General features: G+C 35.7%; 48 protein-coding genes (1 of these 48 running past the window's edge). 10 read left to right on the top strand and 38 right to left on the bottom strand.

All coding sequences use genetic code 11. The annotated features are described in order from the left end of the window. Positions 1-258 precede the first annotated feature (258 nt). Positions 259-1536 (top strand): IS110 family RNA-guided transposase, encoded by a 1278-nt coding sequence (locus HUW50_RS11445; protein ID WP_185654056.1) that lies wholly within the window; start codon positions 259-261, stop codon positions 1534-1536. A 530-nt stretch (positions 1537-2066) separates the two neighbouring features. Here the strand turns inward: HUW50_RS11445 and HUW50_RS11440 are convergent. Then, complete coding sequence (locus HUW50_RS11440) at positions 2067-4019, bottom strand: BglG family transcription antiterminator (RefSeq protein ID WP_311774047.1); 1953 nt, start codon at positions 4017-4019, stop codon at positions 2067-2069. Positions 4020-4248: 229 nt separating this feature from the next. Here HUW50_RS11440 and HUW50_RS11435 point away from each other — a divergent pair, with 229 nt between their 5' ends. Both HUW50_RS11435 and HUW50_RS11430 read left to right on the top strand, forming a co-directional pair. Next, positions 4249-5028 carry a DeoR/GlpR family DNA-binding transcription regulator gene (locus HUW50_RS11435; RefSeq protein ID WP_185653918.1) on the top strand — a complete coding sequence of 260 codons (780 nt, stop codon included), beginning with the start codon at positions 4249-4251 and terminating at the stop codon, positions 5026-5028. 1 nt (position 5029) lies between these two features. After that, positions 5030-5893, top strand: coding sequence for a Cof-type HAD-IIB family hydrolase (locus HUW50_RS11430; RefSeq protein ID WP_066327966.1), 864 nt, complete (start codon positions 5030-5032; stop codon positions 5891-5893). Between the two features lie 85 nt (positions 5894-5978). Here HUW50_RS11430 and HUW50_RS11425 read toward each other — a convergent pair whose 3' ends face one another. The 7 genes from HUW50_RS11425 to HUW50_RS11395 form a co-directional block, all read right to left on the bottom strand. Then, positions 5979-7193: a Ger(x)C family spore germination protein gene (locus HUW50_RS11425; RefSeq protein WP_066327964.1), complete on the bottom strand. Its 1215-nt coding sequence runs from the start codon at positions 7191-7193 to the stop codon at positions 5979-5981. Then, the gene (locus HUW50_RS11420; RefSeq protein ID WP_066327963.1) at positions 7190-8791 is read right to left on the bottom strand and encodes a spore germination protein; all 1602 of its coding nucleotides are present in this window, start codon (positions 8789-8791) and stop codon (positions 7190-7192) included. Before HUW50_RS11420 ends, HUW50_RS11425 begins: the two co-directional genes overlap by 4 nt. After that, the gene (locus HUW50_RS11415) at positions 8788-9903 is read right to left on the bottom strand and encodes a GerAB/ArcD/ProY family transporter (protein WP_066327960.1); all 1116 of its coding nucleotides are present in this window, start codon (positions 9901-9903) and stop codon (positions 8788-8790) included. Before HUW50_RS11415 ends, HUW50_RS11420 begins: the two co-directional genes overlap by 4 nt. Position 9904: 1 nt before the next feature. Further along, positions 9905-10132, bottom strand: coding sequence for a hypothetical protein (locus HUW50_RS11410; protein WP_066327957.1), 228 nt, complete (start codon positions 10130-10132; stop codon positions 9905-9907). A 93-nt stretch (positions 10133-10225) separates the two neighbouring features. Continuing rightward, positions 10226-10390, bottom strand: a complete 165-nt coding sequence (locus HUW50_RS11405; RefSeq protein WP_157094304.1) for a hypothetical protein — start codon at positions 10388-10390, stop codon at positions 10226-10228. 33 nt (positions 10391-10423) lie between these two features. Then, positions 10424-11578 carry a Ger(x)C family spore germination protein gene (locus HUW50_RS11400; protein WP_185653917.1) on the bottom strand — a complete coding sequence of 385 codons (1155 nt, stop codon included), beginning with the start codon at positions 11576-11578 and terminating at the stop codon, positions 10424-10426. A gap of 29 nt (positions 11579-11607) precedes the next feature. Continuing rightward, the gene (locus HUW50_RS11395; RefSeq protein WP_083964483.1) at positions 11608-13173 is read right to left on the bottom strand and encodes a spore germination protein; all 1566 of its coding nucleotides are present in this window, start codon (positions 13171-13173) and stop codon (positions 11608-11610) included. Positions 13174-13761: 588 nt separating this feature from the next. Here HUW50_RS11395 and HUW50_RS11390 point away from each other — a divergent pair. The 4 genes from HUW50_RS11390 to HUW50_RS11375 all read left to right on the top strand — a co-directional run bounded on the left by HUW50_RS11390 (position 13762) and on the right by HUW50_RS11375 (position 16128). Then, on the top strand, positions 13762-13932 hold the full coding sequence (locus HUW50_RS11390) for an aspartyl-phosphate phosphatase Spo0E family protein (protein ID WP_083964482.1): 171 nt from the start codon (positions 13762-13764) through the stop codon (positions 13930-13932). 91 nt (positions 13933-14023) lie between these two features. Then, positions 14024-14914 carry a cidABC operon transcriptional activator CidR gene (gene cidR / locus HUW50_RS11385; protein WP_066327928.1) on the top strand — a complete coding sequence of 297 codons (891 nt, stop codon included), beginning with the start codon at positions 14024-14026 and terminating at the stop codon, positions 14912-14914. 309 nt (positions 14915-15223) lie between these two features. Further along, the gene (locus HUW50_RS11380; RefSeq protein ID WP_066327924.1) at positions 15224-15742 is read left to right on the top strand and encodes an acyl-CoA thioesterase; all 519 of its coding nucleotides are present in this window, start codon (positions 15224-15226) and stop codon (positions 15740-15742) included. 14 nt (positions 15743-15756) lie between these two features. Beyond that, complete coding sequence (locus tag HUW50_RS11375) at positions 15757-16128, top strand: hypothetical protein (protein ID WP_066327921.1); 372 nt, start codon at positions 15757-15759, stop codon at positions 16126-16128. Between the two features lie 83 nt (positions 16129-16211). Here the strand turns inward: HUW50_RS11375 and HUW50_RS11370 are convergent, their stop codons facing one another. Beyond that, positions 16212-16616 (bottom strand): hypothetical protein, encoded by a 405-nt coding sequence (locus HUW50_RS11370; protein WP_185653916.1) that lies wholly within the window; start codon positions 16614-16616, stop codon positions 16212-16214. A gap of 153 nt (positions 16617-16769) precedes the next feature. Then, on the bottom strand, positions 16770-17771 hold the full coding sequence (locus tag HUW50_RS11365) for a cation diffusion facilitator family transporter (protein ID WP_260445675.1): 1002 nt from the start codon (positions 17769-17771) through the stop codon (positions 16770-16772). Between the two features lie 411 nt (positions 17772-18182). Here HUW50_RS11365 and HUW50_RS11360 point away from each other — a divergent pair, with 411 nt between their 5' ends. After that, positions 18183-18764 (top strand): YitT family protein, encoded by a 582-nt coding sequence (locus HUW50_RS11360; RefSeq protein WP_066327900.1) that lies wholly within the window; start codon positions 18183-18185, stop codon positions 18762-18764. 174 nt (positions 18765-18938) lie between these two features. Continuing rightward, on the top strand, positions 18939-19253 hold the full coding sequence (locus tag HUW50_RS11355) for a DUF5634 family protein (RefSeq protein ID WP_066327899.1): 315 nt from the start codon (positions 18939-18941) through the stop codon (positions 19251-19253). Between the two features lie 139 nt (positions 19254-19392). On the opposite strand, the gene HUW50_RS11350 is transcribed toward HUW50_RS11355, so the two are convergent. The 13 genes from HUW50_RS11350 to HUW50_RS11290 form a co-directional block, all read right to left on the bottom strand. Beyond that, a complete protein-coding gene (locus HUW50_RS11350) occupies positions 19393-20814 on the bottom strand; it encodes an alanine/glycine:cation symporter family protein (protein WP_066327898.1) in 1422 nt (473 codons plus the stop codon). 362 nt (positions 20815-21176) lie between these two features. Continuing rightward, on the bottom strand, positions 21177-22364 hold the full coding sequence (gene megL / locus HUW50_RS11345) for a methionine gamma-lyase (RefSeq protein ID WP_066327890.1): 1188 nt from the start codon (positions 22362-22364) through the stop codon (positions 21177-21179). Positions 22365-22657: 293 nt separating this feature from the next. Further along, entirely contained in the window at positions 22658-23791 is a 1134-nt protein-coding gene (locus HUW50_RS11340) for an acyl-CoA dehydrogenase family protein (protein WP_066327882.1), read from the bottom strand. A 60-nt stretch (positions 23792-23851) separates the two neighbouring features. Further along, entirely contained in the window at positions 23852-24226 is a 375-nt protein-coding gene (locus HUW50_RS11335) for a DUF5367 domain-containing protein (protein WP_185653915.1), read from the bottom strand. A gap of 36 nt (positions 24227-24262) precedes the next feature. Beyond that, positions 24263-24853 carry a TetR/AcrR family transcriptional regulator gene (locus tag HUW50_RS11330; RefSeq protein ID WP_066327863.1) on the bottom strand — a complete coding sequence of 197 codons (591 nt, stop codon included), beginning with the start codon at positions 24851-24853 and terminating at the stop codon, positions 24263-24265. A gap of 73 nt (positions 24854-24926) precedes the next feature. Further along, positions 24927-26147 carry an MFS transporter gene (locus tag HUW50_RS11325; protein WP_083964481.1) on the bottom strand — a complete coding sequence of 407 codons (1221 nt, stop codon included), beginning with the start codon at positions 26145-26147 and terminating at the stop codon, positions 24927-24929. Positions 26148-26150: 3 nt separating this feature from the next. After that, entirely contained in the window at positions 26151-27314 is a 1164-nt protein-coding gene (locus HUW50_RS11320) for a Glu/Leu/Phe/Val family dehydrogenase (RefSeq protein WP_066327861.1), read from the bottom strand. Further along, on the bottom strand, positions 27311-28477 hold the full coding sequence (locus tag HUW50_RS11315) for a DUF3419 family protein (RefSeq protein WP_066327857.1): 1167 nt from the start codon (positions 28475-28477) through the stop codon (positions 27311-27313). Before HUW50_RS11315 ends, HUW50_RS11320 begins: the two co-directional genes overlap by 4 nt. Positions 28478-28500: 23 nt before the next feature. Beyond that, the gene (locus HUW50_RS11310; RefSeq protein WP_083964480.1) at positions 28501-31140 is read right to left on the bottom strand and encodes an aminotransferase class III-fold pyridoxal phosphate-dependent enzyme; all 2640 of its coding nucleotides are present in this window, start codon (positions 31138-31140) and stop codon (positions 28501-28503) included. 342 nt (positions 31141-31482) lie between these two features. Continuing rightward, positions 31483-32868, bottom strand: a complete 1386-nt coding sequence (gene hemG, locus HUW50_RS11305) for a protoporphyrinogen oxidase (protein ID WP_066327850.1) — start codon at positions 32866-32868, stop codon at positions 31483-31485. 127 nt (positions 32869-32995) lie between these two features. Beyond that, the gene (locus HUW50_RS11300) at positions 32996-33586 is read right to left on the bottom strand and encodes a DNA-3-methyladenine glycosylase (RefSeq protein WP_185654055.1); all 591 of its coding nucleotides are present in this window, start codon (positions 33584-33586) and stop codon (positions 32996-32998) included. 310 nt (positions 33587-33896) lie between these two features. Then, a complete protein-coding gene (locus HUW50_RS11295) occupies positions 33897-35243 on the bottom strand; it encodes a sodium-dependent transporter (protein ID WP_066327847.1) in 1347 nt (448 codons plus the stop codon). An 86-nt stretch (positions 35244-35329) separates the two neighbouring features. Further along, on the bottom strand, positions 35330-35938 hold the full coding sequence (locus tag HUW50_RS11290) for a methyltransferase (protein ID WP_066327836.1): 609 nt from the start codon (positions 35936-35938) through the stop codon (positions 35330-35332). Between the two features lie 159 nt (positions 35939-36097). On the opposite strand from HUW50_RS11290, the gene HUW50_RS11285 reads away from it, so the two are divergent. Continuing rightward, positions 36098-36619: a YpiB family protein gene (locus tag HUW50_RS11285; protein WP_066327833.1), complete on the top strand. Its 522-nt coding sequence runs from the start codon at positions 36098-36100 to the stop codon at positions 36617-36619. Between the two features lie 117 nt (positions 36620-36736). Here the strand turns inward: HUW50_RS11285 and HUW50_RS11280 are convergent, their stop codons facing one another. The 15 genes from HUW50_RS11280 to HUW50_RS27070 all read right to left on the bottom strand — a co-directional run. After that, entirely contained in the window at positions 36737-37237 is a 501-nt protein-coding gene (locus HUW50_RS11280; protein WP_066327829.1) for a hypothetical protein, read from the bottom strand. Between the two features lie 280 nt (positions 37238-37517). Further along, a complete protein-coding gene (bioB, locus tag HUW50_RS11275; RefSeq protein WP_066327826.1) occupies positions 37518-38516 on the bottom strand; it encodes a biotin synthase BioB in 999 nt (332 codons plus the stop codon). Continuing rightward, a complete protein-coding gene (locus HUW50_RS11270) occupies positions 38513-39103 on the bottom strand; it encodes a biotin transporter BioY (protein ID WP_066327823.1) in 591 nt (196 codons plus the stop codon). Before HUW50_RS11270 ends, bioB begins: the two co-directional genes overlap by 4 nt. After that, the gene (bioA, locus tag HUW50_RS11265) at positions 39096-40487 is read right to left on the bottom strand and encodes an adenosylmethionine--8-amino-7-oxononanoate transaminase (protein ID WP_066327821.1); all 1392 of its coding nucleotides are present in this window, start codon (positions 40485-40487) and stop codon (positions 39096-39098) included. Before bioA ends, HUW50_RS11270 begins: the two co-directional genes overlap by 8 nt. After that, complete coding sequence (bioD, locus tag HUW50_RS11260) at positions 40484-41173, bottom strand: dethiobiotin synthase (protein WP_066327818.1); 690 nt, start codon at positions 41171-41173, stop codon at positions 40484-40486. The genes bioA and bioD overlap by 4 nt, the downstream gene beginning before the upstream one ends. A gap of 415 nt (positions 41174-41588) precedes the next feature. After that, entirely contained in the window at positions 41589-42296 is a 708-nt protein-coding gene (locus HUW50_RS11255) for a M48 family metallopeptidase (protein WP_185653914.1), read from the bottom strand. A 26-nt stretch (positions 42297-42322) separates the two neighbouring features. Beyond that, on the bottom strand, positions 42323-42856 hold the full coding sequence (locus HUW50_RS11250; protein ID WP_066327806.1) for a YehS family protein: 534 nt from the start codon (positions 42854-42856) through the stop codon (positions 42323-42325). A 513-nt stretch (positions 42857-43369) separates the two neighbouring features. Further along, complete coding sequence (locus HUW50_RS11245; protein ID WP_066327794.1) at positions 43370-44362, bottom strand: glycoside hydrolase family 43 protein; 993 nt, start codon at positions 44360-44362, stop codon at positions 43370-43372. Between the two features lie 128 nt (positions 44363-44490). Next, on the bottom strand, positions 44491-46860 hold the full coding sequence (locus HUW50_RS11240; RefSeq protein WP_066327790.1) for a glycoside hydrolase family 2 TIM barrel-domain containing protein: 2370 nt from the start codon (positions 46858-46860) through the stop codon (positions 44491-44493). Between the two features lie 270 nt (positions 46861-47130). Then, entirely contained in the window at positions 47131-48717 is a 1587-nt protein-coding gene (locus HUW50_RS11235; protein WP_185653913.1) for an extracellular solute-binding protein, read from the bottom strand. A 73-nt stretch (positions 48718-48790) separates the two neighbouring features. Beyond that, the gene (locus tag HUW50_RS11230; RefSeq protein WP_185653912.1) at positions 48791-49693 is read right to left on the bottom strand and encodes a carbohydrate ABC transporter permease; all 903 of its coding nucleotides are present in this window, start codon (positions 49691-49693) and stop codon (positions 48791-48793) included. A 15-nt stretch (positions 49694-49708) separates the two neighbouring features. Continuing rightward, positions 49709-50605, bottom strand: a complete 897-nt coding sequence (locus HUW50_RS11225) for an ABC transporter permease (RefSeq protein ID WP_396652629.1) — start codon at positions 50603-50605, stop codon at positions 49709-49711. Positions 50606-51334: 729 nt separating this feature from the next. Then, positions 51335-54472: a beta-galactosidase, LacZ type gene (locus HUW50_RS11220; RefSeq protein WP_185653910.1), complete on the bottom strand. Its 3138-nt coding sequence runs from the start codon at positions 54470-54472 to the stop codon at positions 51335-51337. A 203-nt stretch (positions 54473-54675) separates the two neighbouring features. Continuing rightward, positions 54676-55710: a LacI family DNA-binding transcriptional regulator gene (locus HUW50_RS11215; protein ID WP_066327767.1), complete on the bottom strand. Its 1035-nt coding sequence runs from the start codon at positions 55708-55710 to the stop codon at positions 54676-54678. An 807-nt stretch (positions 55711-56517) separates the two neighbouring features. Next, positions 56518-57671: the 3' portion of a collagen-like domain-containing protein gene (locus tag HUW50_RS27070; protein ID WP_185653909.1), read on the bottom strand. The gene runs 97 nt beyond the window's last position; 1154 of the gene's 1251 nt are visible here — the last part of the coding sequence; its start codon lies off the right edge, out of view — the gene reads right to left on this strand; the stop codon is at positions 56518-56520.

The following is a 57671-nucleotide window of genomic DNA, read 5'->3' as shown; positions in this document are numbered from 1 at the left end:
ATGAATTTCATTAACTCTTTTTATAAGGCCCTTTTCTAAAAGATTGTTGTTTCTGAACAAAACTGATTAGGTTGATTGGAACGGATATGCGAGACTCCTGTGGGAGTAGTGGGACAGATGAGACCCCGCAGGCGCTTCGCGCTGAGGAGCATTCCTGTTTAATATCCTTAAGGCTTCTTGCAAAACAAAAAGTCCTCTTGTATGATGCTTGAGTATCAACGACTAAATTGACTCATCACCATACAGGAGGACCATATGATGAATAGTAATATGAATACCAAAATTAATCAAGTATCTGAAAAAACACTTGTTATTGGAATAGACATTGCGAAGAAAAAACATTACGCATGCGCTATCGATGATCGTGGACGAATTTTGCAAAAACCGTTTCCGTTCATACAATCCCTTGATGGGTTTGAGCAACTACACAATATGATTCATTCTCTACTAGAATCACATGAAAAGACAGATGTCTTAGTCGGCTTTGAGCCCACAGGGCATTATTGGATGAACTTAGCTGCTTATTTAGTCGAAAATAATATTCAATTTGTCATGGTTAACCCTATGCATGTGAATAGAACGAAGGAATTAGATGATAACCTTCAAACTAAGAATGATCAAAAGGACGCTCGCGTTATCGCTTCTTTAATCCGCGATGGCCGGTTCAACTATACACGAATTTTAGAAGGGACAGAAGCCGAACTTCGTAATGGGGCGAGTTTTCGGACTAAAATGCAGGAAGACATCGTATCACTTAAGAATCGAATGATTCGGTGGACAGATCTTTATTTCCCTGAGTTCCATCATGTATTCAAAAGCTTCGGTAAAAACGCATGCGCTGTTCTCGAGGTGACACCTTTGCCAATCGATTTTGATGGGAAAAATGATGAAGAACTTATCTCACTTTACAAAAGGGTTGAAGGAATAAAGTGTCTTTCCGTTTCTAAAATACAAAAGCTAAAATCAATAGCCGGTCAGTCCATTGGTTTAACTGAGGGGCTAGAAATGGCCCGATTTGAAATGGATACATTACTTTCTCAGTACAAAGCTCTTTCAAACCAACTGGAGGTCTTATCATCAAGGTTAAATGACCTCGCTCAACAATTGACAGACTATGAGTATATTTTATCTATTCCTGGTTTAGGCGAAAATACTGTTGTTGAACTACTCTCTGAGATAGGTTCTCTTAGGCAATATCAGCACCCACGCCAATTAATTAAATTAGCGGGGCTCACGCTTAGAGAAAACTCTTCTGGCCAACACAAAGGTCAAAAGAAAATTTCCAAAAGAGGTAGGAGGAAGTTACGGGCTATATTATTTAGAGTCATCCTCCCTATAATTCAACACAACATAGCGTTTAAATCTTTGTACCATTACTATACGACTCGTACTGTCAATCCATTAAAGAAGAAAGAAGCCATGGTTGTTTTATGCGGGAAATTACTAAAAATTCTACACGCTTTGTGTACAAAACGAGTGCACTTTAATGTAAATCATATGTTAACAGATCTCCATTGCCTCAAAGAGGCAGCCTAAGCAACTTCCTAGTTTGTAATCTAGACAATAGGATGACACGGAGAAGTTGGCACGAAATGAGCCATTAGACTAAGAGTCCCTCGAGGAGCATAGCCAGCCTCTGCCTTATGAATAGACCGAACGAAGGAATGTACGCGTTAGACGCCAAGAGACATGGGAGGGTACGTCATCATAAGATTCGCAGAGATCCGAAGTGCATCATATAAGCACTTAGAGTTAATCATTTCCAATTAACTCTAGCGAAGCGTAACCTCAGAATAACAATATTTTGAACTTTTGGAAATTGATGATAATCTGTAGTGAAAATCAGTAAGTGAAAATTTTTTTTCTGTCTATTAAAACAGTTTTAAGCGTTGATATACCAACATTTCTAGAGGGAGGCTCATCGCCCGCCCCACGGAAAGCGAGCATCCTCTCGCTGCAATCAACCAACCCAATACTATTTTAAAAGCAACAAAGTTTGCGAAAACAGCCTTTTATAAAAAACCTGTTAAATTGACGATCATTTAACAGGTTTTTCTCGTTCTCTTTCACTTATTTAATAGCGATAAAAATTGGTCGATCGATGTTGATTCAGTTAATTTCTTTATTAACCTAGGCTGTTCACTAATAGACGATAATTCCCGAAATAGTTGCTTTGTAGCTTGTTGATCTTGATTGGGAACTGCTAGCATAAAGACTAGTGAAACCTTTTCTGTTTCCCATTCTATTGAATGCTTTAAGGTTGCTACTGCGATAGCAGGCTTTCTAATTAGCTTTGGGTTACCATGTGGAATGGCTATGCCTGATCCAATCGTTGTTGCTGACATCCTTTCCCTAATGATAGCACTATGACCATACTCATTTTCCACAAATCCTGCTTCATATAATGCGTTTGCCAGTTTTTCTATAATTTTAAAGCGATGATCACTGACTTGATTTAGAAAAAGTGTGGAAGTTTCGATAAACTGATTTAACATACTATGATGTTGATTTTCTTCAGTTGCTGACGTTTGTTGTGCAATAAATGCTTTAAGCCTATTTTCTTCTGCCCCTTCTAATAAAGGTGAAATGACAATATGAGGAATTATGACATCGGGTAGATCAATCGTTGATATAATCAGATCTACCTCATGGTCAATTAAATAGTCTCGTAAATCAGCTTTTGCAATACAACCAATTATGTTTACTGATTGGATTTTCTTCTCTATCTTCGCATTTAATAATTGCGACATTCCAATGCCCATATGACAAACGATGATCACATTTTGGTCATTTCCTATAGTTTGACGAAGCCTTTCAATTGAAGCCTGAAAGTGAATCGTTAAATATGCAGCTTCTTCCTCTGGAATTGCAATTGAAAACGAATGATTGATTTCCTCTAATACATGGATGACCGAATCAAATACATATGGGTACATCCTTTTGATTTCATTAAGCATTGGGTTAGAGACTGTAAGACCGTAAGTTAAACGATTTAAGGCTGAGTATAAATGGATATGCAAACCTTCTTTTAACGAGTTGTCATTCTTAAAGTCAACCTTAGTTAGTTCAGTCATATTTGATATGAGTTCTTTAATAATAGCCGAAAGTTGAGCATTCATTTGGGGATTTTCATAGAGCTCATTAATTTCTTGGTTATGCTGTATTCGAAACCTCCCACCTAGTAAATGCAATGTAAAATAAGCAATTTCCTCCTCCGAAAAGTGCACAACGAACATAATTTCAAGCTTCTTTAGAAATGTATGTGCCCATTGAAATTCCAACTTATCCATTACGATGTTCATATCTTCATTAGCGAGAGAAATAGGTTGCCCTAATTTCATTCTTCTGATCATTAGAAGTATATGAGTTAAAAGTCTGTCATTTGTTTCATCAGTGAAAAATAATGAATGGAACCGTTGAAAGTCTAGTAATTCTCTTTGGATTATTTTAATTTCATGTTGTGAAAACTTGTTTAGTAAAAATACCAACCCTGTTGCTGATTCCTTGTTTAAATCAGACAAGTTTGCTAAAGCCCTTCTTTTATTTGTTTCAGAACCCTCAATGCTTAGGCCAATTTTTTGTTTTGATTGTAAGGATAATTCTTTTTGAGTTAACCATTTCTCAAGTTTTTCTAGATCCTTTTTTATAATAGATTTATTAACATAATGTTTTTCTGCAAGTTCCTGCGCAGAAATTGGCTCTCTGCCCATAATGAGTTCATAAGCAATATGTAAAAGTCGAGTTGAATCCTCTTCATCTTTAGTCATTGAGCTAGTTAACTGAAGCATTTGAAAAAGCTGAGCTTTTTCAAGATCATCTATATCGATATATACACCCAGACCAGGCTTGCGAATCAACTTTGCACTTGTGTTTTCTCGCAAATAGATCTCAATTGTTTTAAAATCATTTCGAATTGTTTTCTCAGAATAACCTACGCGTTCCGCGATATCCTGCACAAATAGTGGCTTTCCAGATTTAGTTACTAATATTCTTAAAATTTCCTTTTGTCTTTCATTCATTCTTTTCACCTATTTCTTGTTGTAACGCCTTACATTTATCTACTCCATTTATACCATAAGAAGTTCCTTATTAACAAAAACAGAAACGAAATTCATTTGCTTTATATATATGTCATTCAGCCATATTGCTTATTATTCATTATTTAACTTGTAATACAGCTAAAAAACACTTATAATTAATTATAAATACTTATATATACTTAAAAACACTTAAATAAGGGCTGGTTTAATGTTCCAAGAAGAAAGATTACGCTCCATTATCGATTATTTAAAAAAAGCGAAACGAATATCTGTTGATGAAATCTGTAGCCTTTTTGATGTATCAAGAGATACAGCAAGAAGAGATTTAGTAAAGCTCGAGGAAGATAAAGCGATTATCCGAACACGAGGAGGAGCCATTCTTCCTTCAGGGCAGCATGTGATTAAGGATTACTCTAATCGTTTAAGCTTAGTCTCATCTGAAAAGAAACGGATTGGAAAAAAGGCTGCCTCACTAATAATGCCTGGCGATTACATTATTCTAGATACATCAACAACCGTTCAAGCATGTGCAGAACATATAAAGGATATTGAATGTACAGTTATCACGAATTCCATAAATCAAGCTGATATTTTAGCGAAGAATTCACAAGCTCATATTCAATTACTTGGTGGGGAATTCCATAAAGAACATCGTTATTTATACGGAACTTCTGTCATTGAAAAACTTTCACATTACCATGTAGACAAAACATTCATTGGTTGTGTTGGTATTTCTGAAAAAGGTTTAACAGTTGCCCATGAAGAGGATGGGATGGTCATGCAAAAAATGATGCAGCAAGCTGATCAAGTGATCCTCCTAGCAGATCATACAAAGATTGGTGTTACTGGTTATTTTCGCTGTGCAACCTTAAACGATATTGATTTATTTATCACTGATCAGGAAATAGATGAAGAATTTCAAGAGCTTCTTGAGAAGCATGGAGTAGAATTACTGATTGTATCTCAGACACATGATGGAGGTCGATAATATGACGAAATTGATTGCAATCGATTTAGATGGGACTCTCTTAAATAGTAAGAGTCAAATAAGCACTGAAAATCTTGAAGCAATTAAAAATGCTCAAAATGCTGGGATTGAGGTTGTTATCGCTACTGGCCGTGCTCATTTTGACGTGCAAGCTCTTTTTAAAAACTCTGGGGTAAAAACGTGGATTATAGGAGCTAATGGGGCTACGATCCATGCCCCAGATGGTTCACTTTATTATTCACAACCAATCGAACCAGAGCTAGCCTATGATATCCTGCGTTCTTTAGAAGAAGATGGCTACTACTATGAAGTCTTTAGCGAGGAGTGTATTTTCACATCTCAGAATGGAAGAGAGCTTTTGCAAATAGAAATTGATCGAATGAAAAGTGCAAATCCCGAGGTTAATAGCTCAAGCTTAGAGGAAGCTTTAGTGAAGCAATTTAGTCAAACCGGCTTTTGCTTTATTGATTCTTATAAAGATATAAAAAATGCTTCTGCAGAGATTTATAACATCCTTGCTTTTTCGTTCTTCGAGGAAAAGTTAGAAACTGGATGGGCAAAATACGGAAACATAGATGGACTAACAATCGTATCCTCAGCACATCATAACTTTGAGCTTGAACACTGCGGAGCATCTAAAGGGAATGCCTTAAGACGCCTTTCGGATAAGCTCGATATTCCTATTGCTAAAACAATTGCAATCGGTGATAGCATGAATGATGTTTCCATGCTAAAACTAGCGGGTAAAGGGATTGCGATGGGAAATGCAAGGTTAGAAGTTAAAGAAATTAGCGATGAAATTACTTTGACAAATGATGAGCATGGCGTTGCAAAGATCCTCCTATCGGAATTAATAGAATGCTGATAAAATTTTAGCCAACCAAACCTCGGCGTAACACCTTAATGGTAGCGTGACGAAGATGGTTGGCTTTATCTTTAATTATCTATTATTATTCTTTCAAGTTTTCTAGGTCAGTCATAAAACTTTTATTTTTGATGCCTGATCGTAATAAATGAAGATCAACCTCAACATCAACCTCAGCTTTTGAAAATACTTCATCCCACTTGCTTTCTTGTTTTTTGAATTTTTGCGGGTCTTGGCGATATAATGCTTCACCAAATCCAAAGATGTCTACACTGAATTCTTCTTGAATATTCTGTATCATAGTCGTAATATCTTTTTTTACTAGTTCATTAATTTTTTTCTCATATTCCATAAAAACGTCAATTTTCGTTAGATCATTTGTACATTCAGATCCTTGTATTTTTGTTTCCCCTGTAATCTTCACCATAAGCTTGGGATTGTTATTTTTGTAACTTACGTTAATTTTAGTATTAGACCTAGAAACCCTTACATCGAAATAAGGTTGTTCCTCCACTTTCCCTTCTTCACACGGGATACTTAAGCTCGTATGTTTTAACTTTTGAGTCCATAAATAATCTCTTGTTTCCTTCAATGGTATAGACCCCAGCATTTTATCATCCTTAAAAATAGCAATCCCATCTATGAGGATAAGCGCCTCTGGATCTAACGATTTATTATTCTCTACATTTTTCCCCTTCTCCACATCACCCTTTAATACAACAGTTGCCGCAACTGGATTTTTGCCTTTGGAAATAATAGCAGCTATAAAATCTGTCAATCGCACGCGGGGATCTCCTCCCCATTCCTCAAGAAACGTATTAATTTGTTTATGGAGTTTTAAAGATGGACTTTTTTGAATAGGGTATGTGATTTTTGTGAAATCAGAGGCAGGATTTCCCTTAGTAATAAGGATATTAAAGTCATTACGGAAATGCCCGCTCCTCTCTAAAAAATCTAAAAAGCCAAACAATCCCTCTCGTGCGATTTCTTCATTGATAAAAACAACTCGCGTATGAGAATAAATTAGCTTACGAGCCAATCCAACATTCATTTTATTAGATAATTCCGATAGAGAGTTTCCCTCTAATGAATAGGTAATAACTGGTGTATTTCCTAGAGATCCTTGTTTTCCAAACTCTGGGGAATTAACTAATTCAACCGTCATCCTATACTTTTTTTCTTCGCCGGGATCAACAGCAATTCCTGTAACAATTGATACGTCATTTAACTCTTCTTTATCCCAACAACCGGTTAATAGGAAGGACATTAACACAAAAAAACCAATCATTTTTTTGTTCATTTTGTATTCTCTCCCCTTGAACTCGAATCCGGTGGAGAAGGTGGTGACGCCCCTTCCTCTTTTACTGGAGCATCTGTTACTAAGTAGGAAGGTCTATTTCTATCTGACCAAATAGGGAATCTTATAAAGACGTCTTTCTGGTCCTTTAATTTAAATGGAGCTACAGGTGTTAAATACGGGACTCCAAATGTTCGTAAACTTACCAAATGAATAACCATTATAATGAGAGAGATAAGAATTCCATATAACCCTAAGGAAGCAGCCATAAAAATTAAAATAAACCTTATAAGGCGAGCAGCGATTGAAAAATTATATATTGGAGATACAAAGCTGGCGATAGCAGAGAATGATACAACAATAACTAATACATTGGAAACTAATCCAGCTTCAACCGCAGCTTGTCCGATTACAAGTGCTCCAACTATGGATAGCGTTTGCCCAACTGCTCTAGGCATCCTTACCCCCGCTTCGCGCAATACTTCAAATGTAAGCTCCATTATTAATATTTCAATAACAGCTGGAAATGGTACACCTTCCCTTTGACCTTGAACACTAATTAAAAGCGGAGTCGGTAAAAGCTCATGATGATAAGTTGTTATCGCCACATACAAAGAGGGAAATGTTAAGGCGATCATAAAAGCAATATAGCGAATGATTCGGATAAAGCTTGTCATAAAAAAAGGTTGGTAATAGTCTTCTGCTGACTGAAAGAAATCAGTGAAAACAGAGGGAACGATTAATACAAATGGAGTCCCATCAAGAAAAATAGCAATTTTCCCTTCTAACAAATTCCCACTAATACTGTCTGGACGCTCAGTGTTGAAAATGAGCGGAAAAAAGGTAAAGTTATCATCTGCAATAAACTCCTCTATATTTCCAGTGTCTAACACACCTGATGTTTTTATTTTTTTTACTCTCTGTTTAACTTCATCTAATATATCCTCATTAACAATTCCCTTCATATAACCAATTACTAGCTTTGTATGTGAATCACTTCCAACATGGAAATTTTCAAACACTAGTCGTGGATTCTTTATTCTTCTTCTAACTAAACCGATATTTGTATCAATATCTTCTACAAAACCATCTTTTGGTCCTCGAATTATCGTTTGTGTACTTGGCTCATCAATTGATCTTTTTTCCATACCACCAATGTTCAAACCCAAGGCCTTTATTTGTTCATCTACTAATATAACTGCAAAGCCATTGAGTATCTGCCAAACAATCTGATGAAGAGTCTCTGCATACTCATATGCAACTGCTGGAAAATAGGCTTCCCTTATTTTATCGATATCTTTATCATCTTCTTTAGCCTCTTTAAATGCATCTCTTAAAGGTTCTAATACTTGTGAATTAAGCTCATTTTTATTCAGTGTCGTACCTAAATAGCAAACACAACCGTTCCTGCTTCCTATTTTAATATCAATATTTTGATAATCAGATGTTTGATAAAATAACTCATGCAAACTCTTTAAATTAATTTCTAGCTTATGGTCATAATCCTTTGGAATACCTTCCTTGTCAAAAATCTCTTTCTCAGTTGTTTCTCCACTTTTTTTATTTTTTCTCCGCTGAAACATATAAGAAAGTTTACTCATAGACTAGACTCCTTTTCCTGCTTCTTCTTCGTTTTCCATAATAAAATAGGGAGCACTATAGCAGGGAAAACAAACTGAAATGGAATATGCATATATAGGGGAACAAACTTGAGACCTTCCTCTATGTGTTCTACAAAGTTATTGCTAATAACTACTGTGAGAAACCCAATTATGGTACCCATCGGAATGGTCATGGTACGATAAGGTCTTTTCGTAATAAGCTCAAGCCCTTTTAATCCACCGTAAAAGAAAATACTTACCTTTACAATAATTCCAAACATAACGAAAAAAACAATGATCAAATCCACCCGTTCTATAAAACTCAACAATGATATTTCACGTGAAGCACTTAGTAAGGGAAAATTTGCTCTTTCTTTTAAATCTATTCCTAACGTTGCAATTTGAACAAGAGAGCCGTATGTTAACAATAAACCACTAGTTAAAACAGCTGCGGCACTTACCCTTCCAACCTTCTTAGTTTTCCCTACATAAACGATAATAACTGTAAAGGCAATAGCTTCACCAAATGGAAAGGTTAGCAATTGCGGAAATATTGCTTTAAATATAGGCCCAAGCCCATTTGAAAGCACCGGCAATAAATGATGAAATTCTAAGCCTCCTGAAAACCATATGCCTAATCCTGTTGTAACGATAAATGTCACAACATATGGAAAGAAAACTTCACTTGTACGTCCTAACACTTCTAAACCATGTTGTAGCATATAAATGATGACAAGCATCATCGTAATACAGATAACTTCGATTGGAGTAAACTCAAAAATTGTTGAAACTAGTAGCTCACAAAAATCTCTTAATACTCTTGCTGAAAGATAAAAAAAGTAGATTACATACAAAAGAGTGATAAGCTTTCCAACCCATTTCCCAAAACAAAAGACATATATTTCGAAAATATTTTTCCCAGGTAGCCTTGATAATAAAAATACATAATAAAGTACAATAAATATCCCTATTAATGTGGCGAGAATAACAGCTATCCAAGCATCTTGCTTCGCATCATTACCGATCCCAACCAAGGCTGCACTGCCAATTTGAAAGCATATAATAATAATGTATAACTGCCAAAGAGATATCTTCTCTACAAGATTACTCATACTAGGATTTCATTCCATTCTTTTGAAGCTTTCCCTTAATTCCGGCTACAATTGTATAAAGAAACCCAATGAATAAAAAAACAAACACCATCCATTTATTTGTACCAGGTGCTAAACTAAGGATTTTGAGTATTTCGGTTATCAAATCACTCTTATATATAAATGCATCGATTCTTGCTACAAGGACAGTAAGAATTGTCAGGATCATTAGAAACATGAATACTCTCATCGAAACCTTCCTACAACCGTATTTTCACGTCGTCAAGACTGATCGATGATCAGTCTTTTCTTAAAAAGCAACAAAGTTTGCGAAAACAGCCTTTTAAATAAACGATCGAATAACCAACATGATACTTAAAATGAACCCAATCAACCCAAGACAGGAAAAAACAATTAATTCTTTTATTTCTTTTTTCCTAACTAATCTTGGGATTTCAAACGCAAAGATGATGACAAAAATGACGAAAATCAACAAAAACTTAGACATATATCAAACCTTCTCTTACTAAGTGATATGATACTATTTTGTTAAACCGATTCTTCTTACGTAAACAGTAGGATGAATCGATACTTCTAATTCTGTAAATCTTTCATTCCAATCTTTTTTATATTTCTCATTCCATTGTTTTGGATATTTTTTATATACAGCTTCTCCAAAACCAAATATATCTGTACCAAGATCATCTTTTGACTTATCTAATACACTTTGAATTCTGTCTTTAACTTCCTTCTCGATCTCAATTTGTAACTTATCGATGTTTTTCGAATCATCTAAATTTAATTCAGAAGCGTTTTCCATTACATTCATTTCTGATGTAGTTTTTACAGCTATTTTTATCTCTCCATTTTTAATTTTAGGAACAATTTTTGTTTCCGTTCGAATAATATTCGTACTAATATGGCCACCACCCTTTTCTTCTGGGACTTTGACGGTAATGACTCCAAGTTCCATTTCATCTCGCAACCATAAAATCCCTCTCGTTTGCGAATCGTTCATCCACCCAACCAATTTATCATCTTTAAATACTGCTGCTCCAATGATTGCTTGTGTTTTATCAGTCTCAGCACTACCACTACCTCCTTTTTCCATTGGTTCTGACGCAAATTGAGGAGCTACCGGCTCTAAGCCTTCAGTAAGAAGCATATCGAGAAACTCTTTAATATTTACAGACAACCCCACACTAAGCTTCGTTAGCTCCCTTGTTTCTTCAGCTGTGACACTTTCTAATGTAGGTCTATTCTTGATAATTTCAAAGGCTTTACCTTTTGTAAACATAATATAGCTATTCATACGAGGTTCATGAAACCTTGAATAGAAATCAAGAATATGGGAAACACCCTTTTTAGCGAGTTCTTCCCCTATTATTAAAACCCTACTATGAGAAAAGAATATGCGTCTTGATAACTTTCCTTGAAGATGTCTATATGCTTCAGAAAGTGTGTCACCAGTATCTGAAATCATAAAAGTACTATTTTCACCACTACCTGTTGTACCACTAGTTGGACCTAGCTTTGATGGGACCGCTACTTGAAGTGATAAACGAATTTTATCGTCCTCTAGATCTAAACCAACAGCAGTAACGATTGCAATATCATTTATTTCAATTCGATTCCAGCAACCAGATAGCAAGAAGACTGACATTGCTAAAATGACCAATATTCTAGTTGTTTTCATCTGTACCATCCTGCCCTCTTAGAAGCGATTTAATATTTACGTCTCTTTGAAGCTAACCTCTTTAAATTCCTTTTAGCAGTTTGTTCTGGTCTTTCATTCATTCCCCACCATGGAACCCTAATTATGACATCCTTAAGATTATTGAAATTAAAAGGAGCAATAGGTGCCAAATAAGGAACCCCAAATGAACGGAGCTGGACAAGATGAACCAATATAAAAAATACGCCTAACAGAATCCCATAAAATCCGAGCAGTGCAGCTAAGAACATCATCAAAAAACGAAGAAGACGAATCGCCCCTGTCAAACTGTAACTAGGGAACATAAACGAAGCAATCCCTGTAATGGAAACAACGATAACCAAGGGAGCGGAAACAATCCCTGCTTCAACTGCTGCCTGACCGATTACTAATGCACCGACAATACTAACTGTTGATCCAATTGGTCTAGGTAGCCGCAAACCAGCCTCCCTTAAAGCTTCAAATGTTATTTCCATTAACAATGCTTCTACTACCGCCGGGAACGGTACCTTCTCTCTAGAGGCAGCGACACTAAACAAGAGATTTGTTGGTAATAATTCCTGATGAAAGGTTGTTACCGCAATATAAATGGACGGAAACAACAATGCAATTAATAAAAATAAATACCTGATGCATCGTATAAACGATGCCATAAGGAATCTTCCATAATAATCTTCTGGAGAAGCCATCATTTGAAAAAAAGTAACTGGTACAACAAGTACAAATGGACTGTTTTCAACAATTATCCCAACTCTTCCCTCAAGGAGGTTCCCAACAACACGATCCGGCCTTTCCGTTTGTAATACTTGTGGAAATACAGAGTAAGGATTATCCTCAATAAATTCTACAATATATCCACTATCCTCAATGGCATCAATGTCTATCCGTCTTAGTCTACTTCGTACTTCTTCAACCAATGACGACTCTGCAATACCTTCTATATAGGTTATAACTATTTCCGTTTTAGAAAGTCTTCCTAACTTCATGCTTTCCAATTTAAGTTGAGGGGATTTAATCCTCCTACGAAGCATGCTTGTATTTGTTCGTATATTTTCAGTAAAGCCCTCTCTTGGCCCTAGTACTACTGCTTCTGAAGCTGGCTCATCGACTGATCGTTGTGCCCATGATTGTTCACTTATTAAAAGCGTTTGTTTAAACCCATCAATGAGAATTACTGTCCCACCAATAAATAAATGATCAGCAAGTTGTTGAATAGTTTCTCCTTTTTCAACTTGTCCTGAGCTTATTACATCTTCAATATCTACAATAGTTAGGTGAGTTTTTTTTTGTAAATCTTGATTATGGTTTAATAATGGCTCCAAAATACTATTTTCCATTCTTTTCATATCTACTAGTCCATCAAGGTATAGAATAATTGCAGTATACGTTTTATTTATGTCAAATTTCCGATAAGTAAAGTCTGAAGATCCTTCAAACATTCTTCTAATTTTATAAAAATCTTCTTCAAGAGTTCCTGTTAAATAATCAGTCTCATCCTTATTGGTATGGGTATTGCTATTTTTATTCATAACTTTTTGAGTAGAGCTTAGAAGTTTCATCCATCTATTCATTTTCATTTCCATGCACCTCCCAATAGGATGATCAATATTACGACAGAACTTTTTTACGAATAAATGCAATACAGAAAAATAAAATCGGTAAGATGATGTGCATCAAAGTAAGAACATATATGTTAAGATACTTAAAAGCTATTTCTAAATGTGTTACAAAGTCTCTTCCTATTAATAAAGATAATGTTCCAAATTCAAATCCAATGAGAATATAAAAAAGTTGAAGTGAGCTTATTTTTTCCTTTTCCACCTGTCACTCCCACCAATTCCTTACCATAAATTTTCGCCTCTGGTTAAATTTATCTTTTCCGATTTAATCCTTGTTATGCGTTTTCTTACAATTTTTAAATTGATAACGCCAATATATTAGCAACTGATTCAGACTTTTTATTCTTAAACATAAAAACCCTTCCGCTAACAATATGGAAGGTTTCTCGATTTTAAACATATTTAATCGTTTTTAGTCGACTCACTATGAAGAACTTAAAGAAAATGTCTTTTTAATAGAAGAATTGTCGAAGGTATTTCAAAATCCACCAAAATCATTAATAATATAGATATATTTAACATACCTTTTAATGGGAGCTATGAAATATGAATACAAAATATTACTCTGAATTAACATATAAGATAAATCTAGTAAGAAAACTTATGATTGTCACAGCACAAACAAAGGGATTCAATAATCCTGAAACAATTAAATATAGTGAGGAATTAGATAGACTTATTTTTGAAACACAGATATTTTTAAAATCCTGCAGTTAAAATTTATCTATCGAGTTCCACATTACTTGAATTGTCGCAGATTAATGATACATTAATACCTGTACTAGATTATACAAGTAGGTGGAATTCATTGGATATCAAACAATTACAATACTTTATTGAAGTTGCAAATAATAATAGCTTCTCCCGGGCAGCCGAGCACCTATTTATAACTCAACCTACCATTAGTAAAATGATTAAAAACCTTGAAACAGAATTAGGTGTGCCATTATTTGATCGCTCTCGAAAAAAGCTTCTCTTAACCGATGCAGGACATACGATATTAGAACAAGCAAAGTTGATCGACAAAGCGTTTACGAATTTAGAAATAGAGTTAGATAATCTTTTAGGCTTGAATAAAGGACATATTAGAATTGGTTTACCACCTATATTTGATGCTCACTTTTTCCTTAAAATAATTGGCTGTTTTCACGAAAAGTATCCAGGGATTACCTTTCAATTTGTTGAAGATGGATCAAAGAAGATAGAAGATGATGTGGATAACAATCTCCTTGATGTAGGTGTTGTGGTCCTTCCAACTAACAATGAAATGTTTGAACATTTTTCTTTTATGGAGGAGGACTTGAAACTAATCCTCCACCCAACACACCCATTAGCCAATCAAATTGAAGTTAATTTAGCAGAATTAGCAAATGAATCCTTTATTCTTTTTAATAAGGACTTTGTTTTAAATGACAGGATCATAAATGCTTGTAATAATATTGGCTTTAATCCACATATTATTTCTGAAAGTTCCCAATGGTCCTTTATTGAAGAAATGGTTGCCTCAAAGCTTGGAATATCCCTTTTACCAGAAAGCATTTGCCGTTATTTAAACAAGAATGTCCGAACTGTAAAAATAGTAAATCCTTCGATCAGGTGGAACCTCGCCCTCATTTGGGGAAAAAACAAATATCTTTCTACTGCAGCAAAGGAATGGTTACAGTTTACGAAGGAACATCTGACAAATAAAAATTCATGAATACTTCAAATAGACGATCCTTAGTTAAGGTCGTCTATTTTATTTGAAAAAAAATGAGAAACATTCTTTTTGCCCATACTTGAAAATCCTCCCCTTCCAGCTCATTCACTTAATTTATACTTGGAAGCATTTACATAGACAAAAGCTATACTTCAGATAAAATATAACCATTTTACTTAACAAAAACTCAGGTCTACACTTGTAACAAGTAAACAATAACTTTTTTCAGCATCACTTTATCATCTCTATGAAGAAATGCAGAAGACAGCAAATTTCTGTGTAAATCCAATATGAAAGGATGGATTAAAAATGGAAGCAATAAAAACAAAAGAAAGCCGCATTGTTAGTACAGACCAAGTATTATCATGTGATTTAAATAATTATAATACTCTTTTTGGTGGAGTTCTGATGAAAAAACTAGATAATGTCGCAACGTTATCAGCACGTAGACATTCTAGAGTAAAGGAATGTGTAACAGCATCTACAGATTCTATCGACTTTTTATGTCCAATTCACCAAACTGATTCAGTCTGCATTGAATCATTTGTTACCTATACAGGAAAAACATCTATGGAAATTTTTTGTAAAGTAATCGCCGAGGATATGATGACAGGCGAACGTAGAATGGCTGCAACAGCCTTTTTAACCTTTGTTGCATTAGACGAAAAGAAACAACCGGTAGAAGTTCCTGGTATTATCCCAGAAACAGAAGAGGAAAAGTTTCTCTACAACACTGCTAAAGATAGAGCGGAAATGCGTAGATTAAGAAGAAAGAAAAGTAAGGAACTAGCAGAATATATTACAGTTAGAAAACCTTGGGATAAATAAGAGGAGGGCGAATAATGATTACCATATCTAGTCATGATGAATTGAAGGCCACCGAAGAAGCGGTTAAACAATTAAAACGGGACTTTCCTCAACTTTTTGACAAACTATTGCATGTCGTAAATTTAACAAGAGCATTCCAATTCAAATTTCAATATATGGGTTGTTTAATTATGGATGAAGATGTTCATAATTGCACACCTAATTTTGTTTATGGATCTGTTTTACGCTTATATAAGAAAGAAGTACAAAAATTGATCAATGATATAGATTCACAAGTTCTCAAGGACTTATTTGTTGCTAATAAAAATGTTGGCTATGCAAAGATTAGTTTATTACTTCTTGGTCATACTACTGAATCGTTAGTAGGCTCATCATCTATACAATAATAAAAATCCACTACTGAACGAAAATGGACTCCCTCGGGTAGCAACCACTTTCATTCAGTAGTTTTCATCTTTTTAAAAGACATTCAAAGTACCTTTTGACTTTTGCTTTTATAACTCTCTTTATCCTTTTCAAGAAGAATATTTAGGGATATAAGATTCACCTCTTCTTTTTCACCAAAAATTGTTATTTCCTTATTTGTACTATTTACATAAATATTTTCATTATCTATTTTCATTTCATCCAAAGAATGCATATATTCAAACGTTTGTTCAAGAAAGTTTGATTGATTATTGGACAGTAGATATGTTATTGCATCACGGTGGGCAATCGTTCGTTTCCAATCCCCATTGTTATACCAAATAAGTTTACTTGCTGACGCTTCATCAGGATAACCATACTTATTTATTAGCTTAAAAGCACCTTCTCTCAATTTTTCTTGCCATGTTTTTAAAATTTCGTCTACATACAATTTATATTTGCTATTCATAATAATACCTCCCAAATAAGCTAATAAACAGTATATGTAGGAATTATATGGAATTGAAATCATATTTCTTTAAATAATGTATTTTTTTGCATGCGCTAAAAAAATACGACACAAATAAACTCAAGCAAGAAAACTGCTTGAGTTCGTTTAGTTTCAAATCAGACCATTTAACCGATCTGGGGACAGATCCATAATCCCATCATCCTCTATAATACCGAGAGTAACATCGGTAATATCTTGATCAGATATAATTTTATCTTGCACCCTAAATTTTATATCATCAGCAACTGCAAGTGAAAGTCCTTTTCTTAATTCAATTAGGCCCTCAACATGATAATATCGACCTTCTTGTATTATCCTGAGTTTTTTAATATCTGTAACATCTTCATCACTTAATATTGTTCTGAACACTTTTTCTTCAATATCCTTTGGCGCAGCTACCCCGATAAGTCCAACCATATTATCAAATCCTACTCTGAAGGCTACTCCAATCATTAAAAAGCCAATTAGAATTGTAGCTATACCATCCAAGCTTGTGAAATCAGTAAATGCTGTGACAATGATTGCGGTTAAGGCTAATAATGCCCCTGTAACAGCTACGATGTCTTCATAAAAAACTAAACGAGTAGGCGGTGCTGCACGACCAACGTTACTAAATGCCGCTTTGGCTATTCCCCATCCTTTTGTCTTTTCTACTCTAGCTTCCTTTAGAATTTCCTTCATTGCTTTTAGTAAAATTCCACCATCAATAACCAGGTTAATGATTAATACACCTATACTTAACCAAAACCCACCGGTATTTTCTACTGGGTGATGCAGTAAGTGCCAGCCTTCTTTGATTGTTTCGTAAGCCATGATGGTCACTACTATGACTGCGATCATACAAAATATGTTGATTACACGTCCAAAGCCTGTTGGAAATTGTGGCGTCGGCCGTTTTTCTGATAGAACACTACCAATAAACACAAACCCTTGATTTACTGCATCTGCAAGTGAGTGCATAGCAGATGCAAACATAGCCCCACTCCCACTTATTACATAAGCGATAGCCTTACAAGCTGCAATAATCCCGTTACCAATCATTGCAACTGCTGATGATTTATTCCCCTTTTTAATTAGTGATATAAATCCATTATTGTCTGTTTCATTACTCAAGTTTAACGCCTCCATAAATCAGCATTTTATAATATGTTTATTGTTCTTTAAAATTCGTGGATTATTACTTTTGAACATGAAATTGCATTCCAATGCTCATATAAAAATAATAGGCTCTTTTCTAAAAGATTGTTGTTTTTGAACAAAACTGATTAGGTTTATTGGTGCGGAAGGTGCGAGACTCCTGTGGGAGTAGCGGGACAGATGAGACCCCGCAGGCGCTCGCGCTGAGGAGGCTCATCGCCCGCCCCACGGAAAGCGAGCATCCTGGAGTGCCAATCAACCAACCCAATACTATTTTAAAAGCAACAAGGTTTGCGAAAACAGCCAAATAATAAAATGCAGACTTCATTTAAAATCAAATACGTACATATGATAAATACATGTCCAATTACTTTGGAGGGGTTATCAATGAAATTTATTAGAAAAGGCTTGATCATTATTATTGGCAGCATCTTAATATCCTTAGGAATAAATTACTTTTTGGTCCCCTACAAAGTGTTGGATGGAGGAATCATTGGGATCGGTCTTATTGTAAATTATTTATGGGGCCTTAAAGCAGGCCTGATGATTATCATTTTTAGTATTCCTATCTTTTTCATCGCTTGGTTTGGCTATAGAGATTATTTTTACAATAGCTTACATGGTATGGTTATCTCTTCCTTTTTTATCGATATCTTAAACCCAATCCATGCATTTTTTCGTATTGAAGCTGTTCCTAGCTCCATCATTGGCGGGATCTTAGTTGGCTTAGGAATTGGGCTAATGTTGAAATATAAAACGAGTACTGGTGGAACAGATCTTGTCGCTCAATTTATCTCTGATAAAACAGGTATGAATGTGGGTATCCTCATTTTTATTATTGATGCAGTTGTTATTTTATCTGGTGGCCTGTTATTTTCAACCGAAACTCTTTTGCTTTCGATTATCACCATTCTTTTTGTTGGCATTACGACAAGTATATTTACAAGAAATGTTGTACATTCAGATTAGGCTAAACACGTACAAGCACCTGGAGTGACTCACTTGGACTCGCACTCCCTCAGAAGTCTCACGTTTCCGCTCCAATCAACAGTAGCTTTACCATAGCCTTTCAAAAAAAGGTGTTTAGCAACAAAAAAGAAAGACATATTAAGATAAGAGGAAAATTGAAATGGAGTTGAAAAGATGGATTTTTTATCAAGAGAGCAAATTATTAACGAACTACAGGATTCGTTTCAACCTTTTATTAATAAGTATGGAATAGAGGACATTGGTATTTTTGAAGAAGAAGGTCAAGATAATCATTACTATTTAGGCTATACAGTTCGTAAAGAAGGAAAGACCTATCATATCCATTCATCTTATTTAAAGAACAATCATGGGGGTTTAGCTCCTGAGAAAAAAGAATGGACAATAGAATCTGATGAACCTGATAGGAAGGATTTGAAAGGATTTAAGGGATTAGAGGATGCCCTTCGTGAAATTCAGGAGATTCACTAGGAGATGGGCTGGATGTGTAGCACTTATCCACAGTCTTAAAACAAAAACCTTAGCCCGAAAAATTATCGAGCTAAGGCTTTTATTTTTTTAGCACTATAAATTGACTAATCATTTTACCTTACATGATCTTCAAGAAAGTTTATTTGTTACCGGCACTTCTCTTTTCTGAAGTTCCACCCCATGCTTCAACATTTTTTAGACCTTTAATATTTGAAACATGAAAGACTGGATTTTTTCCACTCGCTTTTTGTTTCAAATAGTCATTGAGTGCTGAGATCGCAATCTTCCCAAGTAGCACAATCGCAATTAAGTTAATGATTGCCATTAAGCCCATTAGTAAATCAGCAAGACTCCAGACAAAGCTTAACGATGCAAGAGATCCAAATGCGACCATGCCAACTACTGCAATACGGTAAATATTTAGCCATAGTTTACTTGTATTGATAAACTCAATGTTTGTTTCACCATAATAATAGTTCCCAACAACTGAACTAAAGCAAAATAGTAAAACAATGATTGCAAGGAATATCCCAGCCCAAGAACCCATTGTTGTTTCAAGTGCATTTTGTGTAAGCAGGATACCATTTGATTCTGTTGATGTGTAAAGACCTGACAAAAGAATAATAAATGCTGTTGAGCTACAGATTAAAAGTGTATCCACAAATACACCAAGAGATTGAATTAATCCTTGTTTTACAGGATGGCTGACATCAGCTGTAGCTGCAGCATTCGGAGCACTACCCATACCTGCTTCATTTGAAAACAAACCACGTTTTATTCCATTCATCATCGCAGCACCTAAAGCTCCACCAGCCACTTCACTGACACCAAAAGCACTTTCGAATATTAAAACGATTACACCAGGTAATTCGGAAATATTCATAATCATGATAAACAGAGCAATTAATATATATCCTCCTGCCATGATTGGTACCATGATTTCTGATACTGTTGCAACTCGTTTTATCCCACCAAAGATAACAACGGCTGTAATGATAGACAAGACGATCGCAATGATAATTTTATTTATTCCAAAAGATCCATTTAACGCACTTGTAATTGTATTTGCCTGAACCGAATTAAATGCTAATCCAAACGTTAGAGAAATTAACACAGCAAATGTTACACCCATCCAGCGAGCATTTAACGCCTTTTCCATATAGTAAGCGGGACCGCCTCGGTAATTGTTACCATCTTTAACCTTATAAATTTGAGCTAGTGTACTTTCTATAAATGCAGAAGCTGAACCAATTAAGGCAATCAACCACATCCAAAACACCGCTCCTGGACCACCAGTTGTGATTGCTATTGCAACCCCTGCAAGGTTACCTGTACCTACGCGTGAAGCTGTACTAATACAAAAAGCCTGAAAGGATGAGACACCTTTTTTATCAGCCCTTGCACCTTCACCTAAGAGCCTAAACATTTCGCCAATTAAACGAAACTGTACAAACTTTGTTCGAAAAGTAAAATAAAGACCAGTCCCAATTAACAATATAATTAAAACATATGACCAAAGTAATGTATTAGTTCCATTAATAAACGTTTCAATTATGTTCAATTCACAACACCCCTTACTTTATTTACTCTAGACTTTCATATGATGCACAATCGTCTACAGATATACACTTTTACTATATTAGCATATTACCTAATTCCTAAAAACCTTTATTTTCATCGAGATTTTTTGATAATAAAGCACGACAAACGATATTGGTATTCGTATTCAGTAAATCTAGGCATTAGTTTATTTTTCTAACTTTAAAACCAGCCTCCTTCTTAGAGCGTATTACTATAGGTGTTCAAATTATTACAAATAACGAAAAAGGTCGATCGTATTAAATACGTTTAAAACATATGTAGTCCATATAGAATTAGGAAAGACCTGCTCACACTTAGCATTTCAACAGGTCTTTTTTATTGTCACAATGAATCTAAAGCCTGCTTTAAATCCTCCCAAATATCCTCCCATGCTTCCAGTCCTACCGAGAGACGAAGTAATTCATTTGAAATCCCCATATCCTTTCTAACATCTTCAGGAATGACTGCATGTGTCATTGAAGCAGGATGCTGGATAAGTGTTTCAGCATCACCTAGGCTTACCGCAATTGGGATTAGTTTTAATTGATTTACCACTCTTACAGCTTCTTCATATGTCCCATTAACTTCAAATGATAGAAGACCTCCACCGTTTTTCATTTGTCTCTTCATTATTTCGTAATCTGGGTGATTTTGGTCTCCAGGGTAATAAACTGCCTTAATCCTTGGATGATTACCCAATAGATCGACAAGCTTTTTTGCATTTTCACAATGGCGATCCATCCTTACAGCCAATGTTTTGATTCCTCTAAGCAGTAACCAAGCATCAAAAGGAGAAATGACTCCTCCAATATCCTTTTGAGTCGTTTTCTTTAAGTGACTTATAACTTCATGATTTCCGACAATGATACCTGCAATTACATCACCATGCCCACCAATGTACTTCGTTGCACTATGAATGGTAATATCACAGCCTAATGTTAGAGGTTTTTGTAAATAAGGAGTTGAGAAAGTATTATCAACAACAACCATTATTCCCTTTTCTTTAGCAATCTTTACAACTAGTTCTAAGTCAATTAATTTCATTGTAGGATTAATTGGCGTTTCAATATAAATACACGTTGTGTTCTCTTGAATTTTTGAAATAATTTCTTCGGTTGTAGCTAATTCTGAGAAGGTATGATCGATTTGATATTTTTCTTGTAGCATCCTTAACAGGCCGAAGGTACACCCATAAACACCTCTTGAACATAAAATATGATCATTCGCCTTTGTTAATCCAATTAAAACTGCTGATACTGCAGCCATTCCTGACCCGAATGCAAGTGCCGCCTCCCCCTCTTCTAACTGGGCCATACGTTTTTCTAAAACTGTAACTGTAGGATTTGAAAGCCTTGAATAAATATAGCCATCCTCTACACCTGCAAATCGATTAGCTCCTTGCTCTAATGATGTAAAAGTAAAGGTTGATGATTGATAAATTGGTGGGGTTAAGCTATCTGAGTGCTCTTTCGAAGTATAACCTGCATGGATTGCCTTTGTTTCAAAATGATATGTGCCTTCTTTTTTCATTGTTATCCCCCTTGTCCGGAACATGATAGTTACTAGGCGGTTGTATTTTATATCTTATTTGCTCAAACCTTATTTCGTCACAGGTATACTTGTAATTTTTTAAATGATGTATTTTTAGACAACAAAAAGCACCTACATTCTTTTAATGTAGATGCTTTTATCATCTTTTTATAGAATCGCACTGTTAAACTTGGTTGTTGATTTCCGCTGCAAGTGTTGCTTCAATCAACAAAGTGCCAAAATCAACAGTGTCGCTATAACATAGCCTATAAAATAAATATTGCAAAGAGCCATTATTTTAGTACTGTTGGTTCACCTACTTGTTGACTCTCACCACCATGAATATATTGTTCAAATAGCGCAAAGCAATCTTGTTTGGAAGGTGGATGAAATGTAAGAAGTTGAGACACCAGAAGAAGATATGATGTATCTAAAGATGTTAAGAAGTTCATACCACCTAATAGTTTTGCTGATTGAGTTGAAATTTGCTCAATCTTCCTTTCAATGCTATCTCTAACTAATAAAACCTCATTTAACAACACGTCTAAAAATTGATTATTGATAAATTTATATGCTAAACCTTCAAGAGAATTCATCGTCAGAACTAAATCAGCAGTCAAGTCATGTATTTTATCTAAATTTTGAGCCTTATCCGATTGTAGAACCTTTTCAACCATGGAAGAAACTACACCTATGTAAGATGCTGTAGCAAGTAATTCAAACCAAATTAACCCATTCATAATGACCGGACTTACGTTTTGCTCAGTTCCGGCATGAAAAACATTTTCATTTGATACAAATACATCCTCAAGAACCACCTCATGAGTATCAGTACCTTTAAGAATCCAGTGATTCCAAAAATCATTTACTTTTATTCCTGGTGTGTTACTAGGAATGATTATGATAGCTAGTTGGTCATTGGGCAACTTAACACTTGCTGTCAATAAGTCCATTTTGTGAGATAAAGTGCATGGCTTTTTCCTACCATTAACAATTATCCCTCCATTGACAGGTATTGCTTCTACTGTAGGTGAAAAAATATTTTGGCTAATCCCCTCAGCAAACCCTGAAGCCAATAAAAGGTTTTCTTCTGCAATCATAGTTAAGATTCGCTCTAATTCAGGTTGTACGCTTATTGCACCAATTAATGATGCAACTGAAAATTGATGCATTGTCAATGCTATTGCTAAAGAAGGAGATCTAGAGCCAATTGCTCTTTGAATATAAATGGCATCCAAGGCGCTAGCACCTTTTCCACCATACTCTTTTGGAATCATAAGTGACGGAACACCCATTTGTTTTATTAGATCTATACACTCATTTCCTTGAGACTCTCTTTCCATAAAAGTAAAAGAAGCTAGTTTATCATCCAAACCTGGAAAATACTCATCAAGTACTAAACGTTCCTTTGCTAATAGTAATGACATGATTACACTCTCCCTAGCTATTTTTTATTCCTTCTGATATTCCACTAGTGTAGATTCTGGCTATTCTAACTCATTACGATTACCAATAAAACCAGATAATAAAATTAGTGAGTATGCCCAAAGCAACCATGAAGCAAAAAATTTATCCGTATTAGGACTAAGATTCGTAAATATGTCTTGGAAATAAATAAGAACAATAGAATCAATCAGCATACCAGGTAGGGCAATAAAGATCGCAGCCTTTATTCTTTGACTCGCTGTAACCTTTTTCCACTTGTATATTGGCAATGTTAAAACAAGAATTAATGGTACAACCAAAATATATGACATAATCATTAGCATTGGTTGTTCATGTAGAAAAAAGAATTGACCACCAAATCTAAAAATCAATGTCGCTCCAAGCCAAACTAATAGTCCCCATAACAGAAAAAACATGAAGAACACTCCTCTATTATTTTTCGTTTACATATACTATGATTTATCCAATAGATTCTTTATTAAAAATTGCAAATCACGAAAAACACCATCAAAATCTGTATCTTCGCGCATTAAAGCTTGAATGGCTAAACCGTCAAATAATGCGTTAAGTAATACACTCCAAACCTCAGTGGATACCCCATGTAGAGTTGAATCTCCTATAAATGTGTTTATTTGTTGTTTTAAGACATGGTTCTCATAACTTAATAGGTTTCCCAATTCTTCTCGCATCAGTTCATTATTAAATCCAGTAACTGCTAAAGACAAAAACAACTTATGATAGTAACTATCCTTTGTGATTCGATCTTGAGCTGAATCTAGTGCGTTTTCCATCCAATCTTCTTTACTTTTTTCTTTTTGTTTAGCAAGACTATCTAATTTATTCCAAGAAGTTGTGCTTATATCCTTCACAATCTCCATCATCAATTGATCCTTGCTTCGAAAATGGTAATAGACTGTACCTTGAGAAATTCCTGCTACTTCTGCAACAGATTTTAATGTTACATTTTGAATTCCCTTTTCAACGATACAACGCTTCGCAGCTTCGATTAATTCTTCTTTCGTTACAACATTTGGTTTAGCCATATCTATTTCTCCCCTTCATTTCCTTAAAGCCCGAAATAATCCTTTTTCTATTAAACGTTTATCCTACTCATTTTTACATCTCTTCCTGGATATTATTAAAGGATTTATTTTTACGTTGCCAATATGCTTGGTAAATGAGAATCAGCATAATCACCGTCGCCGGAAGTAGTAAGGAAGTATAAAAGGTATTTGCACCGTGTTTCACGTCGCTTAACGCAAAATGGTTGTAAACCTGTGAAGAAATTGTACTTCCTATCACTGCTCCAAGAAGGCGTGACATATTTATCATGGATGACACAAAGCAATGATACTTTATTTCCATCTCTATCATTGCCTGTGATGTACTACTTATGATAATGAGCCCCAACCCTAATCCAACAAACAAGTTAGCTAACGCTATTGCTAATATATTAAAGCTCGCAGATAGGATGATAAACAGCAAACCACAAAGTAAGAAGACCACCCCTGCTATCGCCAGGTTTAATAATGAAAATCGTTTCTCCAGCCTTCTGATCAAAACAGCTGCTAAAATAATACTTATACATAAAGGAACCACACCGATTGCAATACCAAAAGTTGAATCAATAAAGTTGGATAAAATAAATGGTTCAACGTATAAAATACTATTTAATATAAATCCTACTCCGAAATTTAAAAGCATAGTAAACAGTAAAATTGACCGTTTCAATACAACTTTAAAATCAAGCGTTCCCAACAATTCTGAATCAGAGTGCTTTTGCATGCTGATTGAACAAATGAGAATGATTAAAAAGACAATTAAGTTTACGAAAAAAATGACTTTCCAATGTCCAAATTGTCCTATGATTCCACCCAAAATTGGCCCGGCTGACGCTGCTAATGCACTAAGTGCTCCCCATATTCCAATTACCTTTGTATAATCCTCTTTTTCACTCTGATTTAGCATGAGTACAAGGCTAATCGGAACTATGATAGACGAGCCAATTCCTTGAATAATACGTGCAATTAACAGGTATATAAAAGATGGACTCAATGCTCCACACAAAGAGCCAAAGCTAAACAACAATATACCCAAAAAGAAAAGTCGTTGATTAGCAATTCGTTGGGACAGAACTCCTACTAACGGCATTAATAAAGCAAAAGGTAATATATACCCATTCATAATCCAAATAGTATGAGACATTTCTATTTGAAGATCTGTCTGAATGATAGGCAACAAAACATAAAGCAATGTTCCATCCTGCATAACAAAGAAAACACTAAGACCAATCATCCAAAGATAAATTTTTTGTGAAATTCCCATAGTCTTTTCCATCGTTTATCTACTCGCTTTGGTTGTATTTTTTTCTCTTTCTGCATCAATGATTTGCTGTAAGTTAGTAGTAGCCATTTCCATTGCTATCTCTCTAGTTGTTTTGTCCTTCCTAACACTTTCCACTAAAAGATGTTTAACCTTTTGTCTAATCCGTTTTGAACACTCATCAAGAACATTCTCAACATTAGCTTGAGCTGTAATTAATAAACCAAAACCAGTTGCGGAACCAGAATTCACTATAAAGTCTGGTAATACTGTAATCTGGTTGTTTTTTAATATATAATCAGCTTCCTTTGTTGTTGGCATATTGGAGCCTTCTACAATTAATTTTGCCGTTATTTGATTTGCATTTTTTTCTGTAATTACGTTAGATACAGCTGCAGGAATTAAGATATCAACTGGTAAAGTTAAAATATCATTTGGTTCTAAGAATGTATATTGCCTCAAATGATCTCGACGAATCAAGCCATTATCTGTTCTAGCATTTTCTAATTCCTCAAAACGAAAACCATTTTCAGAATAAACCGTCCCAATTATGTCACTGATTGCACATATTTTTACACCCTTTGCTGCAAGCAAGCGAATAATTCCATTACCAACTGTTCCAAACCCTTGTACTGCTACTTTTACAGTTTGAAGATTTAAATGTAAGAAATCTGTTGATTCATCGATGGCCTCTACTAAGCCAAATCCTGCTAAGTAATCCATAAATTCTTCACTTAATAAATCATCAATTGATTTTCCCTCTGGTAATTTAATATCAATTCCTTTTTCACTTAACTGATCAATAACAAGCGAGCTAGGATCAAACTGAATGCTATTATAAACATGCTTCACATCCGAACTCGTCATCCCCATATCTTCACCAACTAAAAGCATGGAACGTAAAATAGGTTCTGCCATTTTAGCAAATGCTGTTATTTTCTCCAGTTTATGATTTGAATTTGGATCACCAACAATACCTATTTTAGCTCCACCTAAAGGAATATCCATCATGCTATGTTTATAAGTCATTATTTCTGCCAAACTACGAATTTCATCCATTGTTACATTTGGACTCATTCTAATACCACCGGCAGCCAGCCCACCAATAAGCCTATCAATAACAATAAAAGCTCTTGTATTGTTTTGAGGATCAAACAGTTCTATTTCATATTGTGCTTTCATTGGATGACCTCCTTTTTTGCTACTTGAAACGTAAAGGCAAAAGCACAATCCTCTTTATTTAATCTTTCCATCATTTCATTTTGAATTGATAGACTAGGAAACTTAGATACAGGTATATCCCTTTTGGCAAGGAAATTTCTAAAGCATACAATCCCATTATTTCTCATCGTACGTTCAACATGGAATAGGATTTTTTCAAACTCCTCTTTGGGAATCCATCCTGAAATATCTGAAAGTGAATATTTATCCAATACACCATTTGGACATTGTGTTAAAAATTGATCGATTCTATCTGTCACAATCTCAACACAATCTATGTTTTTTTTGATCGTTTCATAATGTTTCTTTTGTATATATACTGGCAGTGCTTCCTCATTCATATATTTGCTACAAAATAAAAAAGTCATAAAATGATTATCTCTAACTAAATGTTCCTTAAATGATTGATCAAAACGAGATAGCATATAATCCCCTATAGAAAAACCATCCTCTACTTGGTTAAAATAACTTGGATCTCCCAAAAATATTTCAAAAAATTTCTTTTTACTACATGTTCGAACTAACCATCTCCAAAAGGGGGTATTCCATTTCTCTTCGTAAAATTTTCTTTGTTCTTCAATACTTTCACATTCTAATAGTTTTTCAAATTGGGGCCTTTTCACACGAAATATAAGTGAACCTAAATATTTTTTATAAAACATTTCGTGCTTACCTAAAAAGATAATTCCTTCTTCGATCTTTGAAAGATGTGTTTGCCAAAATTTTTGAGCAGGGGGTGAAAGATGATGTTGCAAGGTGTAAAATACTTCTTTTCTAGAAACTCCACTTTGTTTAATACCTAAAAAGGATAGGCACTCATCATGATTAAGTTCCTTTATTGCGGCTATCTTTAATTCCAAAAGAAAGTTTTGATTCGGATTTGCATCAACAGATATTAATTTTTTAGGACCATCAACTAATAAAGATAGACTCCGGCATCCACTTCCAGTGATTGATACTACTGTGTCACTTGGTTTAATTTGTAAAGCCTTTAATTCTGACTCCGAGTCCTCATCACTAGTCGTGTAAAGCAACCATTGATCACGATAGATGCTATTTTCCATTTTTTCTTCAGTCCATGTAATCTGGTCTGGTTTAAGAGAATGATTCGTCTGAATTGACATTAGATTTATGATCTCCTTCCATTTTAAACCTTCACCATTTCTGTGCTTAGATCTAAACTATCTAATTCTGCTAACGTAAACTGATGTTTCTTAGCAATTTTCTGTATATAGTAGATATCCTCCATTGTGATTCTTCCACCTATCCCAAAGTTCTTCTTCTCATTTTCTAGAGCTAAAAGCATTGTTTCAGATAAACAAGCTAAATTCACACCAGGCTTATATCCTAGATTTTGCCCAAATGAAATAGGTTCAGGGTATTGGACAAGGCCACCTTCAATCACTAGCACATCTTTCCTTAGCTCTTTAACTAATGGTCCTACATTAGCTGGACGTGATACATCACAAATAATAGCCCCATATTTTATCTGATCAACAGGAATTATTTCCTCCATCGAACTTGTTGCTGTAATCATCATGTCTAAATTACTAATCTCATTTTTTATCTCTACGCTATAATGAATTGGTGGTTGTAATTTTAAAAACTTGTAAACCTCCTCTATTTCATCTATCACGTTAATAGACTCAATCTCTTCACCAGGATTCTTTTGCATGAGTACTTGTTCTATTGCTGTTGTTGAAGGAGTATTATTTAATTGATTTTTACCTTTCATTAGCTCAAGCTTTGACAAAACTTCCTTACGAACCCCTTCATCTTCCTCATTTATGCATAACGCATGCACGTAAATAAGGTTGGCTAACTGTTTTAGTCTTTCGATATTTTTAGTAGGGTTACTATTTCTACCGATCAACGTTATATTTGAAGTAGTTTGAGCTAAAATCATCGCACATTTTTTTCCAATTGAACCATTTGCACCTAAAATTCCTATTTTGGCTGTATTAATGTCATGCCCCTTTTTTTTGGCAGATTCAATCAATGCTTCAACGGCAGTAATAATCGTTAATGTATTTCCGGTTGTTAACGTAATATTTTGGTCAAGTAGATCATAGCCACCACGAGTAACTATTGAGGTATATGCTCCTAAACCAACAACATTGGCACCGAGTTCTTTTGCCAATTTAATGCCTTTTTTTATTGCAGTTACTACTTCATTCCTTGGTCTTTCTAAAATCTCTTTTCCTCCATAGGTTAGACCTATCAACCACCCCTCTGCATAGCCTCCTGCAGGTGTACGAACTGATGGCATATGACATAGTACCCCGGCTCCAGAGTAGTCTGCCTGCCATTCAAATATTTTACTGAGCTCATGATCTGAAAACCTTTCAAAAGATGGTGTATTAGTTACTAAGTCTTGTGGTGAAGGATAGTGACATAAGAAGGCAAAGGAAGTCTTTGGCTTATCACTTTCATCTAATAAGGATGATATAATTGGTGAATAATAGTGACGGTAATCTTTAATGAACTCAGGCTTTCTATAATCACCAGTTGTATAGCGATAAATTAAATAAAAATCTCGTCTGTATAAAATCTCACATAATTCGTTAAATACTTCTATAAATCGATCAATCTCTTGTTTATTGATGATTAGCGGTGGCTGAATTCGAATTGTAAGAGAGTCATTTAAAAATGGCATCACCCGTATTTGATGAACATTTAACAAATAGCCACTTAGTAAATATCCGATTCCCCCAGCACTTGTCATATTTGCGATCTCAAATGAGTCACCAGCATCAATTACTTCAAATTCAACGGCAAGCATCAATCCATTACCGCGCACTTCGCGAATTACACAAGGCCATTTCTTATGTATGTCCTCCAGTTTCGCTTTGAAATACGAGCCCTTTTGTTTTACTTCTGTAAATAATTCATCATTTTTTTTCAAATAATTGATAAAAGATAAACTCACACTAGAGGTGAAATTATTATTTGCAAATGTGGAACTATGGTTAAATCCAAAATCTTCTGTCCAAATGGAAGAACGGCTAATACATACTGATATTGGAACAAGGCCTCCCCCTAATGCTTTTGATAGGGTTACCATGTCCGGCAATAAGTTTTCCTCAGTCGTAACAGACCAATTCCCTAGTCTGCCTAAACCGGTCTGAATTTCATCTACTATCACTAATACATCATATTGTCTGCATAATTCAATAGCCTTAGAGAGATATTGTTTATGAGGAATCCTTACGCCGCCTTCTCCCTGTATAGGCTCAACAATAAATGCAGCTATTTCCTCACTATGTCGTTCAAGAGCCTCCTGGAGTGCTAGAAGATCATTATATGGAATCTTTAAAAACACATCTTGCTGAATAAAAAATGGCTCTTGATATTGTGCTTGCCCAGTTGCAGAAAGTGCACCTAGTGTCTTGCCATGAAAACCTTTATGACAAGACAGAATTTTTTCTTTCTTTGTTTTTGCTCGAGCTAACTTTATAGCTGCTTCAATCGACTCTGCTCCGCTTTGGGCAAAAGTACATATATTTAAATCACCAGGAAATAAGTTAGTTAGTTGACTAGCTAACTCTTGAGTTACCAATGGAATTGAAGGCTGGCAAAGGCTCGGAGTTTTATCTTCTTTAAATTGGGTTATACTTTGCCAAATTTCTTCATGATTATAACCTAGAGGAAGTGCGCCATATTGCGCGATGAAATCTGTATATCTTTGTTTTCCATCAAATATGTAGTAGCTCTCCCCTTTTGTAAAAACTTTATTCAAATGAAATAGGCCCATAATCTTGTTAACAGAAGGATTTAAATATTCCACATTTATTTTCCTTTCTCAGTAAATTAACAAACCTGTAAAATTTTTACTTCATTCCCAACACATATCCATTCTACTTAGAATATCCGCGATTGTATTGTGCAAAACGTACTATTTTTTACTAATTGGTTATTAAAATTGTAGGTCAAGCGTAGTGCCTGTCACTACCCAGTTTTTGTTGATACTTGTCGAAGTTTCTGATGCTTGAATCTACGTAATAAAAAACAGAACAGTTCTACATAAACTGTCCTGCTTTTTTACGTAGGCTCTGTAAAACTTGGTTGTTGATTCCGCTCAAATCAACAAAGTACAAAAACAACAATCAGATTTTTACATAGCCTTAAGTTATAGTAATGCGATGATCTTTCGCGCAGTATTTTTTCCATTTTCAATACAGTCTGGGATGCCTACACCGTAGTAGGAGCAACCAGCAATTATAATTCCTGGATAAGCTGTAGCAAGTTTATTTTCAATCGCTTCCACACTTTTCGAATGAGTAATTCGATAATTAGGCATCTGATCTGACCAATTTGTTATTTCACTTGTAATCGGTTCAGCTGAAATACCAAGGCCTTTTTTAATATCGCTCAGTGCAGCTTGAAGAATTTCTTCCTTATTCATTTTTTGTAAAGCTTGAAATGCCGGATGACTGCTTTTATAAAACAGCCTTACAAGCAAATTTTTACTTTCTGACGTATGCTCCCATTTCCTGCTTGTCCATGTACATGCGTTACATGACAACTCATTATTGCTTGCAGTAATAAACCCAGTTCCTTCTGTTGGAAGTAGTGAATCAGGAACATCAAATCCCACATAAACACTGATCAAAGAGCTACTTTTTAGTTTGACTAACTCCCCTATGATTTCTTTATCATTGAGAATTTCCCCCGCAGCTGTATGGGGTATACTCAATACCACATGATCTGCTTCAATTACTTCCTGATTCGCAAAAGAAACCTTATACCTGTTATTCTCTTTTTCAATTTCACTTACTTTGGTGTTCTTTAAAATTTCAACATCCCCAAGCTTATTTTCAAATGCATTAACAAGTGTATCTAAACCGCTTCTAAAAGAAAGAAACTTCCTTTCTCCACCGATCTGGAATTTCTCCTTGTTCGCTTCTAAACCCTTTATAATACTACCGTATTTGTCTTTATACTCAAGCAGATATGGCAATGTTGAAGCAAGTGTTAAGTCGCTTAGTTTCCCAGAATAAACACCCGAGAGAACTGGTGCAATTTGTTTTTCCACTAATTCCTTTCCGAGAAAATGTTCAAGAAACGCTCCAACAGAATCATCTTTGGTGAACGTCTCATTTTTTGTATAAAGATCTTTCAGGGCCTCAACTTTTCCTTCTGCAGAAACAAGTGTGCTTTTCGCTAACGACTCAACACTTGCTGGAATTCCGAAAACTGCGTCAGTAGGAATCTGCTTTAATTCACCTTCTGTATATATAAACGAACGGCCTGTAGCATTGTATACGACTTCACTCTGCAAACCGAGTTCTTCAATAAATGTCATCGTATTCGCTTTCCGAGTTACAATTGAATCCGCTCCCGCTTCTATCACAAAACCACTATTTTTTACTGTACGAATTTTCCCACCAAGCTCTGCAGATGCTTCTGCAAGAATAAGCCTCATATCCGATTGATTCGCTTTTTTCCATTTATACAATTCATACATCGTAGATAATCCTGTAATACCGCCACCAATGACTATTACTGTTTTCACCTATGCACACCTCTATTTACAATCCAATTTAAATCATTTAAAGTGTACCATATTCCACCTTCCATTCAGTGATTTTTGATACATCTTAACTGACTTTAATCACATTAAACAAACGTTTAATTAAGTCTTATTTAGACACAAATTTGTTTCCTGATATCCAGTAACGCCAAGGATAATCTTTTGCCTCACCTGAATTATTAATTCCAATTCTCTTTCCACAAGATATTCCTTCAGGCTTAGATCCCTCAGCAAGATATAAAGGTGGCTTAAAAATTGGGTGTCCATAGTCTTCCATTCCAATTCCTAATGCCTTAGTAAGTTTTCCAGGCCCATTGGTAAGGTTTTTTTGATCTGTTACAGGCCGTCTTTTATTCATAAGCTCAATTCCGGAGTACGGTTCCACCGCTCTGATTAGCACTGCTTCTGGTTTCCCCACACGTCCACTCACGACATTAACGAGACAATGAGTGTGCATGACATATGTATACACATATCCAGGCTCCCCGAACATTATTTCCGTTCTTTTTGTTCTTCTATTCCCAAAGCTATGAGCAGCACGGTCTTCAGGCCCCTTATAAGCTTCTGTTTCAACAATCATTCCAGATGCAATACCATCCTTTGTTTCTTTCACTAGTAAACATCCGAGTAGCATTTGGGCCAATTCTAATGTTGGTTGGTTATAAGATGCTTGTGGTAAAGGCTTTAAAAAAGGTTCTATATTCAAATCCTTTTTATCCCCTTTCATGTTCATTAAGATTGATTGCAAGTATTTTTAAAGGTATAGAAAAGGACAGCTTTCCCTTATACACTCTATCTATTATTAGTCAGATTGTAGGTAACCTTAGCGGGGGATTACACCCCATTTCCCTATATTTTACACAAAATCCTATGCAATTATTTTGTATTCATAATAAATAACAAAAGCACAAGTGCCAAATAAAAAGGCTTAATACAGAATTTAACGTTAAGTCCTGAATTAAGCCTAAATATCTTATAGAATATCTTTTACATTGTAAATCGAATCCTTTTTATATCACACCTAGTGTATGAAGGTAAACAATGATAATTGTAAGCGGCACAATCCATTTCATTAAAAATCTCCATGTTGCGAACAATAAAGGAGAGTATGAATTTTCCAATCTAAATTCTTGCTCAACGATTGTTTTATTCATTTTAAATGATATAAACAACGCAATTAGTAAGTTGCCCAGCGGCAACATAATATTACTAACAAGGTAATCAGTTGCATCAAAAACTGTTTTACCGAAAATCTGAAACTCACCTAGGAGGCCCATTGATAAAGCAGCTGGGATTCCAGCAATAAAAACAGCTAAACCAGCTACCCATGAAACATACCTTCTTGAGCGTTTTCCGCCTTCTGTAAAAGCAGATACGATAATTTCTAGTAAACTGAATGAAGATGTTAAAGTTGCAAATAAGAAAAGTAGTAAGAACAAGCTTAAAAAGAACTCTCCAAATGGGATTTGAGAAAATACTGTTGGTAGAACGATAAATAACAGCCCAGGTCCCTCAGTAGGCTCAAGCCCAAGCGCAAAGACAGCTGGAAATATTGCTAATCCTGCAAGCAATGACACAAAAATATTCATAAGGACGACTGAGCCTGCAGAGGACGGAATACTTACTGTTTTATCTAAATAGGAACTGTAAGTAACCATACATGAAAATCCAACTGCCAATGCGAAAAATGATTGACCCAATGCATACAAAATACCCTCACCTGTTATGCTTGAGAAGTCAGGATTTAAAAAGAATTGTACACCCTCCATAGCACCATCCAATGTAAGAGATCTAATAACAAGGACGATAAAAAAGATAAATAATAACGGCATCATATACTTACTTGCTTTTTCAATACCATTTTTTATCCCAAACGTAAGAACAACAATATTGATTAGTAAATAAAGAGCTAACCCAAGAAGAGTTATACTTGGTGAGCTTGTAATCCTTCCAAAGAGCTCGGGATAATTTGCCCCGCTATGAATCACTTGACCAGTAATGGAAAGAAAACTATAAATTAAAACCCATCCACCAACAACACAATAAAATGATAGCAATAAAAAACAGCCAATCACACCAAGCTTACCGATTTTATCCCACTGGCCCTTCGGTGCTAATATTTTATACGCAGAAATTGCCTCCCGCTTCGCCCCTCGTCCAATAATAAACTCTGAAATAAGCATCGGTAGCCCGATAAGGACTGTAAAGGCGAGAAAGACTAAGAAAAAAGCAGCCCCTCCATTCATCCCTGCAACATAAGGGAACTTCCAAATTGCGCCAAGGCCAATTGCAGCTCCAGCAGAGGAAAGGATAAAGCCTATTTTGGATGACCATTGCTCTCGTTGTTTGTTTTCCATGATTTCCTCCTTTTGTTGGGTGCCTGTCACCCCCCGGTATTTGTTGATTTTTGTCGCCATTCATACGAAGCGAATCAAATTAACACTTACCGGACCAATCGATAGATTAAAAATCTTTCATTAGGATTATGTTCATATAATCCTGGCAGCTTGACTTCCTTTTTTAATTCAAAAGAGCTGTGGTTTTCTAAAAAAAAGATATATTCTTTTGACACATAATATAAAATAAGCTCTATTTCTCGCTCCGTATTTTCCACAGAAATCAATATATTCTTAATGACTTTCATAAAAATTTGGATCGAAAAGGGATTAAAGAAGTAAAATCGGTTGTCTAATGGATCAATCTGATACTCTTCTGCTAAACAACAATGAAAATGAACTTTATCGGCACTCTTTTTCGTTTTCTTTAAATAACGAGTAAGATTTTCAACCGCTTCCATATAAAAATCCTCATTCATTTCTATCCCTATAACTGTTGTATTAATCAAATAATTGATAAAGAAGTTTAGCCTTCCTTTTCCACACCCAAAGTCAACAATCCGATCACTGCTTTTTAATTCATAATGATGAAGCAAATGTTGCAGGGCACTATATGGTGTTGGCTCATATCGATGATAATGGAAAGACTTATTAAACCCCTTTTGATCTCCACCTGTCTTTATGTTTAGCAGTTTATCATAAAATAGTTCTTTCATTTTGCACTCCTAAATGTATTTACCTATTTTCTATAAACTTTATTATAAACGTAAAGTTATTTTAATCATAAAGAAACTTATCAAAACTCGATATGTTAAATGCTAAGCAAAATGTTATGATAGAAAGAAATATTACTAGAAGGTAAAAGGTGGGATTTAATGAACTGGGTATCAACCACTAAAAAAGGCGATTTTCTCAAATGGTTTTTAAATCATCATCAACTAAAGAATAAAGAAGCACGAAGGCTCATAGAATACATTCAAAATAATCACCATATCCTCAAGAATCTATCCTTTATTGAGACGGTTCATCCAACTGAACGAACCATTATTATATCAAGTATAAGTTCAGATGAAGCCGGCTTTCTGTTTTATGCTAATAACATGAAAACAGAAGAAGTCTCTAAGGCATTGGGATCCTTAATTAATAACCCTACAGACAAAGTCAATATCATCCTCCACTTCTTTGGAAAACAAGCTAATTACCGCTTTAAAGAATTAGTTGAAACACGAAGACTACAGTCTATTAAACAATATGAGCAATCTGAAAAAGATGCAAAAGCAACTGATATTGTTGTTGAAATTGCGTTACTTAAAAGTCAGATTAATAAAGCATTGGATGATCGAGATGAAGAGCTGTTTAAAGCTTTAGTAGGGAAGTTGAAGGAAATTACTAATTAAAATTTGTTGATTACATTAGAGAAGGGTGCACTTAAGATCTCTAAGTTCACCCATAGTTGCAACCAGTTTTTTGTAATGAAAAGCTGTCTAGTTTTAGAATATAGGAAAAATCACTATCTAATTATTATGTTTTTTCCAATAATCATAGATAGCTTCTTTGAAAATTTCAGTTAAATCCGCGTTCTTTTGCTTTTTTATCCATTCAACTTGAACGATTGGTAGCTTCATTTTTAAGATTACTTTTTCATCGGGCATTTCATATTTTCTTATCTCCTCAAGTGTGATGCCCTCTTCTATGTTTGGAAACATTAAATGATCTTCGTTAACCATTAAGAAATCCTGATATTCTTCAATCTCATTCAGTTCACAATATAAATTAAGCCGAGGTAATCCTCCAGACAAGTCTTGTAAATGCATAATTGTATTTATCACTCTACCATCTAGTAATTCTATCTCTAAAATTAAATTTTCTTCATGTCTATATTTATTTACAACAACCTCACTCACGATTATACCCAATTCCAAAGTATGTCCCGTACTATTCTCAAAGATATATATTGCACTATTAAAAACATGGATACTCTCTCCATCTATTTTTACTGATTTAACTTCAACCATTAAATACTCTCCCTTCACGAATTATTTCGACAAAAAAGAGCATTTACCCTGCCAATTATGGACGGATATGTATTAATGAAAGAAAGATACACCAGTTACATACTATTTCGTATGAATTTTACAAGCAATGTTAGGAATTAGAATAAAGATTGCTGTCCCAAGGAATAGACAAAAGACCCGGTTTTTTTCGCAAAAACCGAGTCAAGAATTAATAATGTGTTGCGTGATACACTCCACATACACTATTTCTCTAGAATGTTCTTACTTATGTTATTACTCTTCAAAGAGAAAATACCCCTTCCTGCTTTTCTACCAATTCAATCTCAAACCCTAAATCGCTTAACATCTTATGATCCTGATTAGACTCCTGCCCTTGAGTAGTTAGATAGTTTCCTAAGAAAACACTATTAGCGGCATATAAACCTAAAGGCTGTAAGCTGCCTAAGTTAACCTCCCGTCCCCCAGAAATGCGGATTTCCTTAGTAGGATTGATATAACGAAATAATGCTAGCACCTTTAAACAATATCTAGGATTTAATTCATTTACACCCTCTAGCTTTGTTCCGTCGATTGCGTGTAAGAAGTTTATCGGTATTGAATCAGCATCAAGTTGGCGAAGGGCACGGGCAATGTCGATTACATCTTCCTTCGTTTCCTTCATTCCAATTATGGCTCCTGAACACGGTGAAATGCCATGTTTTTTGGCAATTTCAACTGTATTTACCCTGTCCTTATAAGTGTGTGAGGTTGTAATATAGGAATGATGGCGCTCAGAAGTGTTTAAGTTATGATTGTAACGATCTACTCCTGCTTGTTTTAATTGAGCTGCTTGCTCTTCCTTTAGGATCCCTAAGCAAGCGCACACTTTCAGACCATATTTATCCTTAATTTCTTCGACTGCTTCACTTACCACATTCACGTCTTTTCTAGTAGGTCCTCTACCACTAGCAACGATACAATATGTACCTACTTTATTTTCAAACGCTATCTTTGCACCTTCTAAAATTTCTTCTTTCGTAATAAATGGGTATTTTTCAATTTCGGCAGTAGAAATTGAAGATTGTGAACAATATCCGCAGTCTTCCGGACAATAGCCACTCTTAGCATTGATGATCATATTTAATTTAACTTTCTTTCCAAAATAGTGCTTGCGAATATGGAAAGCACCGTTTAACAAAAGTAGTAATTCATCGTCATCACAATTCAATATGCTAATTGCTTCTTGATCACTAATGACTTTTCCCTCAACAACCTCTTGCGCTAACTGTAACCAATTCACAATATCCTCTCCTTTTGTATATTTATTTTATTACTCGTGCGAACGCTAGAGAATGTTTTATATAATCTCATCGTAAGTAATCCGCTAATGATTGCGATAAAAATATCACCGGCAATACTATATAGAAAACCAACCATGATTACATGTGACCAGCTGCTCTCAACATCCATCCATGTATTAAGCGCAATGTATAGGTAGGTTACACCAAATAAGTAAACGACTATGAGTCCAGCAAGGTTGGCCAAAACAAATTGATACGTTTTTGGATTAGTTATACGTTCTGTTATCCAACCCACTACAAACGCTCCGGCAATAAAGCCAATTAAATACCCAAATGTAGGTTGCAGAACGTAGCCAATCCCACCTCCTTGTGTAAAGACAGGGACTCCCGCTAGACCAATCGCGACATAAACAAGTTGACTTTGCATACCTCTTTTACTTCCTAATAAAGCCCCTGCTAAAAAGACAAACAGAACTTGTAGAGTAAAGGGAACATAGGGTAATGGAATTTTAATAAATGCTCCAATTGCTGTTAAAGATGCGAACAAAGATGCTACTGCTAATGAAATCGTTGAGTTTTTACTCATATTCATGTACCTTCATACAAGCGTGATCATGTTCAAAATATTCCTCTATCGCTTCATTTGTTGTATCAATCACCATTTTGATTTCCTCCTTCGTAATCACATATGGAGGCATAAAATAAAGGATGTTTCCTAATGGCCGCAAGAGTAATCCTTTTTTTAACGCGATTTGGTAAATTTTATAGCCAATTCGTTCTCCACTAGGAAAGGGTTCTTTTGTTTCTTTGTTTTTTACTAATTCAATTGCACCTACCATACCCGTTTGTCTATATTCGCCAACATATGGATGGTGATCAAATCTTTTAGAAGCTAACTCTTTCATGTATGTACTTTTAACATGAATCTCATCTATGTAATGTTCATCTTCAAAAATATGTAACACCTCTAGTGCTACTCGGCAGGCTAAAGGGTTGCCTGTGTAACTATGAGAGTGTAAGAATGCTTTCATCGTTTCATAATCATCATAAAATGCATCGTAAACATCGTCTGTCGTTAAGACAGCAGACAATGGTAAATAACCGCCTGTTAACCCTTTGGATAAACACATGAAATCGGGTGTAATACCAGCTTGCTCGCAAGCAAACATAGTTCCCGTTCGACCAAATCCTACTGCCACTTCATCTGCGATAAGGTGAACATCATATTGCAAGCATAGCTCCTTTAACTTCTTTAAATAAGTAGGAGGATACATTTTCATACCTGCTGCTGCTTGTATTAATGGCTCAATAATAATAGCGGTTAACTCTTCATGATGCGTCTTGAATTTTTCTTCGACATAGGACATACACTGTGTGCAACAGCTATCTGGTCTTTCGTTAAATGGACATCTAAAGCAATCTGGCCCTTGTGCTCTAACAGTATCTAGCAGTAGTGGCTGAAAGACTTCGTTATATAAACCTACTCCTCCGACAGATAGTGCTCCAAGGGTTTCACCATGATAAGCATCTGTTAAAGCTAGGAAACGCTTTTTTTGTGGTTTGTTTTTTTGCATATGGTATTGAAAGCTCATTTTTAAAGCAACTTCTATCGCAGATGATCCATTATCCGCAAAGAATACTTTTGTTAGACCATCCGGAGTTACTTCTACCAATTTTTCCGCTAAAAAAATACCTGGCTCATGAGTAAAGTTTGCAAATATCACATGCTCTAACTGAAAAGCTTGATTGGCTAAGGCGGTACTAATTCGTTCATTTGCATGCCCGAATAAATTCACCCACCAAGAAGAAATTGCATCTATGTATTGCTTTCCATTTTCATCATACAAATAAATACCCTTCCCGCTTTTTATCACGATAGGAGGAAAATCTTCATAATCCTTCATCTGAGAACAGGGATGCCAAACATGGTTTAAATCTCTTTTTTGTAAGCTTGAAATGGTTGGAATCATATACTTAACAACCTTTCGAAAAACTTCGTGTTTTCTATCTGGAGATCTTTTAAGTCTGATAGATGTTCTAGTTTTGGCATGACAAGAGAAGGTAAACGTGTGAATTGATGAATGGCTTTCATATTTTCAATCTCAAGCTTTGCACCCCCATAACCATTAAATACAATACCTGCAATTGGAATAGCTCTATTATTAAGCGCTTCAATTGATAGTAATGTATGATTGATGGTACCTAATTCAGTACGAGTGACAAGTACTACCGGTAGTTGTGATTCTTTAATCAACTGAAGTAAATGATAGTTCCTTTGTGCATCTAATGGAACATACAATCCACCTGCCCCTTCACATATCACAAAGTCATACATAGACTTTAAATCCTCTATATGCTGAAGAATGACTTCCTCATCAATACTTTCGCCTTCTAACATCGCAGCATAATGAGGTGAGGCAGGTTCTCTAAAGGAATAACTATTCAAATGCGCTTCTACTAATCTTTCTTCACTAAGAGCTTGATAGAATTGTGTATCACCATAATAAGACTTCAAATCATCTTCAATAATTCCTGTTTGAACAGGCTTATACGGTGTGGCCTTTCCCTTCTTTTGAAAGTAAAGCAAAAAATATGTAGTGACCAATGTTTTTCCGACCCCTGTATCTGTTCCTATTACCCAAAAAGATTTTTTCATAAGCTCCCCTCATATGTTAACCTTAATATACAATAAGTTAACATATAAACTGTGATTTTGGGAAGATTTTGAATACAATAATTTTAATCTAGTCTAAAAAATGGCCATAATGAACTAATTAAACATGCCAAGCAAACAACTACATTTGAAATATGGTATGAAGAATATACCTATGCGATTCTTAATTTGTCTGGATATATCCTAGCTGATGTTAAAGTGGTTGCGTTATGTGTCCTGTACGGTCTAATGCTAGGGGAATATCGAAGGGTGCTATTGATCATCTAAAAACAAAGAAAAGGCCCCCTCAAGGACCTTTTGTTGTTCTTTTATAAGTTTGGCGTAAATATTTCCTTTTCTGCATTTACTAGCACTTTAGAAAAATGTCAATTTCATTGAGACAAAGAAACCTCCACTGCTAAACAGTCATTTTCCAACTTGATAATGCTAACCAGTTTTCCTGTTCCTTATAATCAGGGATTATTCTTCCAACAAGACGCCAAAAGGATCTATCATGATTTAGATGGACCATATGGCACATTTCGTGAACGACTACGTAATCGATCACCCTTTGAGGTGCCATTGCCAACCTCCAATTAAAGGTTAACTGTAGCTTTGAATCACAGGTTCCCCAGGTTCTTTTATTATCAGAAATACGGATAGAACGTGGTTTTATTTTAAAGTTGCTTTGAAAAGACTGAACACTTCTCTCTACTAACGCTTTACACTGCTGATAATAAAATCGTTTTAGGGCTTGTTTTATTTTTTCATCCTCAACTTGCTTCACATAAATATGTAAACTATCCCCTTCAAACACCACATGGTCTTGCTTAATATTTATATCTAGATAGATCTGTATGGGATATGCGTTCCCTAAATAAAGGAAGCTTTCACCATGATCGTAGACCTTAACATTTGGTCCAAGCGCTCTATCCTTCATTTCTTTAGACTTTTGCTGAATCCAATCCCACTTCTCTTCTAATAATTGAAGCACACTTTCAATAGGTGTCCCTTTAGGAGCCTGGACTTCTACATTCCCAAATGGATCTATATAAATGCCCATGGATGTCCGCTTTTTGTATTTTATATCAAAATTAATTTTCTCACCTGAGTGTGTATGTATCATGTAATCACCTAGAGTATCCTAATGATTTATCCCCTATATTTTATAGCCAATCCTTTTAAGAAATTCCTAGCATATCTATCTCCGCACACTTTATAATTCTTATGTCCTTCTTTTCTTAATAAAGCGCTCAATTCACCTTTTGTTATAAAGACTCCTGCTTCTTCTAATAGATCAAGCATATCCTCACTTGTTAATGCTAGTGCTATTTTCAATTTCTTTAGCAATACATTATTGACACTTGCATTATTCTTTATCGACATTGCAGGTCTTTCAGGTTGCCCTGGTTTGGATTCTTGTTTCCCTCTTTTAAATATTATAAGGCCATTTAAAAATGACTCTAACATATAATTATCGCATTTTATATTCTCTTCGTCTTCGTCTATATCACGATCATAGTCAACTTCATCATGGTAACTGTCTTTTGTTTTTACGAGCATCTTAAGCATTTCTTCTTTTGTTAATTCAATTCCACCAAGTTTAAATATCTCTACCATATCTGTATTTTTTATATCTAGAGCATATCTTAATCGAATTAAGATATCATTATTATTCATATCCATCTTTAAACCCTCCAATTTACACAGCAGTCAAAGCATATTCTCCAAAATACTCTAAAACCCAACAGTTATCATGTTAAATAATTTTGTAATTGAAAATATGCCTTAATATTGTATCTCCAACGACGTTAACAATACAAAAAACTACTACTTTTAAGCGAATGCTTATCAAATTAAAAGTTTAACACTTTAAAGACATGTTTTATAGTTTTACCTGAATTAATATTTGTAACACTTATATGAAAAGAACAAAAGCGCAAGCGCCTTGTTCAGCCTCAGGCAAATAAGATGATTTAGAACAGAAGGCGTTCTTTGACCTCAATTCTAAATTAGTAAGATCCTAGAAGGGCTAGGCGCTGGAGCTGGATGTCGTGCGCTTATCCACAGTTCAAGAATTTTATAATTTCCTGAAACAAAGAAAAAGCAGTGTTTTTGATTTCTCAAAAACACTGCCCATGTCTGCTTAAAAGACAGGACAAGCTATCTGTCCATTTGTACCTCAATCCTAATATTTATTTAATCATGTAGATCAACTCTAGGTTTAATAACCTTAAAGCTATCCTCAGTTTCCTCTACTTCATAAATCTTCGCTCGAGATTCAGGTGTACTGAATGGATGATGAAGAATAAGCATCCAAGTACCTTCAAATGTTTTGAACAGCATGCCGTGTCCACTATCACCTTCAACTAACGGATCCAGTTGTTCCCAAGGTCCCGCTAGCTTACCAGACCTTGATCTAGCAATCGTTTGGACATATCCTTCATTGTTATAGCTTGACCAGAGCATAACAAGGTGACCACCTTTTGTTTTATACAATTGACACCCATCAGATACGTAAGCTGAATGCTTCACATTTGGCTTTCGTTCAGTATTGATCCATGGAGCATCCGAAGCTTTAAAAAGATGTTGTGGTTCACCATCTGCTGCAGACAAATCAGATTTAAGTGGAATAGCCTCAAAAGTACCATCTAATACTTGAATCCATTCATGACAATAGACCATCCATGGCTTTCCACCCTCATCCACATATAAGGTTCCGTCTAATGTCATGAAGTTTCTCGGTGGTACTGGCCCATCCGTTTTTAGCAGTTCAAACGGCCCCTCTGGCGAATCAGATACTGCAATGCTTGTACCACGAAGATGATTAGTTTTCCAAACCTCTGGTGGTTCTGCCAGTATCGTATCTCTGTTATGAAGGGTAACGAACAAATAATATTTCCCATCGTATTGGTGAACCTCTGGTGCCCATGTGCCATGCTGTGGATGTGCCCACGTTCCATCAGGAATCTCAAAAACAACATAAGGTCCTTCCCAATCTAGTAAATCTTTACTTTTATAAACTAGTACTCCATTTCTCTCTAGATCTGTTAATTCTGGAATTCCAGTTGTATATAAATAGTAGGTATTTGTTTCTTTATGTGACAAGACAAACGGGTCATGAGCGGGAATATCTCTTAGGGTGTGCCTATCCGTAGGATTAGATGTATCAGACGCATTGTTATATGGCATTTAAGCATCTCCTTACAATTTTTTAAAATAAAACTTTGCGAATGTTTGGATGCATGTTACTTATAAAAAACTCCGGGTACCAATTTGGTTAGATTGGTACCCGAGGGCTTTATGGTTCTGTTTTGGCTTTATTTAACCTTTATTACTATAAATGAACTTTCCAACCCAACAGAAGATGTCTTTAATGTAATGGTCCCAGGCTGATCTGTAGTCCTCACATAAATTAATAATTTCCCGTGGTAGGCCTTTCTGTAGGTTGCTTTATAATTCTGATGGCTAGCAGGGTTACTGCATTCAATTCCTATAATTTCACCTGGCCCCTCAATAACACAATCAATTTGGTTATCTGCATCATAGACAAGATTATTATCTTGATCAAGGATATTTACTTCTACATGTGCTACATCCTGTTTGTCAGCTTTAAGCGTTATTGTATCCGAGTGTAATTGTAATTTAGTAGGCTCACCAGCTGTCTTTAATTCATGTGTGCAACAAATGTTTCCGTTTCTTTTTCCTACTGCCTTTAACGTACCCTCAGAGTATGGAATGTCCCAATAGATCGTTCCACTTGGGAAGTCTTCATATTTTTTGACACCAACTGATTCACCATTTAACAGTAAGTCCACTTCAGGGCAATTTGTACAACAAGCCACCCTTACGATTTCTCCTTCATTTCCTCTCCACTCGCAGTCGACTTCGTGGTCCCAGTAAATTTGTTCAGGATTTTTTTTCTTAATAGAAGTCAAGCCTAAATGGACCATATCTTTTTCTGACCATTGACTTTGTTTAAAGAAGTATAAAGGTTTTTTGAAACCAGCAAGATCAAGCATTCCAGGTGTTGCATGACGAACAGGCCATCCACGGGCTTCTCCCAAATAGTCAATCCCAGTCCAAATAAATTGTCCTGATATGAAGTCATTCTGTTCGACAGCCAACCATGCATCGTGATGCCTTCCGTTTTCACTTCCGTAAATCACTCTATTTGGGTACTTTTTATGGTCTTCAGGATAAAGAAATTCTTGATAGTTATATCCAACCACATCAAGTGCATCTGGAAATTCCGTTTCATTTGACATAATGACACTAGCTAGAGCTGCTGTAACAGGTCGCGATGGATCATATTTCTTAACAACACTCACCAACCTTTTAGCAATATCACCCATTCCCTTTGCTTCAGATTTGTCAGCTTTGTAACGATCTTCGAGGACTGGATGTGAATAAGGGTCATTTGGATAATCAATTTCATTGCCAATACTCCAGAAAACGATTGACGGATGGTTCCTGTCTCTTAAAACCATATCCCTTAAATCGATCTCAGCCCATTCAGTAAAATCGGAAGCATATCCGTCTAGTGATGGTTCTCCTTTATTCCACCCCTCTACCCACTTATTTTTAGGATGTTCCCACTCATCAAATGCTTCATCTTGGACTAAAAACCCATAAGAGTCACACATATCTAGTAGCTCTGGTGCAGGTGGATTATGGCTCATTCTTATCGCATTTACACCAGCTTCTTTTAATAGTTGCAAACGTCTATGCCAGACCTTCTCAGGAACAGCCGCTCCGAGACAACCTGCATCATGATGGATACATACACCTTTCATTTTGATATTCTTCCCATTAAGATAAAATCCCGAGTCTACATCAAAATGAAAAGATCGAATACCAAGTGGAGTAATCTCTAAATCTATTACTTCACCATCTTTTATCACCTTCGTTTCAACACGATATAGATACGGATTTTCCGGTGACCAGAGATTAGGCTGTTCAAGGAAAATAGAATGAGAAAAGTCTTGTTCACCATTTGCTGTAATTGACTCCACAGATGAACAAGTGATTAATTCTTTACCAGTAGCATCTTTTATTTGATGTTCAATTTTGAAATTAGCTTCGTTATTATATTCATTTTTCACAGTTGTTTGAATTTGGATTTCTGCTTCTGATGTTGAAATATTCGGAGTTGTGACAAATATGCCATACGGCTTGATATAGACGTGATCAGTCAAATTAATAAATACATTTCGATAAATACCCGATCCTGGATACCAACGAGAATCAGCAAAATCTGAGTGATCTACCTTCACAGCAATCACATTTTCTTGTGTTTCGAAATTTAAAAATGGGGTTAAGTCATAATGAAATGAGCTGTATCCATAGGGTCTTTTACCAAGATAGTGTTCATTAATCCATACTTCACTATTTTTATAAATTCCGTCGAATTGAATAACTATTTTCTTTCCCTTAATGCTATCAGGTATAATAAATTTCTTCCGATACCAACCAATTCCTCCTGGCAAATACCCTGTTGAACTTGCATATTCCTGCTTAAAAGGACCCTCAATACTCCAATCATGTGGCAAGTCTAATGAACGCCAACCTGAATCATCAAACTGAATTTTAAATGCATCAGGATTATCATCCTTTAAGAATTTCCAATCAAAGTTAAACTTTCTACTTTTAACAGACAAATTCCATTCTTGAGTTATGACATTTACCATATCCAGCATACACCCCTTATTTATTAATAGTACGAATTAGAAGAATGATAGGTAAAGGGCTATCATTATGTTGATAGCCCTCTTTTCACAAGGTAAGATAGTAAAAGTTTTTGTACTTAGTTTTGGTGTCTAGCTCCAGCGCCTAGCCCCTCGAGATCATAAGCCACAAATGAATCGAAGACAAAGAACGTCTTCTATTCATTTGCGTCTTATGCTTGTCGGGGCTGATCAAGGCGCCCTGAGCTTTTCTAACTTACATGTAATCTCTGATTAATTTCCTTCTACAAGCTTTTTATATTCATCCATTTGCTTTTGGATTTCTTTTAAAACCTTCTCATAACCTGCTGCTTCTAATCTATTACGTAAATCTTTAACAGCCTTTTCTGGATCGCCTGCTTTACCGAATGCAATCGCTGGTACCATTTGTGCAGTCACTTGTGATAGAGCAGCAAGTTCAGCTTCTACAGGAGTACTATCAAAAACAAATCTGCCATATGGATACGGCTTCTTAATTTTATCGTACTCCGCGTACATCTCAGAAACCCCTTCCCATTTGTCAGAGCTTGGGATTTCGAACTTGTCTACACGACCACCCCAGAAGTTACTAGCGAATGAATCTTTTGTCTCATCATACCCTTCAGGACGAACACGTTTACCGTCTGCAATCTCGTATTGGACTCCTTCAATACCGTAGTTAAATAATTTGTAAATTTCCTCATCGTTACGAAGTAGATCGTATACCATTAAGGCACGCTCTGGGTTTTCACTATGAGCTCCAACAGCAGTAGCACCGTGAGTAACTGACATAGAAATTAAGTTGTCACGTGTATCAGACCAAGCAAACATATCGATTTCTGAGCCTGGTTGCTTCAAGTCCATTTGTGTACGTAAGCCTGAGAATGTTTCCGTATGATGCTGGTCAGCACCTGTCTTTCCTGCCTGGAATAAAGCTCGAGTGTCTCCTTTATAGTTTAATACGTCAGCACGCCAGTAGCCTTTATCTGCCCAATCCTTCATAAGCTTTGCATAATCTACAAAAGTATCCTCGAACACAGGACTCATAACGTTATACGCTTCATCATAAGATTGAGCCCAGTAAATTGGAAATACTCCTGTAGCGATTGGAAGTTCAATCGCATCTGAATAAGAAGTTGTATACCCCCACGCTGTTGTAACGTTTGTTCCTGGTGTATCCCAAGGAATCACACCCGGCTTATTATCGACGATACCTTGGAAGTATTCACCTAATGTTTCAAAATCCTTAATAGGTTCAGTGATTCCAAACTCTTTTGCCCAATCTGTGCGATAGAAAAAGCCGTGGTTAACCCATTGAGTATAAGAGTCCTCAGGAATCATGACAATTTTGTCCTCGTATTTTGTTTGCTCCCAATTTTCTTCGGAAACTTCTCCCCATGTCTGTGGTGCATATGTTGGTAGAAGTTCAGTGATATCCATGAATGCGCCTTTTTGTGCATTTCCCCAAGCGTCTAGCCAGTCAGTTGCTGTGATAATTAAATCAACAGGTTCACCAGAAGCTAGTGTTAAATTATACTTTGTCATATAATCCGCCCATTCAATCCATTTTATTTCAAGATGAGCGTTTGTTTTTTCTTTTAATTTTGCATTTACTTGTTCCATTACTTTTTCTAATTGTCCATTGGTCGGTTTATCTCCCAACGCCATCATGGTAATTGTGACAAATTCAGAAGTATCAATTTCCCCATTTTCGTTTACCTTTGTACTTGGATCTGATTTAGAGTTTTCGGAACTTGTTTTGCTGGATCCATTGCAGGCCACAAGAGTAAATGACAACAACATAACTAAGAATAGTACCAAAAACTTTCTCATCTTCAACATTTTACTTCCTCCCCTTTATCTGTTTTCATTCCTTACATCTATGAAACAAGGAAGATTCCTCACTCATATTCCATTAGCCCTTAACTGCTCCAATTGTAATCCCTTGAATAAAGTACTTTTGTATAAATGGATAAAATAGAATAACCGGACCAGTAGCCACAACGGCTGTTGCCATTTTCATGGTTTCCAATGGTATTTCTTGTGGTGCTACATTGGAAGCCGCAGCCGAGTTTCTTATGAAATCAGCACTTGTGATAACGTTATAAAGAAACAACTGCAACGGTCTATAGTCCATATTAGGTGAAAGGAAAAGCATTGAATTATACCATTCATTCCAATACCCTAAGGCAATGAATAGTCCTATTGTCGCCAAGGCTGGAGTAGACATTGGTAGAATTAATCTTAAAAAGATCGTGAAATCTCCCGCACCATCCATCTTCGCCGATTCAGTAATCTCATATGGAATTGACTTTGTAAATGCCTTCATCATAATGATTAGAAAAGGACTCAACAAACCTGGTAGCAGTACGGCTAGGTAATTATCTTTAAGATCGAGATACTGCGTGACTAAAAGATAAAACGGGACAAGTCCACCTGAAAAAAGTGTTGTAAAGTAGATATAAAATGATATTTTATTACGATACAAGAAGTCAGAACGTTGTAAGGCATAACCTGTCATCGCTACAATAAATAAACCTAGCGCAGTCCCAACAATCGTAATCCCCATTGTTACCATATATGATCCAATAACAAGTTTTGGATTCCTAAAAACAATTTCATAAGCAAATGTAGAGAACTCCTTCGGCCATAAAGCAAATCCGCTTTCCATAATCGCCTTCTCAGATGATAAGGAAGACGACACAATTAGGACAAAGGGCAATAAACAACATAGAGCAAAAAGACCAATAAAACCATATCCAATAATACGAACAATAATAGTAGAAAAATCTATATTCCGTCTGGCTGTATTTTCCATAAATACGTCCCTCCTTTAAAACAATGAATTTTCTGGTGAAACCTTTTTAACAATCCAGTTAGCGATAATGACAATAAGGAATCCAAAAACAGATTGGTATAAACTTACCGCACTACCTAATGAAAAGTTAAAATTCGTCATTAATGTTCGGAACACGTAGGTTTCAATAATATCTGTGGTTGGATAGAGCATTGTATTATTAGCACCCACTAGGTTATAAAACAAACCAAAATTTCCTTTTAATACTCCACCTAAAGAGAACAGTAGTAAAATGATAAAGGTTGGCTTAAGCCAAGGAATGATGATATGTCTAATACGCTGGAAAGCATTGGCCCCATCGATTTCCGCTGCTTCCAAAATGGATTTATCAAGACCCATGATCGCTGCAAAATAGACGATCGATCCATAACCTGTTGATTGCCATAGGAAAGTAATGACAATAATATAAGGCCAAATCGCCGGATTAGAATAGGTCTGTACCGGATCCATGCCAATCATTTTTAAAAATGAATTAAGTACACCATAATCGTAACTAAGTATGTTATAGGCTAATAGTCCAATAAGAACTGCAGAAATAAAATGTGGAAGAAACATAATTGTTTGTGATACCTTTTTGAACCATTTACTTGTCAGTTCGTTCAGCATGATGGCTACAGCAATTTGCAGGAAATTTCCTAGAACGATGAAAGCAAGATTATAAGCAATCGTATTAAATGTTAGCTTCCATAAATCACCTGTCATCACCAAAAACCGAAAATTATCAAGCCCTACGAAAGCGCTATCAAAAATTCCAAGTGAATAATCATAGTTTACAAATGCAAGATATAGTCCCGGCATTGGTAGATAAGCAAATATTGCAAAGAAAATAATTGCAGGCATACACATAAGAAGAAGGGTTCGATTCTTCCACATTCTTTTAAATACAGACAATTTAGCTTGTTTTTCAATAATAGGTGTCTGTGATTGCACTGTAACGGTTTTCATATAATTCCCCCCTAAACAACATGATCTTGACTAAGAAAACAGCAACCAACTTTACAAAATGTAGCGACTAGGTGATCTCGTAAATTAGTTATCTATTACCATACTATCTACCTAAAAAAAGCTTTCTATTTTTATGAAAGGCTTTTTATATGAAGATGATATATGTTATAAACTAATATAAAGTAGAAGGAAAATGAAATGGGTTTCAATAATATTTAAACAATACCTTCACATTATATTAGTCTTATTTTATTATGTATGGTTTTGTGCAGAGAGATGAAACGGGTTTCATTTATTCGAAACAAATGTACAGTTTTTGTTCAAAACACCTAAGTAATTCTTTTAATTTCTTAGGATTTATTTATTGAAAGCGGTTACCTTAACTTCATTATATTCGGACGCCCATTAAAAGTAAATACAATTATTCTAAAAATTAATATTATTCTAAAAATTATTCAAATAACTTCTTTTAAGACCCTTTTTAGTATTCCACTTAGCTTATTTGAAATGGGTTTCAGGACTATATTTATTATTGTTATAGATGCATGTTCCCTTGGTTTAAAAATAAGAATCCAAGGGAACACAACGGAAGTTTATATCTAGTTACCGTAACTTCCATCATAATTGATAAAAGTGAAAAGGTTGATAAATAAGCTGCTACATATCTTTTATATTAATTCCCTTAAGCTTAAACGTATAAGAGTAACATTGATTTGCAAAAAGCGTGAATTCAGGATGTGTTTTTTGTCCCCAACTATCATCTCCACCTACACCCATTTGTTTATAATTCATACGTACTACAGTCTTAGTACTTGGTGGTAATTTATATCCGTGATCATGTTCCTCAAGCTCAAATGGAGTATATGGTAAGGCATTCACCTCAATTGTAGGGCTTCCGGATATTTTTAATCCTACTCCCTGTTGATTGGATAGTAATGCCCATCTTACGCCTGTTTTATTTCCGCATTCCTGAGGTTTTAAGTATGGAACATATTGATCTTTTACTTTTCCAGTATATAATCCAATTTTTGCACCCTTCTTTTTATCCCAATAATTTTCATAAGGGCCTTTTCCATACCAGGTGATGGTGTCGAACGAGCCATCCAATGTTGTCATCATTCCAATCTCAGGTATCTCAGGAAGTCCATTCCCTGGATTTAACTCATAGTTTATCAGTATTTCTCCATCACCCTTAATGGTGTAAACGATTTTGCAAGATGACATTGTTGTTGGCAAACTGTATTCAGTTGTAATTTCTGTAGTCGAACTATTTTTCTCATCAACTAAAAATGATGTAAGAACTTTATTCATCCCCGCTTCTCTCCATACAGAGCTACGTTCATGCAATTTATTCCCACGGTCATTATCAGTCATCGCACGCCAAAAGTTTAAACCTAATTCTTTCTCAATAAGAGAGACGCCATTGAAACTATATGATTCTAAGCTTCCATTATTTTTATTAAAAACAACATTAAAACTAGCACCATTTATTGTTACATAATTTTCTTCTTGAAGTACTTTTATTTTAAGTGTGTTGACAGGAATAATATTTTCTGATGTTGCTTTCACTGTAGGAATCACAAATTGTTCAAAAGCAACTTCATGACCCTTCTGAGCCCAAATTAAACTCTTTTTTAAATGTAGGCTAACAGTTAAAATGTATTCGTCTGACTGTTTACTGACCTCTGGAAGAGAGTAATCTAGTTTAATAGTTTTTATGGAACATGGTTCTACCTCTATTTCTAAGATTCCCTTTTGGATGAACACACCATTTTTTGCTAGCTGCCAAACTAGTTCGAACTCTTGAAGATCTGTAAACAGAAAGTTATTTACCACATCAACATGGCCTTCTTCTATATTAATCGCTGTAAAACGAACATTCTGATAGCACTTTTTCACCTCGATAATCTTTGGCGAAATTGTACCATCAGCAAAAATTAGACCATTACCTGAAAAATTCCCATCATGAGGTGTTTCCCCAAAGTCACCACCATAGGCTAAGTAAGGCACACCATCCTCCGTCTTTGTTTCTAAAGCTTGATCCTTCCAGTCCCAAATGAATCCACCTTGAATAATAGGATATTTTTCAAATAAGTCTGTATATTTGTAAAGATTTCCACAAGAATTTCCCATTGCATGGCTATATTCGCATAGAATGTATGGTTTTGGATTTTCTGCATTTTCAGCATATTTCTTTACACCTTCAGGATTTATATACATGGTGCTTTCAATATCTGAAGCTGCTTCTGATTTACGGTAATGAAAAATCCCTTCATAATGAACAATTCTAGTAGGATCATTCTTCTTAAGAAAATCATGCATTTTAATAAAATTATCTCCACCAAACGATTCATTTCCAAGCGACCAAATAATAATCGAAGGATGGTTTTTATCACGTTGAAACATTGAATTACATCTATCAAGTACGTTTTCCTGCCATTCAACCTTGCTTCCTGGCACCGTATCTCCTTCATCCTTTTGCCCATACTTCCATGACCCATGTGTTTCAAGATTTGTTTCATCAATGACATACAAACCATATTGATCACATAATTCGTACCACAACGGATTATTCGGATAATGGGATGTACGGACTGCATTAATATTATGTTGCTTCATTAGTTTAATATCATGAATCATATCATCATAGCCAATTGCTCTTCCTTTATCCGATGCAAATTCATGCCGATTTACACCCTTGAAGACAATTCGACTACCGTTAATTTTCATGAGACCGTCTTTAATTTCAAATGTTCGGAATCCTACCTTACAGCTTTCTGTTTCAATAATGTTTCCGCTTTCATTTTTCAAAATTAAAACAAGAGTATATAGGTATGGACTCTCTGCACTCCATTTAAAAGGAGCTTTTACATCCGTTGACGCATTGATCGAAATAAAGGATTGATTATTCATGTCAACCTTTAATTGAAGTGAGTCCTCTAAAACTGGGTTATTTTCTTGATCATAGAGAATCGCTTCAACAGCATAACCTTTAACTACCCGCTCAAACGTATTTTTAATTTTTGCTTCGATATTCAATTTTGCATCCTTATATTCATGATCCAATTCCGAGATTACAAAGAAATCATTTATATGGACATCTGGAGTAGAATATAAATAGACATCTCGAAAGATTCCACTCATCCTCCAAAAATCCTGGTCCTCCAACCAGCTCGCATCACACCAACGATATACCTCTACTGCTACCTTATTTTCTCCGTCAATTAAGTAAGGTGTTAAATCAAATTCTGCTGGTGTAAAGGTATCCTCACTATATCCAACAAATTCTCCATTCACCCACACATAAAAAGCTGACTCTACTCCTTGAAAACTAATATAAACCGGTTGGTCCTTCCAATCCTCTGAGATTGTAAAATTCCGAATATACTGTCCAACCGGATTATACTTTATTGGAGCAAAAGGTGGCTTTATATCTTCTTTTCCTTCCCAAGGATATCTAAGATTCGTATATTGAGGATAATCATAACCTTGTAACTGCCAGTGTGAAGGAACTTTAATCTCATTCCACTCACTAGCATCATAATCCTCATTAAAAAAAGCTTGATTTCTTATTTCAGGATTCTCATAAAATGCAAATTTCCAGTTTCCATTTAATGACTGATAATATTCAGATGAAGTTCGATCCCCTTTTAACGCTTCCTCAACTGTCTTATACGGCATTAAAGTCGCATGAGCATCTAATCTGTTCAACTGAAAAATCTCAGGGTTGTTATTCCATTCCGGATATCCATTTTCAGGTGGAGTATACCTATATTTATTCAACTGTTTGAGCATAAGAATACCTCTCTTCTATGAATTTATATTTCTCTTTCTCATTCAACTCATACATTTTGAAACCCGTTTCATTATTGCCGAGAATAAAAGAACATAAATCTAGTGTAGTAAGTTTGAATACTATACATTTATATTCCTTTAAATACGAAACCCATTACTTTTTTATCGTAACTTGAATTTTGAAAAGAAGCAATATTAATTTATTATTCTGAAAATATTCTACAAGAATCCCTTAATACTAGTGATGTTGGAATAACCGTTTCTCTCTCTGCTTCTTTCTCATTAATTAAATTTACAAGTACATTGATAGCAGTTTGACCCAAATGATCATAATTCTGGCTTACAGTCGTAATTCCTGGAGGAAAATGCTGCGCCAAGTAAATATCATCAAACCCGACAACGGAAACATCATCTGGAACCGTTAACCCAAATTTGGTAAGAACCTTTATTACCCCGATCGCAACAAAATCATTGGCACAGATAACCGCTGTAGGCCTATCTTTTAGATTGAGCAATTGTCCAGCAACTTCTTCACCAGATTCAATACTAAACCCAGTACCCAAAACCCAATCTTCGTTAACACTTATCCCTTTGTTTTCCATCATTTTAACAAATGTATTCCTTTTTACATCAGTTGAACTTATTCCTTCTTTTCCACCAAGAAAACCAATCTTTTTATGATTTAAATTTAATAACAATTCAACAAGCTTTTCAATCCCTGACTCTTCATCAGTTCTAACAATATGGGCATCTACCCCGTTCATTTGGCCATTAACAAAAACAACTGGAATTCTTTCCATCACTGTCTTCATTTCTTCTGCATATTCCTGATCAGTGTCAGTATCATTAATTCTCCCACCAAGATAGATAATCCCATCCACCTGTTTTTCTACTAGGCTTTGCAAGTATTTAGATTCATTTTCTGAGTTGTTCCTCGTATTACACAAAAATGTTGTATACCCTAATTCCAATGCATGAGCCTCACTACTTTGAACCAATGTCGAGAAAAACGGATGATTTATGTCTGGTAAAATAAAGCCAATTGTTTTCGATTGCTTATGGAATAAGCTTCTTGCTAAACTATTTGGTCTAAAATTATATTTTTCAATCACATCAACTATTTTCCGCGTTGTCTGTGGGCGAACTTTTGCATTTCCGGTTAAGACTCTCGAAACCGTTGCTGGAGATACATTAGCTTCTTTAGCAATGTCATATATTGTTACATTCTCTTTTTTCATATCTTTCCCCCATGGCTAATGATTATATTGAATTCAAAAGGATTATTATAACTATTTCACCTAATTGAAATGCAATAATAACCATAAGTCAACACATTTGTTTTACTTCCTCTTGAGCTAACCAATATAAATATTGCATATTCTGTTTTTTGACCAGCTATTTCACATCAAGTGGATGAATTGAGGGGAAGCATCAACATTTTTCACAATCTTTGGAATTACAATATTATCAAGTAAAATGAGATCATTAAACAGGTAACTCTCAAGATTCCATCTATACTCCCTACCTTACAAAGACCGATTGACACTTCCCCCATAAACTTATATAAGGTTGTAAACGAAAAAACCCCGAAGAAAAAAAGATTTTCAACTGGATTCAGGGTGTTTATTTAGGGGTTTCAACTTTTAACATGAGTTGTGCAACGCATTCAGTGTGCGTTGTATTGGATATTTTTTAATCCTTAATTTATTTAATATTATTAAATTGTTTTAAGTGCGTAAATCAAACCTCTTTCTGGCTTATAGATTAATAGAGCACTATAAAAACTTAAGTATGTGGTCATTGGGTGGTCATGTGGTCAAATTGTTATTACCTCAAATAAATGTTTATACGTATATTGCGATTCAGATCTTTGATAAAGAATAACTTTGATTGGAGGAGGTTTAAGTTCAAACCTCCCCTCTATTTCAAGAATCGAGCGCTTCCTAGAACACTGAGAGTAACGAGTTGTTAGAGGCTCGAAAGCTGCCTACCAAACAAACCTACAGCTTGATTTGTTATAGAGTATGTCATTCTTTTTTTCCCGACTATCGGAGTCGCGTGATAACAAGGTGTGCTGAAACAGGTCTTGTTCCTCCAGAGAGAGGCGTGATGGTTAGTGCCGGGGAATTGCCAGCAGGATTTCGTACAGTGAGTATTGAATTGATGCTTGTCGTTTCCACAAGAGCCATTCCTACTATCTGAGAAGTACCCGTTGCTCGCCCGACCACTGTATGGGCTAGGTCATTCCCATTGAGAGTTAAAACCAGTTGGCCTGCTTCGCTGACACTCACCTGAAACAAGACCTGATAAGTTCCAATGGCAGACAAGAAAAATGAATCGGCAGTTTGGCGGAAAATACCACTACCAGCAATAGTAGGTCCATTCCTCGGAAAATCTACGTCTCCACCTGCTCCAACTGTTGCGGCATTATCAGGGGGCATCAATGCATAAAAATCTGCAAAGTCTAATACTCCTCCTGCTGGTCCTTGTATTCCTGCTGGTCCTTGTGGTCCTGTTGGTCCTGCTATTCCTTGTGGTCCAGTTGCTCCTGCAGGTCCTGCAGGCCCTTGGATTCCTTGTGGCCCTGTTGGCCCTGGAACTCCTTGCGGTCCTGTTGCTCCTGTTGCTCCTGTTGCTCCTGGTTCTCCTGGTTCTCCTTGCGGACCTGTTGGTCCTGGAACTCCTTGTGGTCCTGTTGCTCCTGTTGGTCCTTGTGGTCCTATTGGTCCTTGTGGACCCGGTGGTCCCCCTGATCCCCCTGCAGGTCCTGGAATTCCTTGTGGTCCTTGTGGTCCTGTTGGGCCTGTTGGGCCTGTTGGACCTGCTAGTCCTTGTGGTCCTATTTGGCCTATAGGTCCTTGTGGACCCGTAGCTCCCGTAGCTCCTGTTGTTCCTGGAGTTCCTTGTGCCCCTGTTGGCCCCTGTGGCCCTGTTGGTCCTGGAATTCCTGGTGACCCTGTTGGGCCTGTTGGTCCTGCTGGTCCTGCTGGTCCTACTGGTCCTCCTGCTGGCCCCGGTGGTCCTACTGGTCCCTGAGGACCCGTTAAGCCTTGAGGTCCTGTCGCACCTGTTGATCCCGGAGGTCCTTGTGGTCCTGTCGCACCTGTCTGTCCTGGAGGTCCCGGAGGTCCTTGTGGTCCTGGAGTTCCTGGTTTTGGACAACAACTAGAACAGGAACAATTATACTCTTTACACGATC

It is taken from the genome of Metabacillus sp. KUDC1714 (assembly GCF_014217835.1).
Classification (GTDB): domain Bacteria; phylum Bacillota; class Bacilli; order Bacillales; family Bacillaceae; genus Metabacillus; species Metabacillus rhizosphaerae.
The sequence above is the reverse complement of the archived record's forward strand: the minus strand, read 5'-3'. Positions and strand labels throughout refer to the sequence as shown.

What these genes read in the sequence shown, in the direction of transcription:
- HUW50_RS11230 (WP_185653912.1), bottom strand. Translation starts at nt 49,693, where the DNA reads ATGGAAAATACAGCCAGACGGAATATAGATTTTTCTACTATTATTGTT.
- HUW50_RS11435 (WP_185653918.1), top strand. Translation starts at nt 4,249, where the DNA reads ATGTTCCAAGAAGAAAGATTACGCTCCATTATCGATTATTTAAAAAAA.
- HUW50_RS11440 (WP_311774047.1), bottom strand. Translation starts at nt 4,019, where the DNA reads ATGAATGAAAGACAAAAGGAAATTTTAAGAATATTAGTAACTAAATCT.
- megL (WP_066327890.1), bottom strand. Translation starts at nt 22,364, where the DNA reads ATGAAAAAAGAAGGCACATATCATTTTGAAACAAAGGCAATCCATGCA.
- HUW50_RS11390 (WP_083964482.1), top strand. Translation starts at nt 13,762, where the DNA reads ATGAATACAAAATATTACTCTGAATTAACATATAAGATAAATCTAGTA.
- HUW50_RS11375 (WP_066327921.1), top strand. Translation starts at nt 15,757, where the DNA reads ATGATTACCATATCTAGTCATGATGAATTGAAGGCCACCGAAGAAGCG.
- HUW50_RS11395 (WP_083964483.1), bottom strand. Translation starts at nt 13,173, where the DNA reads ATGAAAATGAATAGATGGATGAAACTTCTAAGCTCTACTCAAAAAGTT.
- HUW50_RS11285 (WP_066327833.1), top strand. Translation starts at nt 36,098, where the DNA reads ATGAACTGGGTATCAACCACTAAAAAAGGCGATTTTCTCAAATGGTTT.
- HUW50_RS11355 (WP_066327899.1), top strand. Translation starts at nt 18,939, where the DNA reads ATGGATTTTTTATCAAGAGAGCAAATTATTAACGAACTACAGGATTCG.
- HUW50_RS11430 (WP_066327966.1), top strand. Translation starts at nt 5,030, where the DNA reads ATGACGAAATTGATTGCAATCGATTTAGATGGGACTCTCTTAAATAGT.
- HUW50_RS11295 (WP_066327847.1), bottom strand. Translation starts at nt 35,243, where the DNA reads ATGGAAAACAAACAACGAGAGCAATGGTCATCCAAAATAGGCTTTATC.
- HUW50_RS11255 (WP_185653914.1), bottom strand. Translation starts at nt 42,296, where the DNA reads ATGATACATACACACTCAGGTGAGAAAATTAATTTTGATATAAAATAC.
- HUW50_RS11445 (WP_185654056.1), top strand. Translation starts at nt 259, where the DNA reads ATGAATAGTAATATGAATACCAAAATTAATCAAGTATCTGAAAAAACA.
- HUW50_RS11315 (WP_066327857.1), bottom strand. Translation starts at nt 28,477, where the DNA reads ATGTCAATTCAGACGAATCATTCTCTTAAACCAGACCAGATTACATGG.
- HUW50_RS11320 (WP_066327861.1), bottom strand. Translation starts at nt 27,314, where the DNA reads ATGAAAGCACAATATGAAATAGAACTGTTTGATCCTCAAAACAATACA.
- HUW50_RS11415 (WP_066327960.1), bottom strand. Translation starts at nt 9,903, where the DNA reads ATGAGTAATCTTGTAGAGAAGATATCTCTTTGGCAGTTATACATTATT.
- HUW50_RS11250 (WP_066327806.1), bottom strand. Translation starts at nt 42,856, where the DNA reads ATGGATATGAATAATAATGATATCTTAATTCGATTAAGATATGCTCTA.
- HUW50_RS11370 (WP_185653916.1), bottom strand. Translation starts at nt 16,616, where the DNA reads ATGAATAGCAAATATAAATTGTATGTAGACGAAATTTTAAAAACATGG.
- bioD (WP_066327818.1), bottom strand. Translation starts at nt 41,173, where the DNA reads ATGAAAAAATCTTTTTGGGTAATAGGAACAGATACAGGGGTCGGAAAA.
- HUW50_RS11425 (WP_066327964.1), bottom strand. Translation starts at nt 7,193, where the DNA reads ATGAACAAAAAAATGATTGGTTTTTTTGTGTTAATGTCCTTCCTATTA.
- HUW50_RS11410 (WP_066327957.1), bottom strand. Translation starts at nt 10,132, where the DNA reads ATGAGAGTATTCATGTTTCTAATGATCCTGACAATTCTTACTGTCCTT.
- HUW50_RS11420 (WP_066327963.1), bottom strand. Translation starts at nt 8,791, where the DNA reads ATGAGTAAACTTTCTTATATGTTTCAGCGGAGAAAAAATAAAAAAAGT.
- HUW50_RS11330 (WP_066327863.1), bottom strand. Translation starts at nt 24,853, where the DNA reads ATGGCTAAACCAAATGTTGTAACGAAAGAAGAATTAATCGAAGCTGCG.
- HUW50_RS11235 (WP_185653913.1), bottom strand. Translation starts at nt 48,717, where the DNA reads ATGTTGAAGATGAGAAAGTTTTTGGTACTATTCTTAGTTATGTTGTTG.
- bioA (WP_066327821.1), bottom strand. Translation starts at nt 40,487, where the DNA reads ATGATTCCAACCATTTCAAGCTTACAAAAAAGAGATTTAAACCATGTT.
- HUW50_RS11225 (WP_396652629.1), bottom strand. Translation starts at nt 50,605, where the DNA reads ATGTGGAAGAATCGAACCCTTCTTCTTATGTGTATGCCTGCAATTATT.
- HUW50_RS11325 (WP_083964481.1), bottom strand. Translation starts at nt 26,147, where the DNA reads ATGGAAAAGACTATGGGAATTTCACAAAAAATTTATCTTTGGATGATT.
- HUW50_RS11245 (WP_066327794.1), bottom strand. Translation starts at nt 44,362, where the DNA reads ATGCCATATAACAATGCGTCTGATACATCTAATCCTACGGATAGGCAC.
- HUW50_RS11280 (WP_066327829.1), bottom strand. Translation starts at nt 37,237, where the DNA reads ATGGTTGAAGTTAAATCAGTAAAAATAGATGGAGAGAGTATCCATGTT.
- HUW50_RS11380 (WP_066327924.1), top strand. Translation starts at nt 15,224, where the DNA reads ATGGAAGCAATAAAAACAAAAGAAAGCCGCATTGTTAGTACAGACCAA.
- HUW50_RS11335 (WP_185653915.1), bottom strand. Translation starts at nt 24,226, where the DNA reads ATGTTTTTTCTGTTATGGGGACTATTAGTTTGGCTTGGAGCGACATTG.
- HUW50_RS11215 (WP_066327767.1), bottom strand. Translation starts at nt 55,710, where the DNA reads ATGAAAAAAGAGAATGTAACAATATATGACATTGCTAAAGAAGCTAAT.
- HUW50_RS11240 (WP_066327790.1), bottom strand. Translation starts at nt 46,860, where the DNA reads ATGGTAAATGTCATAACTCAAGAATGGAATTTGTCTGTTAAAAGTAGA.
- HUW50_RS11360 (WP_066327900.1), top strand. Translation starts at nt 18,183, where the DNA reads ATGAAATTTATTAGAAAAGGCTTGATCATTATTATTGGCAGCATCTTA.
- HUW50_RS11340 (WP_066327882.1), bottom strand. Translation starts at nt 23,791, where the DNA reads ATGTCATTACTATTAGCAAAGGAACGTTTAGTACTTGATGAGTATTTT.
- HUW50_RS11270 (WP_066327823.1), bottom strand. Translation starts at nt 39,103, where the DNA reads ATGAGTAAAAACTCAACGATTTCATTAGCAGTAGCATCTTTGTTCGCA.
- HUW50_RS11220 (WP_185653910.1), bottom strand. Translation starts at nt 54,472, where the DNA reads ATGCTCAAACAGTTGAATAAATATAGGTATACTCCACCTGAAAATGGA.
- HUW50_RS11405 (WP_157094304.1), bottom strand. Translation starts at nt 10,390, where the DNA reads ATGTCTAAGTTTTTGTTGATTTTCGTCATTTTTGTCATCATCTTTGCG.
- HUW50_RS11400 (WP_185653917.1), bottom strand. Translation starts at nt 11,578, where the DNA reads ATGAAAACAACTAGAATATTGGTCATTTTAGCAATGTCAGTCTTCTTG.
- HUW50_RS11290 (WP_066327836.1), bottom strand. Translation starts at nt 35,938, where the DNA reads ATGAAAGAACTATTTTATGATAAACTGCTAAACATAAAGACAGGTGGA.